Annotated in this window: 35 protein-coding genes and 1 pseudogene; 21 read left to right on the top strand and 15 right to left on the bottom strand. The window is 72.0% G+C overall.

Annotated elements, in window-relative coordinates; genetic code table 11:
* From ABT116_RS12375 to ABT116_RS12355, 4 genes are all read left to right on the top strand, one after another.
* A partial coding sequence (locus tag ABT116_RS12375; protein WP_351631467.1) for an ATP-binding protein DrrA1-3 family domain-containing protein occupies nucleotides 1-434 on the top strand: 434 nt, incomplete at its 5' end.
* Nucleotides 431-1,789, top strand: coding sequence for an ABC transporter permease (locus ABT116_RS12365; protein ID WP_502983859.1), 1,359 nt, complete (start codon nucleotides 431-433; stop codon nucleotides 1,787-1,789). The genes ABT116_RS12375 and ABT116_RS12365, both read left to right, overlap by 4 nt.
* Before the next feature lie 20 nt (nucleotides 1,790-1,809).
* Nucleotides 1,810-3,492, top strand: coding sequence for a PHP domain-containing protein (locus tag ABT116_RS12360; RefSeq protein WP_351631465.1), 1,683 nt, complete (start codon nucleotides 1,810-1,812; stop codon nucleotides 3,490-3,492).
* A 52-nt stretch (nucleotides 3,493-3,544) separates the two neighbouring features.
* The gene (locus tag ABT116_RS12355; protein ID WP_351631463.1) at nucleotides 3,545-4,372 is read left to right on the top strand and encodes a PaaX family transcriptional regulator; all 828 of its coding nucleotides are present in this window, start codon (nucleotides 3,545-3,547) and stop codon (nucleotides 4,370-4,372) included.
* Here ABT116_RS12355 and ABT116_RS12350 read toward each other — a convergent pair.
* The 4 genes from ABT116_RS12350 to ABT116_RS12335 are packed head-to-tail and all read right to left on the bottom strand — an operon-like array spanning nucleotide 4,363 to nucleotide 8,144.
* Nucleotides 4,363-4,818 carry a MaoC family dehydratase gene (locus ABT116_RS12350; protein WP_306931912.1) on the bottom strand — a complete coding sequence of 152 codons (456 nt, stop codon included), beginning with the start codon at nucleotides 4,816-4,818 and terminating at the stop codon, nucleotides 4,363-4,365. The two genes, ABT116_RS12355 and ABT116_RS12350, sit on opposite strands and share 10 nt — an antisense overlap.
* Nucleotides 4,819-4,826: 8 nt before the next feature.
* The gene (locus tag ABT116_RS12345; protein WP_351631461.1) at nucleotides 4,827-6,329 is read right to left on the bottom strand and encodes an acyl-CoA synthetase; all 1,503 of its coding nucleotides are present in this window, start codon (nucleotides 6,327-6,329) and stop codon (nucleotides 4,827-4,829) included.
* Nucleotides 6,330-6,339: 10 nt separating this feature from the next.
* On the bottom strand, nucleotides 6,340-7,215 hold the full coding sequence (locus ABT116_RS12340; RefSeq protein WP_351631473.1) for an amidohydrolase family protein: 876 nt from the start codon (nucleotides 7,213-7,215) through the stop codon (nucleotides 6,340-6,342).
* 11 nt (nucleotides 7,216-7,226) lie between these two features.
* A complete protein-coding gene (locus tag ABT116_RS12335; protein ID WP_351631458.1) occupies nucleotides 7,227-8,144 on the bottom strand; it encodes an SDR family oxidoreductase in 918 nt (305 codons plus the stop codon).
* A 199-nt stretch (nucleotides 8,145-8,343) separates the two neighbouring features.
* Between ABT116_RS12335 and ABT116_RS12330 the strand changes: the two genes are divergently transcribed.
* The 4 genes from ABT116_RS12330 to ABT116_RS12315 all read left to right on the top strand — a co-directional run bounded on the left by ABT116_RS12330 (nucleotide 8,344) and on the right by ABT116_RS12315 (nucleotide 12,303).
* A complete protein-coding gene (locus ABT116_RS12330; RefSeq protein ID WP_351631471.1) occupies nucleotides 8,344-8,769 on the top strand; it encodes a MarR family winged helix-turn-helix transcriptional regulator in 426 nt (141 codons plus the stop codon).
* 80 nt (nucleotides 8,770-8,849) lie between these two features.
* Nucleotides 8,850-10,196 (top strand): MFS transporter, encoded by a 1,347-nt coding sequence (locus ABT116_RS12325; protein WP_351631455.1) that lies wholly within the window; start codon nucleotides 8,850-8,852, stop codon nucleotides 10,194-10,196.
* Nucleotides 10,193-11,563, top strand: coding sequence for an alpha/beta hydrolase family protein (locus tag ABT116_RS12320; RefSeq protein WP_351631453.1), 1,371 nt, complete (start codon nucleotides 10,193-10,195; stop codon nucleotides 11,561-11,563). The genes ABT116_RS12325 and ABT116_RS12320 overlap by 4 nt, the downstream gene beginning before the upstream one ends.
* Nucleotides 11,560-12,303, top strand: coding sequence for an IclR family transcriptional regulator (locus ABT116_RS12315; RefSeq protein ID WP_351631451.1), 744 nt, complete (start codon nucleotides 11,560-11,562; stop codon nucleotides 12,301-12,303). The genes ABT116_RS12320 and ABT116_RS12315 overlap by 4 nt, the downstream gene beginning before the upstream one ends.
* 287 nt (nucleotides 12,304-12,590) lie before the next feature.
* Here ABT116_RS12315 and ABT116_RS12310 read toward each other — a convergent pair whose 3' ends face one another.
* The 4 genes from ABT116_RS12310 to ABT116_RS12295 form a co-directional block, all read right to left on the bottom strand.
* Nucleotides 12,591-13,442, bottom strand: a complete 852-nt coding sequence (locus ABT116_RS12310; protein ID WP_351631448.1) for an oxygenase MpaB family protein — start codon at nucleotides 13,440-13,442, stop codon at nucleotides 12,591-12,593.
* A gap of 200 nt (nucleotides 13,443-13,642) precedes the next feature.
* Nucleotides 13,643-14,524: an SDR family oxidoreductase gene (locus ABT116_RS12305; protein ID WP_351631445.1), complete on the bottom strand. Its 882-nt coding sequence runs from the start codon at nucleotides 14,522-14,524 to the stop codon at nucleotides 13,643-13,645.
* 42 nt (nucleotides 14,525-14,566) lie between these two features.
* Nucleotides 14,567-16,186, bottom strand: coding sequence for a phytoene desaturase family protein (locus ABT116_RS12300; protein WP_351631442.1), 1,620 nt, complete (start codon nucleotides 16,184-16,186; stop codon nucleotides 14,567-14,569).
* A complete protein-coding gene (locus ABT116_RS12295) occupies nucleotides 16,179-16,688 on the bottom strand; it encodes an SRPBCC family protein (protein ID WP_351631439.1) in 510 nt (169 codons plus the stop codon). Before ABT116_RS12295 ends, ABT116_RS12300 begins: the two co-directional genes overlap by 8 nt.
* A gap of 248 nt (nucleotides 16,689-16,936) precedes the next feature.
* On the opposite strand from ABT116_RS12295, the gene ABT116_RS12290 reads away from it, so the two are divergent.
* Complete coding sequence (locus ABT116_RS12290) at nucleotides 16,937-18,331, top strand: glycoside hydrolase family 16 protein (RefSeq protein ID WP_351631436.1); 1,395 nt, start codon at nucleotides 16,937-16,939, stop codon at nucleotides 18,329-18,331.
* Nucleotides 18,332-18,382: 51 nt separating this feature from the next.
* Here ABT116_RS12290 and ABT116_RS12285 read toward each other — a convergent pair whose 3' ends face one another.
* A complete protein-coding gene (locus tag ABT116_RS12285; protein ID WP_351631469.1) occupies nucleotides 18,383-19,264 on the bottom strand; it encodes a helix-turn-helix domain-containing protein in 882 nt (293 codons plus the stop codon).
* Between the two features lie 164 nt (nucleotides 19,265-19,428).
* Between ABT116_RS12285 and tkt the strand changes: the two genes are divergently transcribed.
* From tkt to ABT116_RS12245, 8 genes are read left to right on the top strand one after another with little or no spacing between them, the layout of a single operon-like run.
* Complete coding sequence (gene tkt / locus ABT116_RS12280) at nucleotides 19,429-21,504, top strand: transketolase (protein ID WP_351631434.1); 2,076 nt, start codon at nucleotides 19,429-19,431, stop codon at nucleotides 21,502-21,504.
* Between the two features lie 19 nt (nucleotides 21,505-21,523).
* Nucleotides 21,524-22,669: a transaldolase gene (tal, locus tag ABT116_RS12275; RefSeq protein WP_351631431.1), complete on the top strand. Its 1,146-nt coding sequence runs from the start codon at nucleotides 21,524-21,526 to the stop codon at nucleotides 22,667-22,669.
* A complete protein-coding gene (gene zwf, locus ABT116_RS12270) occupies nucleotides 22,666-24,339 on the top strand; it encodes a glucose-6-phosphate dehydrogenase (RefSeq protein WP_351631428.1) in 1,674 nt (557 codons plus the stop codon). Before tal ends, zwf begins: the two co-directional genes overlap by 4 nt.
* A complete protein-coding gene (gene opcA, locus ABT116_RS12265; protein ID WP_351631426.1) occupies nucleotides 24,336-25,271 on the top strand; it encodes a glucose-6-phosphate dehydrogenase assembly protein OpcA in 936 nt (311 codons plus the stop codon). Before zwf ends, opcA begins: the two co-directional genes overlap by 4 nt.
* Nucleotides 25,264-26,952, top strand: a complete 1,689-nt coding sequence (gene pgi, locus ABT116_RS12260; protein ID WP_351631424.1) for a glucose-6-phosphate isomerase — start codon at nucleotides 25,264-25,266, stop codon at nucleotides 26,950-26,952. Before opcA ends, pgi begins: the two co-directional genes overlap by 8 nt.
* A gap of 1 nt (nucleotide 26,953) precedes the next feature.
* Entirely contained in the window at nucleotides 26,954-27,838 is an 885-nt protein-coding gene (gnd, locus tag ABT116_RS12255; RefSeq protein WP_351631421.1) for a phosphogluconate dehydrogenase (NAD(+)-dependent, decarboxylating), read from the top strand.
* A gap of 3 nt (nucleotides 27,839-27,841) precedes the next feature.
* Entirely contained in the window at nucleotides 27,842-28,429 is a 588-nt protein-coding gene (locus tag ABT116_RS12250; RefSeq protein WP_351631419.1) for a histidine phosphatase family protein, read from the top strand.
* A gap of 59 nt (nucleotides 28,430-28,488) precedes the next feature.
* The gene (locus tag ABT116_RS12245; RefSeq protein ID WP_351631417.1) at nucleotides 28,489-29,955 is read left to right on the top strand and encodes a translocation/assembly module TamB domain-containing protein; all 1,467 of its coding nucleotides are present in this window, start codon (nucleotides 28,489-28,491) and stop codon (nucleotides 29,953-29,955) included.
* Here ABT116_RS12245 and ABT116_RS12240 read toward each other — a convergent pair.
* Nucleotides 29,942-31,738 carry a bifunctional sugar phosphate isomerase/epimerase/4-hydroxyphenylpyruvate dioxygenase family protein gene (locus ABT116_RS12240; protein WP_351631414.1) on the bottom strand — a complete coding sequence of 599 codons (1,797 nt, stop codon included), beginning with the start codon at nucleotides 31,736-31,738 and terminating at the stop codon, nucleotides 29,942-29,944. The genes ABT116_RS12245 and ABT116_RS12240 overlap by 14 nt on opposite strands.
* 15 nt (nucleotides 31,739-31,753) lie before the next feature.
* On the bottom strand, nucleotides 31,754-32,629 hold the full coding sequence (locus tag ABT116_RS12235; RefSeq protein WP_351631412.1) for a shikimate dehydrogenase: 876 nt from the start codon (nucleotides 32,627-32,629) through the stop codon (nucleotides 31,754-31,756).
* Between the two features lie 142 nt (nucleotides 32,630-32,771).
* Here ABT116_RS12235 and ABT116_RS12230 point away from each other — a divergent pair, with 142 nt between their 5' ends.
* The 3 genes from ABT116_RS12230 to ABT116_RS12220 all read left to right on the top strand — a co-directional run bounded on the left by ABT116_RS12230 (nucleotide 32,772) and on the right by ABT116_RS12220 (nucleotide 36,433).
* Nucleotides 32,772-33,437 carry a TetR family transcriptional regulator gene (locus ABT116_RS12230; RefSeq protein WP_351631410.1) on the top strand — a complete coding sequence of 222 codons (666 nt, stop codon included), beginning with the start codon at nucleotides 32,772-32,774 and terminating at the stop codon, nucleotides 33,435-33,437.
* 161 nt (nucleotides 33,438-33,598) lie between these two features.
* Nucleotides 33,599-34,957 (top strand): MFS transporter, encoded by a 1,359-nt coding sequence (locus ABT116_RS12225; RefSeq protein WP_351631408.1) that lies wholly within the window; start codon nucleotides 33,599-33,601, stop codon nucleotides 34,955-34,957.
* Between the two features lie 246 nt (nucleotides 34,958-35,203).
* Complete coding sequence (locus tag ABT116_RS12220; protein ID WP_351631406.1) at nucleotides 35,204-36,433, top strand: serine hydrolase domain-containing protein; 1,230 nt, start codon at nucleotides 35,204-35,206, stop codon at nucleotides 36,431-36,433.
* A gap of 6 nt (nucleotides 36,434-36,439) precedes the next feature.
* Here the strand turns inward: ABT116_RS12220 and ABT116_RS12215 are convergent, their stop codons facing one another.
* From ABT116_RS12215 to ribA, 3 genes are all read right to left on the bottom strand, one after another.
* Nucleotides 36,440-37,597, bottom strand: coding sequence for a saccharopine dehydrogenase family protein (locus tag ABT116_RS12215; RefSeq protein ID WP_351631403.1), 1,158 nt, complete (start codon nucleotides 37,595-37,597; stop codon nucleotides 36,440-36,442).
* The gene (locus ABT116_RS12210; protein WP_351631401.1) at nucleotides 37,587-38,648 is read right to left on the bottom strand and encodes a saccharopine dehydrogenase; all 1,062 of its coding nucleotides are present in this window, start codon (nucleotides 38,646-38,648) and stop codon (nucleotides 37,587-37,589) included. The genes ABT116_RS12215 and ABT116_RS12210 overlap by 11 nt, the downstream gene beginning before the upstream one ends.
* A 144-nt stretch (nucleotides 38,649-38,792) precedes the next feature.
* On the bottom strand, nucleotides 38,793-39,452 hold the full coding sequence (gene ribA / locus ABT116_RS12205; protein ID WP_351631398.1) for a GTP cyclohydrolase II: 660 nt from the start codon (nucleotides 39,450-39,452) through the stop codon (nucleotides 38,793-38,795).
* 41 nt (nucleotides 39,453-39,493) lie between these two features.
* Here ribA and ABT116_RS12200 point away from each other — a divergent pair, with 41 nt between their 5' ends.
* Entirely contained in the window at nucleotides 39,494-40,222 is a 729-nt protein-coding gene (locus ABT116_RS12200; protein ID WP_351631395.1) for a creatininase family protein, read from the top strand.
* Between the two features lie 146 nt (nucleotides 40,223-40,368).
* Here ABT116_RS12200 and ABT116_RS12195 read toward each other — a convergent pair.
* Nucleotides 40,369-41,589, bottom strand: a pseudogene (locus ABT116_RS12195) (lysylphosphatidylglycerol synthase transmembrane domain-containing protein); the annotation flags it as partial.
* Nucleotides 41,590-41,710: the final 121 nt, after the last annotated feature.

Below are 41,710 nucleotides of genomic sequence, written 5' to 3'. Positions count from 1 at the left end.
GGGATGTCATCGAAGGGTTGGTGGCGCAGGGGACAACACTGTTGCTCACGACGCAATACATGGAAGAAGCAGAGAGGCTGGCCGACCAGATCGCGGTCATCGACCGCGGCTCGGTCATCGCGCGCGGTACCGCAGATCAGTTGAAGGCGCGGGTCGGGGGTGAGCGCATCGAACTGAGCGTGCACGAGGTCGAACATCTCGACATCGTGCGAGAGGAATTGCGCTCGCTTGCCGTGGGGGACATTCAGGTTCAAGAGAATGTCCGTCGCGTCACTGTTCCTGTCGACGACGGCACCGATGCCTTGGTTGCGGCGCTCAATCTTCTGTCGGTACGAGGCATCCGCGTGTTCGACGTCGGACTTCGCAGACCCACCCTCGACGATGTCTTCCTCACACTGACCGGGCACCAGGCTGAACTGGAGGATCAGAAATGACCGTGCAGATGGCGCTCGAAGACGGTTTGACCATCGCCAGGCGAAACTTGATCAAGATCAAGCGCGTTCCGGATCTGCTGGTGTTCACCACGTTGTCGCCGATCATGTTCGTGCTCTTGTTCGCCTACGTGTTCGGCAGCGCGATCTCTGTCCCGGGCACGTCGTATCGAGAATTCCTGATTGCCGGAATCTTCACGCAGACAGTCATATTCGGTGCAACCTGGACTGGTCTGGGGATGGTCGAAGACATCCAGAAAGGAATCATCGACAGATTTCGATCGCTGCCCATGGCTCCGTCTGCCGTGCTCACCGGCCGAACGTCGAGTGACGTGTTGATCAACGTCATCAGCTTGGTGGTCATGTCGTTGACCGGTCTTCTGGTGGGGTGGCTCGGCGGCGCGGCGATGATCCGTCTCTACCGGTTCGACCTGGACCGGGGGGTCATCGACGTGGAGACGCTCTCGCCATGGATCCTGGGCCGGGCCGCGAAGGGGCTCAACGAGCTGGAACGGCAGGAGATCGAGCTGAGCGGGGACGCCGACCGGTTCTCCGTCGAGATCGACTTCGAGGAGCGCTTCTCCGGTTTCGCGCCCGTGCCCGCCCGGCCGGCCCGGCCCGCCTCACAGGTGCTCGTCCCCGGCACCGTGGCGTACTGGCGCTTCGAGAAGCCGGTGGACGGCACGGTCCGTGACCTGTCCGGGCGGGGCAACGACCTCTCCCTCGTCACGGTGGGCGGCGGCACATTGGGCTGGTCGCCCGACCACCACCCCGACCAGCCGGGCCACGGCAGCCTGGAGTTCCAGGGGTTCAAGTCCCCGCTGAAGGGCGCCTACCTGCGCACGGCCGACGGCGCCCCGCTGAACAAGGCCACCTTCGGGGACGGTTACACCATCGAGGCGTTCTACCGCCTGCCCGCCGACTGGGACCCGGACCACAACGCCTGGTCGAGTCTGGTCTCCCGCACGGGCACGGGCGGCGCCGCCGGGAAGAGTGCCGACGACCCGGACGAGCCGCTGGCCACGCTGTCGCTGTCCAACGACCGTGAGCCGCAATGGGCGATGCGCCCGCTCAACCAGCAGGGCATCGCCACCAACTGGGGCCAGGAGACGCCGCTGGAGACCTGGTGGCACCTCGCGGTCGTCAACGACGGCAGGCACACCACGCTGTACGTCGAGGGCTGCCCGGTGCTGCGCAACCCCAAGGCTTCCTCCGTCGGCATCACCTCCGTCGGTCTCCCGTGGCTGCTGGGCGGCTACGAGTACGGCGGGAAGATCGACCAGATCCTGCACGGCCGGCTCGGCGACGTGCGGATCGTCGCCCGGGCGCTGCCCGTCACCTCCTTCATGAACCACTGAGATCCCGAAGGGCCCCGATCATGACCGAGCAGCAGCTGCCCGACTGGGCCGATCCGTCCGTCTCCCCCGCCGCCCTCGACCCGCAGGGCGTGTCCCGCCGCGCGCTGCTGCGCCGCGCGGGCCTGTTCGGCGCCGCGTTCGCCCTCGGCTCGGCGGCGACCGGCCGGGCCCAGGCCTTCGCCGCCGGTGACGGCGGGCCGCTGGGCGGTGAGGACCCCCGCCTCGCCTACCTCGTCGGCGACCATCACATCCACTCCGTCTACAGCCACGACGCCAAGTACACCTTCTCCCAGCTGGCCGCGAAGGGCGCTCGGTACGGCCTGGACTGGATGGTGTTCACCGAGCACTCCAACTTCGGGCACGCCGACTTCGGGGCCGCGATGGAGCACCGGGAGATCCTGAAGGCACGGTCTGAGAACCCCCGTCAGCTGATCTTCCAGGGCCTGGAGTGGTACATCCCGGCCGCCGAGCACTGCACGGTGTTCACCGCGCCCGGCCCGCACGAGGTCGACGTACTGACCCGCTTCGAGAGTGCTTACGACGGCAAGCTCCTCGCCTACGACAAGGGCGGCCCCGCCGACGCGGACACCGCCCGCAACGAGGCGCATGCCCTCAAGGGCCTCAAGTGGCTCGCGGAACAACGCCGTTCGGGCTACGTCGACGACGTGCTGGTGCTCGCCAACCATCCCATGCGGCTCGGTATCGACTCCCCGCACGAGATGCGCAACTGGCGGGACGCGGCGCCCGGGATCGTGATCGGCATGGAGGGCGCGCCCGGCGCCCAGGGCGCGGCCATCCCCGGCTGGCGGGGTGCCACGTCGATCCGCGGCGAGTACGAGAACAAACCGTCCGCGCAGTCCTGGCCCGGCTACCCCGCGGAGGCCTACCTCACCTACGGCGGCTTCGACTGGGCGACCGCGACCGTCGGCGGTCTGTGGGACTCGCTGCTCGCCGAGGGCCGGCTGTTCTCGGTCACCACCAACTCCGACGCCCACCGGATCGTCTTCGACACCTGGAAGAACGGCGACTGGCAGCCCGGGCAGACCTTCGACAACACCGGCAGGCTGCCCGACCCGGTGAACACCGGCACCCCGCAGCCGGGCAGTGACTTCTGGCCCGGCCAGTTCAGCCGTACGCACGTGGGCGTGACCCGCTACGGCTACCGCGCGGTCATGTCGGGATTGCGCGCGGGCCGGGTCTGGCTGGACCACGGGCATCTGCTCGACGGGCTCGACGTCCGCCTGTCCCGGGACCGCGACCGGGGCCGGGGCGTGACGCTCGGCGGCCGGCTGCGGGTCTGCAAGGGCGAGAGGCTCACCCTGAACGTCACGGTGACGACCGCGTCCCGGCCCAACCCGCAGGGGATCCTGCCCGAGTTGGCGCATGTGGACGTCATCCGAGGCGCGGTGCGCGGGCCGGTCACCGACCGCGACGCCTGGAAGGCCCCGGACACGCGGGTCGTCCGGACCGAGGACGTCTCCGGCCGCAAGGGCACCTACACCCTGCGCATCCCGCTGACCGCCGGCGAGGAGTCCTTCTACGTCCGGCTGCGCGGCAGCGACGGCAACCGCAACGGCGCCGGCTACCTCGGCGCCTCGGTCGACCCGCACGGGCCCGTCCCGCACCCGCCCGGGGACGGTGATCCGTGGGCGGACACCTGGTTCTACTCGAACCCGGTGTTCGTGGACGTCGAAGGCTCCTGACCCGGCGTACCAGCAGGTCACCGACGGATGGAGCGGAGGTACGGTGGGCCGCGTGACCGGTGAAGAGTCGCTGCGGCCCCAGTCCCTGATGCTGACGTTCCTGGGCGACCAGGTGCTCGGCCGTGACGTGTGCGTGTACTCGGGAAGCGTCATCGACGTGTTCGCCCGGGCCGGGATCGGCGAGCAGGCGACGCGCTCCACGCTGAGCCGCATGGCGGGCCGTGACCTGCTGCGCCGGCAGCGCGAGGGCCGCCGGATGTACTTCGGGCTGACCGAGCGCTCGGAGGCGGTGCTGCGCGACGGTGAGCAGCGGATCTGGCGGACGGGTGCCGTCAACCGCCGGTGGGACGGCACCTGGACGCTGCTCGGCTTCTCCCTGCCGGAGTCCTGGCAGCGCCAGCGGCACGACCTGCGCTCCCGGCTGACGTGGAGCGGCTTCGGTCCACTCTTCAACGGCCTGTGGATCGCTCCCGGCGAGGTCGACGTGTCGGCCCTGGTGGCCGAGCTCGGCCTGTCCGCCCACGTGAAGGTCTTCCGGGCGCACGCGGACACCGGCACGGACATCGGCCAGATGATCGAGGAGACGTGGGAACTGTCCGACCTGGCCGGGCGCTACGCGGGGTTCGTACGGCGCTGGCAGCCGTGGGAGGACGACCTGCCGGACGCCGACGACGCCCTCGTGCTGCGGCTGCGGCTCCAGACGGAGTGGTTGCAGATCGTCCGGCGCGACCCACGGCTGCCCGTCGGGCACCTGCCGGACGACTGGCCGGCCGAACAGGCCGAGAAGACGTTCCGGACCGTGCACGAACGGCTCTCACCGCTCGTCCGCGACGCCTCGGAACGCCTTCTGGACCTGGTGCCGGCGCGGCCTCAGGCGTAGAACCGCGACAGGCTCTGCAGCACCGCCGCGGGCTTGGTGCCGCCCTCGATCTCGATGGCGCCCTCGACGGTGATCTGCACGCCGCCCGGCACCTCCTCGACCTCGGCGAGCTTCGCCGTCAGGCGGATGCGGGAACCGACCTTGACCGGCGAGGGGAAACGCACCTTGTTGAGGCCGTAGTTGACCTTCGTCGTCACTCCCTGGACGTCCAGCAGCTCGGTGAACAGGGGAATGAAGAGGGAGAGGGTGAGGTAGCCGTGCGCGATGGGAGCGCCGAAGGGGCCGTCCTTGGCACGCTCGGGGTCCACATGGATCCACTGGTGGTCGCCCGTGGCGTCGGCGAAGGTGTCGATGCGCTCCTGCGTCACCTCGATCCACTCGCTGGTGCCGAGGTCACTGCCGGCGAGCTTCTTGAGTTCGTCGAGACCGTTGACGGTGATGCTCATGCGGATCCTTAACTCTGGCCGTAGCGCGTACGGACACGGGACTTGAGGAGTTTTCCGGAGGCGGTGCGCGGGAGTTCGTCCGCGAGGACCACCGATTTCGGGATCTTGTACTTGGCGAGGCGGCCCGCGAGCGACGCGAGCACCTCGTCGGGGTCGAGGGAGGCGCCCTCGCGGGGCACGACGACCGCGCGCGGCACCTCGCCCCACTTGTCGTCCGGCACCCCGATCACCGCGCACTCGGCGATGTCCGGATGGGCGAGGAGCTGGTCCTCGATCTCGGCGGGGTAGACGTTCTCGCCGCCCGAGATGATCATGTCTTTGATGCGGTCGACGATGTGGACGTAGCCGTCCTCGTCGACGTGTGCCGCGTCGCCGCTGCGGAACCAGCCGTCCGCGAAGGAGGCGGCCGTCTCCTCGGGCAGCCCCCAGTAGCCGGGCATGACGTGCGGGCCGCGCACCACGACCTCACCCACCTCGCCGACGCCGGCCGGTGCGAGGTCCGGCCGGACGACGCGGACGTCGCTGAAGAAGTGCGGCACACCCGCCGATCCCGCCTTGCTCACGGCGTGTTCGGCGTCCAGGAACAGCGTGCCGGGGGCGGCCTCGGTCATGCCGTAGCCCTGGAGGAAGGTCAGGCCCCGCTCCTGGTAGGCGGCGATCAGCGGGGTGGGGACCGGGGAACCGCCGCAGGTGAGGATGCGGAGCGAGGACAGGTCCGCCTCGGGCCAGCGCGGGTGGCGGGCCACCTGGTCGAACATCGTGGGCACGCCGAACATGAAGGTGATCCGGTGCCGTTCGATGAGGTCGAAGGTGGCGTCGGGGTCGAAGGCGTCGACCAGGACGCAGGTGCCGCCCTTCAGCAGGACCGGCAGCGTCAGCATGTTCAGGCCCGCCGTATGGAACAGCGGGGCGGAGACCAGGGCGCGTTCGTCGGCGATCAGGTCGGTGTCGACGAGGACGTTGACCGCGTTCCAGGTCAGGTTGCCGTGGGTGAGCATGGCGCCCTTGGGGCGGCCGGTCGTCCCCGAGGTGTACATGATGATGCAGGTGTCGTCGGCGCCGACCGGTTCGTCGACCGGCTCCTCGGACGCCTCCGCGACGGCCGCCTCGTACTCGTCGCCCACCTCCAGGTAGAGGCGTACGTCCGTGCTGCCCGGCAGGCCCGCGACGAGACCGGCGTAGGACGGGCCGTAGACGAGGGCCCGGGCTCCGGAGTCGGCGAGCTGGTAGGCGATCTCCGGTCCGGCGAGGCGGATGTTGAGCGGGACGAAGACCGCGCCGAGCGTGCCGGCCGCGAACAGGGTCTCCAGGTAGGAGGGATGGTTCGGGCCGAGGTAGGCGATGCGGTCGCCGCGCCGCACGCCCCGGGCGCGCAGGGCATGGGCCAGACGGGTGGTGCGGTCGTACAGCGTGGCGTAGTCGGCGGACGTTTCGCCGTGGATCAGGGCGGTGCGGTGCGGGGTCTTGCGGGCCCGGCGTGCGGGCCACGACCCCAGTCCCTCGTTGCGCATGTCACGCCCCTTACGGTGTCGTCAGCCCGAGCAGGCGGGCGGCGTTCTCCTTGAGGATCTTCGGCCGGACCTCGTCCTTGATCGTCAGCTTGTAGAAGTCGGCGAGCCAGCGGTCGGGGGTGAGGACGGGGAAGTCGGAGCCGAAGAGCACCTTGTCCTTGAGCAGGGTGTTCGCGTACTGCACGAGCTGCGGCGGGAAGTACTTCGGCGACCAGCCGGACAGGTCGATGTGCACGCCCGGCTTGTGGGTGGCGACGGCGAGGGCCTCGTCCTGCCAGGGGAAGGACGGGTGCGCCAGGATGATCTTCAGGTGCGGGAAGTCGGCCGCCACGTCGTCCACGTGCAGGGGGTTGGAGTACTTCAGCCGGATGCCGCCCCCGCCGGGGACCCCGGCGCCGATGCCCGTCTGGCCGGTGTGGAAGAGGGCGATCGCGCCGGTCTCCTCGATCACCTCGTACAGGTCGTACGCCACCGCCCGGTCGTTGGGGAAGAAGCCCTGGATGCTGGGGTGGAACTTGAAGCCCTTCACCCCGTACTCCTCCACCAGCCGCCGGGCCTGTCTGACGCCCGCCCTGCCCCGGAAGGGGTCGATGGAGGCGAAGGGGATGAGGACGTCGGCGTTGGCGGCGGCCGCCTCGGCGACCTCCTCGTTCGGGACGGGCGGGGTGCCGGTCGCGGACTCGGCGTCCACGGTGAAGATGACGGCGGCCATGTTCCGCTCGCGGTAGTACGCGGCGGTCTCCTCCAGTGTCGGCTTCCGCTTGCCCTCGACCTTGAAGTAGGCGGAGGAGGCGTCGTGCAGGTCGTCGTCCAGGGAGGAGTGGCCCTTGGAGGACACTTCGGCGTGGGTGTGGACGTCGATCGCGACCAGGTCGTCGACGTTCATCGAGCGGTCCATCACGCCTCCGGGAACTTCGGCGCCGGGATGCCGACCGACTGGAGCTCGGCACCGACCGAGGTGGGCCAGGCGTCGGCCAGCGTGCCGGGGGTCCAGCCGCCGTCGGCGTACGCCGCCTTGATCTCCTGCGGATGGGACCAGAGTGCCACCTTGTCGCCGCCGATGCCGATGGCCTGGCCGGTGATGCCCCGGGCGGCCTCCGAAGCCAGGAAGGGGACCAGGGCGGCGCAGTCCTCGGGGGTGCCGAAGCCCTCGCCCTTGCGCAGGAAGTCCGGCAGCGGCTCGCCGCTCTTCATGGCCTCGATGTACGGGGCGAAGGCGGGGATGGTCTCGGTCATCGCGGTGGCGGCGACCGGCACGATCGCGTTGACGGTGATGTTCGCGCGGCCCAGTTCCATGGCCCAGGTGCGGGCGAAGGCGGCGATGCCGGCCTTGGCGGCGGCGTAGTTGGTCTGGCCGAAGTTGCCGCGCTGCCCGGCCGGGGAGCCGACCAGGATCAGCGAGCCGCCCTCGCCCTGCTCGCGCATCCGCACGGCGGCGGCGCGGGCGCAGGTGAAGGTGCCCTTGAGGTGGGTGGTGATCACCGCGTCGAAGTCCTCGTCGGTCATCTTCCACAGCACCTTGTCGCGCAGGATGCCCGCGTTGGTGACGAGGACGTCGAGGCGGCCGAACTCCTCGACCGCGCGGTTCACCAGCCGCTCGGCGGCCTCGGAGGTGCCGACCGGGACGACTTCGGCGACGGCCTTGCCGCCCGCTTCCGCGATGGACTTCACGGCCGCCTCGGCCACCGCCTCGTCGACGTCGTTGACGACCACGGCCGCGCCGTGGGCGGCCAGGGCGTGGGCATAGGCGAGGCCGAGGCCGCGGCCGCTGCCGGTGACGACGGCGACCTTGCCGGAGAGATCGATGCTGGGCACGGGTGGGGTCCCTTCACGAGCTGATGCGGGTGGTGCGGGCTGCGAGATCGAAGCTAAGAGCAATAATTGTTGACGTCAATAGTTGTTGATGACCCTCGGGTGCGGGATGCTGGAATTCTCACCACGCACCGAGCACAGGGAGCCCGCCATCGCACGCCAGAACGTCACCCCGAAGCCCATCGACGCCCATGAGCCATGGATGCGCGGACTGCACGCCGACACCGGCTACCTGCTGTACCGCCTGGGCCTGCGCTCGGGGCAGCTCTTCAACGCCTGCCTCCAGGAGTCCGGTCTGCGCCTGCGCCACTACGCGGTGCTGCGCTTCCTCGCCACCACCGACGGCGCCCTGCAGCGCGAACTGAGCACGCGGCTCGGCTACGACCCGAGCGCGATCGTCGGCCTGGTCGACGACCTGGAGAAACTGGGCCTGGCCGAGCGCCGCCCCTCCCCCGACGACCGCCGCAGCCGCATCGTCGTCCTGTCCGAGAGCGGCCGCGACTTCCTCCGCGACACCGACGAGGACGGCCTGCGCGTGACCGGTGAACTGCTCGGCCCGCTGGACCCGGCCGAGCGGGAGACGCTGCACGCGCTGCTGCTGCGGATCGCGGAGGACGGCCTGAACTGATGTTGTGCAAATGATTGACGGCTGCACGATGGATGCATAACTTCACGGACCAACCGCGCCCCGTCCCCAGGGAGCCCACCGTGCAGCCATCTCCGTCCGCCCCCCAACCCTCCCCCGATTCCCGGCAGTTGCGCCGGGTCGCCGTGTCCGGCCTGCTCGGCACGACCGTCGAGTTCTACGACTTCCTCGTCTACGGCACCGTCGCCGCACTCGTCTTCGGCGAACTGTTCTTCCCGCGGGCCGACCCGGCCGTCGGCACCATCGCGGCGTTCGGCACCTTCGCGGCGGGCTATCTCGCCCGGCCGCTCGGCGGCATCGTCTTCGGGCACTTCGGCGACCGGATCGGCCGCAAGTCGATGATGCTGCTGACCATGGTCCTGATGGGGTCCGGCAGCTTCCTCATCGGCCTGCTGCCGACGTACGACACCATCGGCGTCTGGGCGCCGGTGCTGCTGGTCGCCCTGCGCGTGGTGCAGGGCATCGCGATCGGCGGCGAGTGGGGCGGCGCGATGCTGATGGTCGTCGAACACGCCGAGCACGCCCGTGGTGCCCGGCGCGGCCTGTGGTCCAGCTTCACCCAGCTCGGCGCCCCGCTCGGATCCGTGCTGTCGGCCGGTGTGGTCACCCTCGTCGCCACGCTGCCGGACGACGACTTCCGCTCCTGGGGCTGGCGGGTGCCGTTCCTGCTGAGCATCGTGCTGCTGGCCGTCGGCCTGTTCGTGCGTCTGAAGGTCGCCGAGAGCCCGCTGTTCGCACAGGTCAAGAGGGAACCGGTGGACCGGCCCCCGATCGTGGAGGTGCTGCGCCGGCCGAAGCCCGTGCTGCTGGCCGCCTGCGTCGGCATCGGCGCGTTCACCGCACAGTCCCTGCTGACGAGCTTCATGATCTCCTACGCCGTCGACGAGGGGTACACCCGACCGCAGGTGCTGACCGCGGTGACCGTCGCCTCCTGCGTGGCCCTCGTCGTCCTGCCCGCCGCCTCCGCCCTGTCGGACCGGGTCGGCCGCCGACCGGTCGTCCTCGCCGGTGCCGTCGCCTCGGCGGCGCTCGCGTTCCCGGTGCTGGCCCTGGTCGACTCCGGATCGCCCGGTCTGCTGATCCTCGCGCTGACCGTGGGCCACGGCGTCGCCCAGTCGACGATGTACGGCCCTCTGGGCGCCCTGCTCACCGAGATGTTCGGCACCCGCGTCCGCTACACCGGCGCCTCCCTCGGCTACCAGGGGGCGACCCTGATCGGAGCCGGGTTCTCCCCGCTGATCGCCGGCGGTCTCCTGGCCTCCTTCGGCGGCGGCAGCACCCCCGTGTCGCTGCTGCTGTGCGCCGGCGCGGCCGTCACCGCGGTCACCGTGTGGCGGCTGCGCGAGACGCACACGGACGCCCTGGACTCCCCCACCGCCGCCCCCGCCCTGGAAGGAACCCCGCGTTGAGGATCCGCCTCGCCCTGCTGACCGCCTGCCTGTCCCTGGGGGCGACCGCCCTGCCGGCGCAGGCCGCCGCCACCGGCTCGCACCTGGAGGGGCGGCTCTCCTCCGGCGCCGCGTACGTGATGGACGTCCCCGCGTCCTGGAACGGCACGGTCCTGCTCTACAGCCACGGCTACACCCCGGCCGGAGCCCCCAACCCGGCCCAGAACGCCCCCGGTTCCGCCGCACGCGACAAGCTGCTGGCCGAGGGTTACGCCCTGATCGGCTCCTCGTACGCGACGAACGGCTGGGCGGTCACGGAGGCGGTGCCCGACCAGCTCGCCACGCTGGACCTGTTCACGCAGAGGTTCGGGGCGGCCCGGCGGACGCTCGCCTGGGGCACCTCGTACGGCGGATTCGTCACCAGCATGCTCGCCGAGCGGCACGGCGGGCGGTTCGACGGCTCGCTGTCGATGTGCGGGCTGGTGCAGGGCGGGGTCGCCAACTGGAACAGCACCCTGGACCCGGTGTTCGCACTGCGTACGCTGCTCGCCCCGGACTCCGGTGTGCGGCTCGCCGGGTTCGCCGACCAGGCCGAGGCGGTCGCCGCCGGCAAGGCGCTCACCTCGAAGGTCGACGCGGCCCAGCAGACCCCCGGGGGGCGGGCCCGGATCGCCCTGGCCGCCGCCCTGCACAACATCCCCGGCCACAACGACGCCTCGCAGACCGAGCCGGGCCCCGGCGACTGGAAGACCGCGCAGTCCAACCAGTACGCCGCCGTACGGGGTCTGCTCCAACTGCCCGCGTTCAGCTGGCGGCAGGAGGCCGAGAGCCGGGCGGGCGGCAACCCGTCCTGGAACACGGGCGTCGACTACTCCTCGATGCTCGCACGGTCCCCGCTGTACAAAGAGGTGACGGAGCTCTACAAGGAAGCGGGACTGTCCTTGCGCACGGACCTCTCGGCCCTGGGCCGGGCACCCCGGGTCTCGGCCGACCCGTCGGCGGTGCGGTGGATGCGCAACACCAGCGTGCTCTCCGGCCGCCTCACCGACCCCCAGCTGACCATCCACACCACCGGTGACGCCCTGATCCCGGTGCAGTCGGAGAGCGCCTACCGGCGTGCGGCCACCGCGTCGGGCGCCGCCGGGCTCCTCCGTCAGGCGTACGTGGACGCGCCGGGCCACTGCACCTTCACCCCGGGCGAGACACTGGCCGCCCTGCACACCCTGGAGCACCGCCTGGACACCGGCCGCTGGGACACCTCGCCGGGCGCCCTCAACTCCCGTGCGACGGCCGAGGACCCCAAGACCGAGCCCCGCTACCTGCCGTACCGCCCGAGCACCTACCCCCGCCCCTACGATCTCGCTCACCCGGGAGACGCCCGGCCATGACCGCCCCCACCGCGCCCGACCGGCTGCTGTCCGTGCTCGCGGCCTTCGACCACGAGCATCCGGCGCTGTGCCTGACGGACATCAGCCGGCGGGCCGGGCTGAGCCTGACCACCGCGCACCGGCTGGTGGGCGCGCTCACCGAGTGGGGCGCCCTGGAGCGGGACGAGTCCGGCGTCTACCACGTCGGGCTGCGGTTGTGGGAGCTCGCCGCGCTGGCCCCGCGCGGCCTCGCGCTGCGGCAGATCGCACTGCCGTACCTGGAGGACCTGTACGAGGCGACCCACGAGAACGTGCAGCTGGCCGTGCGGGACGGCCGGGACGTCGTCTACATCGAGTGGCTGTCGGGGCGGTCGGCGGTGGGCGTGCACATCCGCGTCGGCGCCCGCTGGCCGCTGCACGCCACCGGCGTCGGCCTCGCCCTGCTGGCCCACGGCGACCCCGTGTTCCGCAAGGAGTACTGCGAGGGCGAACTCGCCTCCTTCACCCCGTACACGATCACCGAACCGGAGCGGCTGCGGCGGGTCCTCGCCGAGGTGCGCAGGTCGGGGGTGGCGGTGAGCGACCGCCAGGTCACGGAGGACGCCCTGTCGGTGGCCGCCCCGGTGCGCGGCGCGGACGGCACGGTGACCGCCGCCGTGTCGATCGTGGTGCCCCACGCCGACGCCCAGGTGCCGGTGCTGGGCCCGGCGGTGCGGGTGGCGGCACGGGGAATCTCGCGGGCGATGGGGTGGCAGCCCTGAGCGGCGCCGGGGAACCCGCGGGCACTGGGGCGGCAGCCCTGAGCGGCGCCGGGGACCTCACGGGCACTGAGGTCACAGCCCTCAGCCGTGCCGGGGACCTCACAGGCACTGAGCACAGCCCTCAGCCGTGCCGGGGACCTCACAGGCACTGAGCACAGCCCTCAGCCGTGCCGGGGACCACACGGGCACTGAGGCCGCAGCCCTCAGCCGTGCCGGGGACCTCGCGGGCACTGGGGTCGCAGCCCTCGGCGGTGCCGGGGCTCGACGGGCGCCGCACGCCCGTGGGTTCAGGCTTCCCGGGCCGGGGTCATGGCCCAGCGGATGGTCCGGGTCAGGGCCCGGCCGGTGGGGCGCACGGCGAGGTCCTCGACGACCGGTACCCGGGGGAGCCACAGCATGCCGCGTGCCCAGGGCGGCAGCAGGGTGACGGCGTTCGCGGCCAGCCCGCCGTAGAAGGGCCGGACGGCCAGGGGCAGGGGAGGCTGGAGCAGCAGGAAGCGGGCGGCCGCCCGGGCCTCGGGCGTGGCCCGCAGTTCGGGCCGGTAGGCCGTCAGGCACTCGGCCAGTTCGGTGCGGCTGCGCGGCGGGTCGACCGCCCCCAGCGCCTCGGCGACGCGCGCGGTGTCGGCGACGTAGGCGTCGTAGCCGGCGTCGTCCAGCGGCCGGGCCCCGTAGCGTTCGTGGGCGCGCAGGAAGCTGTCCGTCTCGGCGGCGTGCACCCAGCCGAGCAGATTCGGATCGGCCGCGTGGTACGGCACGCCCTCCGCCGTGGTGCCGCGGATCCGTTCGTGGATGCCGCGTACGTGGTCGACCGCCTGCTGGGCGTCCGCGGCGGTGCCGTACGTCGTGACGGCCAGGAAGGTGCTGGTGCGCTGCAACCGGCCCCACGGGTCGCCGCGGAAGCCGGAGTGACCGGCGACGGCCGCCATCGCGAGGGGGTGCAGCGACTGCAGGAGCAGCGCGGTCAGCCCGCCGATGAACATCGAGGCGTCGCCGTGGACCGTGCGGATCGGCCGGTCCGGCCCGAACCAGCGCGGGCCGGGGGTGTGGTGGATACGGGCACGGGTCGCGGGCCCGCCCGGGCCGGCGACGCGGCGGAACAGGGCCTGGCCCAGCTGTTCTCGGACTCCGGTCAGCACGGTCGGCCTCCCTTCTCCTGCTGACCAGTGTCCGGCATGACCGGGCCGGGTGTGCCGGGCCGCCAAGCGGTCGTGCCTGCCCAGGCCCGCCGGGGGGTGACCGTGCCCGTCCGGGCCGGGTGTGCCGGGCCGGGCGGGGGTGGCCGTGCCCCCCGGCCTGCCGGGGCGGGCTCTGCACCCGGCCATGCCGCGCGCCGGGGTCAGGAACCCGGGCCGGACGCGACACGGTCGGCCCGGCCCCCCGCGCCGAGCGGCCCGGTGTAGCGGACCGGGCCCGCGGCCTCCAGGCGGGGCAGTGCGCGGCGCGCCACGCGCAGGACCACCGGGGGCATGGCCGGGCGTATCGGCTGGGCCAGCCGCAGCCACCCCGGGGCGTAGACGGCCGTACGCCGCCGCTCCATGCCCCTGACCAGGCGTGCGGTCACGACCTCCACGGGATACACGCGGCGGGCCGGCGGGGGCATGTGCAGACGCAGTTCCCGCAGGACCGCGTACCGGTCGGCGTCGCGGATCATGTCGGTGTCCGTCCAGTTGAGGTAGGCGATGCCGACCCCGACCCCGCGGTGCGCCACCTCGGCCCGCAGTGAGTGCGCGAAGGCCTCGACCCCCGCCTTGGAGGCGCAGTAGGCGCTCATCAGCGGGGCGGCGCCGATCGACGCCAGAGAGGCGATCTGGAGGAAGTAGCCCGCCGTGTCGAGCAGGTCCGGCAGGAACGCCCGGGCGGTCTGGGCACTGCCGGTGAGGTTGACGTCGATCACGCGGCGCCAGGCCGCCGGGTCGGAGGCCAGCAGGGAACCGCCCTCGGCGATGCCGGCGTTCGCCACCACGGCGGAGGGACGGCCGAGGTGGGCCCGCACGGTGTCCGCCGCGGCCTCCAGCGCGCCGAGGTCGGTGACGTCGGCTTCCAGGGCGAGGGCCGGGCCCGGCAGCGAGGCGGCCACCGCGTCCAGGGCGGTTTTCTCATGGCCGACGAGCGCCACCCGGGCGCCGCGCCGGGCGGTTTCGCGGGCCAGTGCCGCTCCCACGCCACGGGCGGCTCCGGTGACGACCATCGTGCGCTCGGCGAGCGGACTGCTGCGCATGGGCTGCTCTTCCTTCCGGCGTGGGGCCCGCCCCCGAGGGTGTCAGCGCCTGGCTCCGGTGCGGTCGCGGCGGGCCAGGAGCCGCTGGGCGTGGGCCAGGCCGGGGGGCCGGTTGCGGCGCAGGGCGGCCCGGGCGGCGTTGGCCCCGGGTGCGCCGTGCACCCCGCCGCCCGGGTGGGCTCCGGAGGAGGCGAGGTACAGACCCGGCACCGGCGTCTCTGGGCGGCCGGTGCCGGGCAGGGGCCGGAAGACGAGCTGCTGGTGCATGGCGGTGGTGCCCCCGTTGATGGCGCCGCCCGCGAGGTTGCCGTCGAGCGCCTCCAGGGTCGGGGGCGCCAGGATGCGGCGGCCGCGGATCAGCGAGCGGAAGCCGGGCGCGAAGCGCTCCACCTGGCGTTCGACGCGGTCGGCCATGAGCTCCTGGTCCTTGGTGCCCCAGCGGCCGGTGATGCCCTCGTCTGCGGCGTCGGCGCGGATCTCGTGGGGGATGTGGGTGTAGGCCCAGGCCGATTCGGTGCCCTGCGGGGAACGGGAGGCGTCGGAGGTGGTCATCTGGCCGAAGATCAGGAACGGCCGGTCCGGGACCTCCCGCATGGCGATCTGCGCGGCGAACCGGGTCAGCTCGTCCATGCCGTCGGCGAGGTGCACGGTACCGGCCCGGGACGCCTGCTCGGCCTGCCAGGGCACCGGGCCGTCGAGCGCCCAGTCGACCTTGAACGTGGCGAAGTCCCACTGGAAACGCCGCAGGTCGTCGAGGACCTGCGCGGGCAGGTGCGCGGGGTCGAGGAGCTCGCCGTACAGGGCGGGCACCGACACGTCCGCCAGCACCGCCCGGCGGGCCCGCACCGCGTCACCGGCCGCCGTGCGCACGCCGACGGCCCGCCCGCCGCGGACCACGACCTGCTCCACGCGCTGCCCGCAGCGCACCCGGCCGCCCCGGGCCTCCAGGCGGTGCACCAGGGCCGAGGTGAGCGCGCCGGAGCCGCCGGCCGGGACCGGGAAGCCGTAGGTCTGGCCCAGCATCGTCATCAGCCAGCCGAAGCCGCCGCTGCCCGCCGATTCGGGGGCGAGGTCGGCGTGCAGGGCGTTGCCGGCCAGCAGCAGGCGCCCGCCCTGACCGCGGAACTCCTCCTCGCCCAGGCGGCGTACCGGCAGCACCAGGGTGCGGGCCATGCGCAGTCCGCCCGCGGCCCGCAGCCGCCAGGCGAGCCGCGCCGAGGCCCGGACGGGCGGGAACGGGGTGAACAGGGCGTCCAGGATGCCGGGGCGCACGCTCTGCCAGACGTCGTACAGCCGCTGCCAGGAGGCTCCGTCGCCCGGCTCGAAGGCGTCGAGGGAGGCGGCGGTGGTGTCGGCGTTCCGGTCCAGGACCGCGCAACTGCCGTCGGTGAGGGGGTGGGCCAGCACGCTGGGCGCGTGGCTCCAGCGCAGTCCGTGCTCCTCGAGGCGCAGCCCGGCCAGCACGGGCGAGGCGGCGGCGAGGGGGTAGAAGGAACTGAACAGGTCGTTGACGAACGCGGGGTCGACGCCCCGGTCGTGGCGCACGGCGCCGCCCGGCTCGGGCTGCTCCTCCAGTACCTCGACGTGCCACCCGGCGTCCGCGAGTACGTTGGCGGCGACCAGGCCGTTGGGGCCCGCGCCGATCACCACGGCGTCAGGCATCGCGGGCCCCACCCGTGTCGGGCCCGACCGTCACCTGGCCGAGGCCGCGGCGGGTGCCTCCCGGGACCTGTGCCTCCGCCTCGCACAGCCTCGCCAGCCGGGCGAGCATGGCGCGGTGGCGCAGCTGGATCAGCGCCTCGAAGCCGACGTTGTGCAACCGGCCTCCCGCGCCGCGCAGCGGATGCTCGTCCACGATCACCAGGCAGTGTTCCCCCCAGGGCCGCAGTTCGATCGCGATGCGGGCCGAGCCGAGCGGACCGGCGTGGGCCTCCAGCTCCAGCCGGGAACCTTCCTCGCAGTAGCGGACGATCGTCTCGTTGTTGAGCCGCATCGGGCCGAGCCGGACCTCGTAGCGGATCGCCGCTCCGGTGCGTGGCCACTGTCCGCGCACCGGGTGGGACTCGGAGGTGCCCACCACCCATTCGGCGTAGCGGTCGCCGTCGGCGAGGACGTCCCATACGGCGCCCGGACCGACTCGGATCAGGTGATGGCGAACGGCCACGGATGCCTCCTGCTGCTCGACCGGTAGTCCGTCGACCCCCCGAGTGCCCCGGAACCCCTTGTTCAACAGCACGCAGCCCGGCAGGGCCGGACCGGGCGGTCCCCTTCAAGGAGTGCACTCACGCACCGCCCCGCACCAATCCCGGCTTTACCTCTTGACGCCCCAGGGCGCGTGGAGCACATTGACGGCACTTTGAGAGCGCTCTCAAGCCGTTCTCGTCCCGTCTCCCATCCGAGAGGCATCCCCACATGAGCGACACCACCGGCACCTCCCCCAGACGGCGTCCGCTGCGGCGGGCGTTCGTCGCCGTGGTCAGCACCCTCGGGCTCGCGGCGGCCGCCTCCGCGGTCGCCACCCCGTCCGCGAACGCGTCCGCGCCGCCGCCCCCGTCGGGCTGGACACAGCTGTTCGTGGACGACTTCAACGGCGCCGCCGGCTCCGGCGTCAACACCTCGAACTGGCAGTACGCGACCGGCAAGGGCTACCCGGGCGGCCCCGCCAACTGGGGGACCGGCGAGATCGAGACGATGACGAACAGCACGGACAACGTCTCGCTCGACGGCAACGGCAACCTGCGCATCACGCCCCGGCGGGACGCCGCGGGCAACTGGACCTCCGGCCGGATCGAGACCAACCGCACCGACTTCCAGCCCCCCGCCGGCGGCAAGCTCCGTGTCGAGTCGCGCATCCAGGTGCCGAACGTCACCGGCGCCGCCGCCAAGGGCTACTGGCCGGCGTTCTGGATGCTGGGCGCCCCCTACCGCGGCGACTACTGGAACTGGCCGGCGGTCGGCGAGCTGGACATCATGGAGAACACCCAGGGCATGAACACCGTGTTCGCCACGATGCACTGCGGCACCTCCCCGGGCGGCCCCTGCAACGAGACCAGCGGCATCGGCGGCTCGACCACCTGCCAGGGCACGTCCTGCCAGTCCGGCTTCCACACGTACCGGATGGAGTGGGACCGCTCGACGAGCGTCGAGGAGATCCGCTTCTACCTCGACGGCGTCAACTACCACACCGTGCGCGCCAACCAGGTCGACGCGACGACCTGGAAGAACGCAACCGACCACGGCTTCTTCGTCATCCTGAACGTCGCGATGGGCGGCGGCTTCCCGGACGCCTTCGGCGGTGGCCCGGACGCCGGGACGCAGCCGGGTCACGCGATGGCCGTCGACTACGTGCAGGTGCTGTCGTCCGGCGGCGGCACCACGCCTCCCCCGGCCGGCGGCCGCGACGCCTACGGCACCATCCAGGCCGAGTCCTACGACGGCCAGTCCGGCGTGATCACCGAGACGACGTCCGACTCCGGCGGCGGCCGGAACGTCGGCGCGCTGGCCAACGGCGACTGGCTGCACTTCAAGGGCGTCGACTTCGGCTCCTCGGCGGCCCGGCAGTTCAGCGCCCGGGTCGCGAGCGGGGCGGCGGGCGGCGTCAGCGGGCTGGTCGAGGTGCGGCTGGACAGCAGGAGCAGCGCGCCCGTCGGGAGCTTCGCGGTCGGCAACACCGGGGGCTGGCAGTCGTGGCGGACCGTCCCGGCCAACATCGGCGCCGTGACGGGCACGCACGACGTGTATCTGACCTTCACCAGCGGTCAGCCGGCCGACTTCGTGAACGTCAACTGGTTCACCTTCGGACACTGACGGCATGGGAGAAGGGGCTCCACGCGCGCGTGGAGCCCCTTTTCGCCGCCCTCAGCGCAACTCCGCCCGAAACGCCGCCGGGGTCTGCTCCGTGTGCTGGTGGAAGAACTTGGAGAAGTTCGCGGCGTCGGGGAAGCCGACCGCCACGCCGACCCGGCCGATCGGCAGTTCGGTATGGGCGAGGAGCCGCTTGGCCTCCAGGACCACCCGCTTGTCGATGAAGGCCTTGGGGGTCTCCCCGGTCGCGGCGCGCACGGCACGGACCAGCGTGCGGCGGGAGTAGCCGAGCGCGTCGGCGTAGGCGCTGACGCTGTGGTTGGTGGCGAAGTCCCGCTCCACGGCGTCCCGGAAGAGGGTGAACGTCGAGTCGGACCGCTGCCGCCGAGCCTCGGCCGAACTCGCCGCGAGGTGGGCGAGCCGGAGCAGGAACGCCGTCAGCGTGTGGCGCAGGACGGCGGTGTGCAGGCTCAGCGGGAGCGTGGCCGTGTCCTCGTACTCGCGCCGCAGCTGCGTCAGCGCGGCCTGCAGGGCGGCGAGTTGGGGCGGGTCGGGGTGCAGCAGCGGCGGCAGGTCGTAGCGGTAGAGGCCGGTGGCCTCGACGGTCGAGCGGGGCAGGAAGCCGGGCTGCATGGTCAGCACGGTTCCGCGGTACTCGCTGCTGGGCGAGAAGCGGTGGACCTGCCCCGGGCGGATCCACAGCAGGTCCCCGGCCGCGGCCTCGTGCTCGGTGAAGTCGACCATGTGCCGGACCGGGCCCGCGCCGAAGAGCAGGACGATGTGGAAGTCGATGCGGTGTACGCGCTCCAGCGGAACGCCGGACGGCCAGGTGTCGCCCATCGGGGCGACCTGCATGCCGACGCCGCCGACGCTGAGCTCGACCGGGAAGGGGAACGTATCGATCCCGTCGCCGCCTTGGATGGTTCTGTCCACAATGTCCACCAAGTACCCCTCGTCCCGCCCCGTGTCGTGCCCTGTTGCCGGTGGGTGTCCCACTTTCACCACAGGCTGGCACACGGCGACCTTCCGACTTAAAAGTCAGACTTTTAATTTTGAACAGGTCAGACCAGCACCTCCCACCGATCGAGGACTTCTTGAAGATGAGCACGCAGACAGCGGACAGCTTCGAATGGACCGAACTCGACCGGCGTGCCGTCGACACCGCCCGTCTGCTGGCGGCGGATGCCGTCCAGCGGGTCGGCAACGGCCACCCCGGTACGGCGATGAGTCTGGCGCCGGCCGCCTACACGATCTTTCAGAAGGTGATGCGGCACGACCCCGCCGATCCCGAGTGGACCGGCCGTGACCGCTTCGTCCTCTCCCCGGGCCACACCTCGCTGACCCTGTACACACAGCTCTACCTCGCGGGCTACGAGCTGGAGCTGGACGACCTCAAGGCGTTCCGCACGCACGGCTCCAAGACGCCCGGTCACCCCGAGTACGGGCACACCGCCGGCGTGGAGACCACCACCGGCCCGCTGGGCCAGGGCGTCGCGAACGCCGTCGGCATGGCGATGGCCGCCCGCTACGAGCGCGGCCTGTTCGACCCGGACGCCCCCGAGGGCGACTCCCCCTTCGACCACACGATCTGGGCGATAGTCTCCGACGGCGACCTCCAGGAGGGCGTCTCCGCCGAGGCCTCGTCGCTCGCCGGCCACCAGAAGCTCGGCAACCTGGTCTTCCTCTACGACGACAACCACATCTCCATCGAGGGCGACACCGCCACCGCGTTCTCCGAGGACGTGCTGAAGCGCTACGAGGCCTACGGCTGGCACGTGCAGCGGATCCAGCCGCAGGAGGACGGCGATGTCGACGTGCACGCGCTGTACACGGCGCTGAGTGCGGCTCGGGCCGAGACGGAGCGCCCCTCGATCATCGCGATGCGCACGATCATCGCCTGGCCCGCCCCGAACGCGCGCAACACCGAGGCCTCCCACGGCTCGGCTCTCGGCGAGGACGAGGTCGCGGCCACCAAGCGCCTCCTCGGCTTCGCCCCTGAGCGGTCGTTCGAGGTGGCCGACGAGGTGCTGGCCCACACCCGTCGGGCCCTGGACCTGGGCGCAGAGGCGCACACCGCCTGGGACAAGCGGATCGCCGCCTGGCGGAGCGAGAACCCGCAGCGGGCCGCCACGTTCGACCGGGTCAGCAAGGGCGAGCTGCCCGAGGGCTGGGAGGACGCGCTGCCGGTGTTCGAGCCGGGCAAGGCCGTCGCCACCCGTGCCGCCTCCGGCAAGGTCCTGCAGGCGCTCGGCCCGGTCGTCCCCGAGTTGTGGGGCGGCTCGGCCGACCTCGCCGGCTCCAACAACACCACCATCGACAAGGCCAGCTCGTTCCTCCCCGAGGGCAACCCGCTGCCGGAGGCCGACCCCTACGGCCGCACCGTGCACTTCGGCATCCGCGAGTTCTCCATGGCCGCGGAGATGAACGGCATCGCCCTGCACGGCAACACCCGCGTCTACGGCGGCACCTTCCTGGTCTTCTCCGACTACATGCGCAACGCGGTGCGGATGTCGGCCCTTATGCAGCTGCCGGTGACGTACGTGTGGACGCACGACTCCATCGGCCTGGGCGAGGACGGCCCGACCCACCAGCCGGTCGAGCACCTGGCCGCACTGCGGGCGATCCCGGGCCTGAACGTCGTGCGCCCGGCCGACGCCAACGAGACCGCCGTCGTCTGGGCCGAGATCCTCAAGCGGCACGGCACCGCCCCGGCCCCGCACGGCCTCGCGCTCACCCGCCAGGGCGTGCCCACCTACGAGCCGGACCCGGCCGCGGCACGCGGCGGTTACGTGCGGTTCGAGGCGGAGGGCGGCACGCCCCAGGTGATCCTGATCGCCACGGGTTCCGAGGTGCACGTCGCCGCCGGGGCGCGCGAGCTCCTCCAGGCCGCCGGCGTGCCCACCCGGGTGGTGTCGATGCCGTCCGTGGAGTGGTTCGAGGAGCAGCCGCGTTCCTACCGCGAGAGCGTCCTGCCGCCGTCCGTGAAGGCCCGGGTCGCCGTCGAGGCCGGGATCGGCCTGACCTGGCACCGGTTCGTGGGGGACGCCGGACGCATCGTCTCCCTGGAACACTTCGGTGCCTCCGCCGACGCGAAGACCCTGTTCGCCGAGTACGGCTTCACCCCCGAGAACGCCGTCGCCGCCGCGCGGGAATCCCTCACCGCCGCCCGCGGCTGAACCGACCGCCCGAAAGAAGATGATCACTGTGTCCGAAGCGACCGCGAACGCGGGAGCACTCGAGCGCCTGTCCGACGAGGGCGTGTCGATCTGGCTCGACGACCTGTCGCGCCGGCGGATCGAGTCCGGCAACCTGGCCGAGCTCGTCGCCACGAGGAACGTCGTCGGCGTCACCACCAACCCGTCCATCTTCCAGGCCGCCATCGGCTCCGGCGCGGGCTACGAGGAGCAGCTCGCCGACCTGGCGGTGCGCGGTGTGACGGTCGACGAGGCCGTCCGGATGATGACGACCGCCGATGTCCGGGCCGCCGCCGACGTCCTGCGCCCCGTGTACGACGCGACCGGGGGCCGGGACGGCCGGGTCTCCATCGAGGTCGACCCGCGGCTGGCCCACGACACGCGGGCGACCGTCGCCGAGGCCCGGCAGCTGGCCTGGCTGGTGGACCGCCCCAACGTGATGATCAAGATCCCGGCGACGCGGGCGGGCCTGCCCGCGATCATGGAAGTCATCGGGGCGGGTATCAGTGTCAATGTGACGCTGATCTTCTCGCTGGAGCGGTACCGCGAGGTGATGGACGCCTATCTCGCGGGGCTGGAGAAGGCGCAGGCCGCCGGCCTCGACCTGTCCGCGATTCACTCGGTCGCCTCGTTCTTCGTCTCCCGTGTGGACGCCGAGATCGACAAGCGGCTGACGCTGCTGGGCACACAGGAGGCCCTCGCCCTGAAGGGCCGGGCCGCCCTGGCCAACGCGCGGCTCGCCTACGAGGCGTACGAGCAGGTCTTCGCCGGGGCACGCTGGCAGGCGCTGGGCGGGGCCCGTGCGAACCGGCAGCGCCCCCTTTGGGCCTCCACCGGTGTGAAGGACCCGGCCTACAAGGACACCCTGTACGTGGACGAGCTGGTCGCCCCGGGCACGGTCAACACCATGCCGGAGGCCACGCTGAACGCCGTCGCCGACCGCGGCGAGATCCAGGGCGACACCGTCTCCGGCGGTTACGCCCAGGCTCGCGCGGACCTGGCGGCCGTCGAACGGCTGGGCATTGCATACGACGAGGTGGTGCGGCAACTGGAGGACGAGGGCGTGGCCAAGTTCGAGGTGGCCTGGCAGGAGCTGCTGGACGCGGTCACCAAGTCCTTGAACAGCAAGGGAGTTGACGCGGAATGAGCGAGGGCATCGAGGGCATCCCCCAGACGGCCGAACAGGAGACCAAGGGGACCAAGGAGGAGAAGGAGGCCCTGGCCGCCCAGGAGGCGGCGGGGGTCGAGCAGAGCGGAGTGAGCGGTCACGCCCCCCGCACGGAGCACGCCGACACCCACTTCGAGAACCCCCTGCGCGACGCACGCGACCGCCGTCTGCCGAGGATCGCGGGGCCCTCCGGGCTCGTCATCTTCGGCGTCACCGGAGACCTGTCCCGCAAGAAGCTGATGCCGGCGGTGTACGACCTGGCCAACCGCGGCCTGCTGCCGCCGGGCTTCTCCCTGGTGGGCTTCGCCCGCCGGGACTGGGAGGACCAAGACTTCGCGCAGGTGGTGCACGACGCGGTGCGCGAGCACGCCCGGACCCCGTTCCGCGAGGAGGTCTGGCAGCAGCTCGCCGAGGGCATGCGGTTCATCCCGGGCGACTTCGACGACGACACGGCGTTCAAGCAGCTGCGCTCCGCCGTCGAGGAGCTGGACGCCTCCCGGGGCACCAGCGGCAACTACGCCTTCTACCTCTCGGTGCCGCCGAAGTTCTTCCCGAAGGTCGTCCAGCAGCTGAAGAAGCACAAGCTGGCGAGCGCCCCCGAGGGCTCCTGGCGCCGCGCGGTCATCGAGAAGCCGTTCGGGCACGACCTGACATCGGCCGAGGAGCTCAACCGCATCGTGCACGACGTGTTCGATCCGGAGCAGGTCTTCCGCATCGACCACTACCTCGGCAAGGAGACCGTCCAGAACCTCCTGGCGCTGCGCTTCGCCAACCAGATGTTCGAGCCGATCTGGAACCGGTCGTACGTCGACCACGTGCAGATCACCATGGCCGAGGACATCGGCATCGGCGGCCGGGCCGGGTACTACGACGGCATCGGCGCCGCCCGTGACGTCATCCAGAACCACCTGCTCCAGCTGATGGCGCTCACCGCGATGGAGGAACCGGCCGCCTTCGACGCCCCCTCGCTGCTCACCGAGAAGCTGAAGGTCCTCAAGGCCGTGCGGCTCCCGCAGGACTTGGGGGCGAACACCGTGCGCGGGCAGTACGCGGCGGCCTGGCAGGGAGGCGCGAAGGTACGCGGCTATCTGGAGGAGGACGGCATCGACGCCACCTCCACGACCGACACCTACGCCGCGATCAGGCTCCAGGTGGACAACCGCCGCTGGGCCGGCGTCCCGTTCTACCTGCGCACCGGCAAGCGCCTCGGCCGCCGGGTGACGGAGATCGCGGTGGTCTTCCAGCGGGCGCCGCACTCCCCCTTCGACTCCACCGCCACCGAGGAGCTGGGCTCCAACGCGATCGTCATCCGCGTCCAGCCGGACGAGGGCATGACGGTCCGCTTCGGCTCGAAGGTGCCCGGGACGTCGATGGAGATCCGGGACGTCACGATGGACTTCGCCTACGGCGAGTCGTTCACCGAATCGAGCCCCGAGGCGTACGAACGGCTGATCCTTGACGTGCTCCTGGGCGACGCCAACCTGTTCCCCCGTCACCAGGAAGTGGAAGAGTCCTGGAAGATCCTCGACCCGATCGAGCAGTACTGGGCCACGCACGGCAGGCCCGCGCAGTACGCCTCGGGCAGCTGGGGACCCGAGGAAGCCGACGAGATGCTCGCACGAGACGGACGGAGCTGGCGCAGGCCATGAAGATCGACCTGACCGACACCACGGCAAGCAAGATCAACAAGGCGCTGGTGCAGGGCCGCCGCGCCATCGGCACACCCGCCGTGGGCATGGTCCTGACGATGGTGATCGTCACGGACGAGGAGAACGCCTACGACGCCATCAAGGCGGCCGAGGAGGCCTCGCACGAGCACCCCTCACGCACCCTGGTCGTCATCAAGCGGCACGCCCGCACCCCGCGCGACCGCCAGTCCTCCCGGCTGGACGCCGAGGTCCGGGTGGGCGCCGACGCCGGCACCGGCGAGACGGTGATCCTCAGGACCTACGGCGAGGTGTCCGACCACGCCGACTCGGTGGTGCTGCCGCTGCTGCTGCCGGACGCGCCGGTGGTGGTGTGGTGGCCGGTGGACGCCCCCGAGGTGCCCTCGAAGGACCCGCTCGGCGCGCTGGCCCAGCGGCGGATCACCGACCTGTACGCCGTCGAGAACCCGCTGGAGACGCTGCAGGCCCGGGTCCGCTCGTACGCCCCCGGTGACACCGACCTCGCCTGGACCCGGCTGACGCCCTGGCGTTCGATGCTCGCGGCGGCGCTGGACCAGGCCCGGGCGCGGATCGTCTCCGCGGCGGTGGAGGCCGAGGCCGAGAACCCGGCCGCCGAGCTGCTGGCCCGCTGGCTGGAGGCGCGGCTGCACGTCCGGGTCGACCGCGTGGTCACCGCCGGGCCGGTCGTGACGGCCGTGCGCCTGGGCACCGAGCACGGCGAGATCGTCATCGACCGCCCCGAGGGGCCGCTGGCCACGCTGACCCTGCCGGGCCAGCCGTCACGGACCCTCGCGTTGAAGGTCCGTGCGACCTCCGAACTGATCGCCGAGGAGCTGCGGCGCCTCGACGCGGACGAGATGTACGCCATCGCCCTGAACGGCGAGGCAACCGAGGAGACCCCTGCTCATGTCTGACTCCCCCTCCGACTCCCCCCGGCTCACCCGGCGCCCCGAGTGGACCGCCCTGGAGGACCACCGCACGGACGCCCTGCCGCAGCCGGACCTGCGTCAATTGTTCGCGGCGGACCCGGGGCGCGCCGAGCGCTACGTCGTGCACGTGGGCGACCTGCGCATCGACTACTCCAAGCACCTGGTCACCGACGAGACGCTGGCCCTGCTGCAGGAGCTGGCCGCCGCCACGGATGTCTTCGGGCTCCGGGACGCCATGTTCCGCGGCGAGCGGATCAACGTCACCGAGGACCGGGCCGTACTGCACACCGCGCTGCGCGCCCCGCGGGACGCGGTGATCGAGGTCGACGGCGAGAACGTCGTCCCGGGCGTGCACGCGGTGCTCGACAGGATGGCCGCGTTCGCCGATCGCGTCCGCTCCGGTGAGTGGACCGGTCACACCGGCAAGCGGATCCGCAACGTCGTCAACATCGGCATCGGCGGCTCCGACCTCGGCCCGGCGATGGCCTACGAGGCGCTGCGGCCGTTCACCGCGCGGGAGCTGACGTTCCGCTTCGTGTCGAACGTGGACGGCTCGGACCTGCACGAGGCGGTGCGCGACCTGGACCCGGCGGAGACGCTGTTCATCGTCGCGTCCAAGACCTTCACCACGATCGAGACGATCACCAACGCGACCTCGGCGCGCTCCTGGCTTCTGAACGGGCTGGGTGGCGACGAGAAGGCGGTGGCGAAGCACTTCGTGGCGCTGTCGACCAACGCGGAGAAGGTCGCCGGCTTCGGCATCGACGTCGACAACATGTTCGAGTTCTGGGACTGGGTCGGCGGTCGCTACTCGTACGACTCCGCGATCGGCCTGTCCCTGATGATCGCGATCGGCCCGGACCGCTTCCGGGAGATGCTCGACGGCTTCCGCATCGTCGACGAGCACTTCCGCAACGCCCCCGCCGGGGCCAACGCCCCGCTGCTGCTGGGCCTGCTGGGCATCTGGTACGGCAACTTCCACGACGCCCAGTCACACGCGGTGCTGCCCTACAGCCACTACCTGTCCAAGTTCACCGCCTACCTCCAGCAGCTCGACATGGAGTCCAACGGCAAGTCGGTGGACCGCGACGGGAACGCGGTGGAGTGGCAGACCGGTCCGGTGGTGTGGGGCACACCCGGCACCAACGGGCAGCACGCCTACTACCAGTTGATCCACCAGGGCACCAAGCTCATCCCGGCCGACCTGATCGGCTTCGCGCGGCCCGTCGCCGAGCTGAGCGACGAACTGAAGGCGCAGCACGACCTGCTGATGGCCAACCTGTTCGCGCAGGGCCAGGCCCTCGCCTTCGGCAAGACCGCCGAAGAGGTGCGCGCGGAGGGCGTGCCCGAGGAGCAGGTACCGCACCGCACCTTCCGGGGCAACCACCCCACCACGACGATCCTGGCCACCGAACTGACCCCGTCGGTCCTCGGCCAGCTGATCGCCCTCTACGAGCACAAGGTGTTCGTGCAGGGCGCCGTCTGGAACATCGACTCCTTCGACCAGTGGGGCGTCGAACTCGGCAAGGTGCTCGCCAAGCGCGTCGAGCCCGCCCTGACCGAGACGTTTGCATCAGCCGCTGACGCGGCGGGCTCCGTCCCCGGTCTCGACCCGTCCACGGCCGCCCTGGTGGCCGCCTACCGCAAACTTCGGGAAGTGAACTGACATGCAGATCGGTCTTGTGGGTCTCGGCAAGATGGGCGGCAACATGCGCGAGCGCCTGCGCAACGCCGGCCACACCGTCATCGGCTACGACACCAACCCGGACAAGTCCGACGTCGCCAGCCTGGCGGACCTCGTCAACCAACTGGAGGCGCCGCGCACGGTCTGGGTCATGGTCCCGGCCGGCGACCCCACCCAGCACGTCATCGACCGTCTGGCGGACCTCCTCAAGCCCTACGACACCGTGGTCGACGGCGGCAACTCCCGCTGGACGGACGACGAGAAGCACGCCGAGGAGCTGAGCAAGCGCGGCATCGGCTTCGTCGACGCCGGTGTCTCGGGTGGCGTGTGGGGCCTGAAGAACGGCTACGCCCTGATGGTCGGCGGCGAGAAGGAGTACGTCGACCGGCTCCGGCCGATCTTCGAGGCGCTGAAGCCGGAAGGCCCGTACGGCTTCGTCCACGCGGGCAAGGTGGGCGCCGGGCACTTCGCGAAGATGGTCCACAACGGCATCGAGTACGCCATGATGCAGGCCTACGCCGAGGGCTGGGAGCTGCTGGAGGCCGTGGACTCGGTCGACAACGTCCGCGAGGTGTTCCGCTCCTGGCAGGAGGGCACCGTCATCCGCTCCTGGCTGCTGGACCTCGCGGTCAACGCCCTCGACGAGGACGAGCACCTGGAGGGCCTGAGGGGTTACGCCCAGGACTCCGGCGAGGGGCGCTGGACCGTGGAGGCGGCGATCGACAACTCCGTGCCGCTGCCCGCGATCACGGCTTCCCTGTTCTCCCGGTTCGCCTCCCGGCAGGACGACTCGCCGCAGATGAAGATGATCGCGGCGCTGCGCAACCAGTTCGGCGGCCACGCCGTCGAGTCCGCGAAGAAGGCGTAGGGCGTGGGTGATCTGCTGCTGGTCCGCCACGGCGAGACGGAGTGGAGCCGGAGCGGACAGCACACCAGCTTCACCGACCTGCCCCTCACCCCGCACGGTGAGGAGCAGGCCACGTCGCTCGCCCCGCTCCTCGCGGACCGCTCCTTCGCGCTGGTCCTCACCAGCCCGCTCGGCCGCGCCGTGCGCACCGCCGAACTCGCGGGCCTGACCGGGACCGTGCAGGACACCGACCTGCACGAGTGGCACTACGGCGCCTACGAAGGCGTCACCACCGAGGAGATACACCGCACCCGCCCCGACTGGGACCTGTGGACCGACGGGGGCCCGCCCGGCCCCGACGGCGAGCCGGGCGAGTCCCCCGAGGAGGTCGGCGAGCGGGCCGACCGGGTGCTGGCCAGGGCGGAGAAGTCGCTGCCCGACGGTGACGTGATGCTGGTGGCGCACGGCCATTTCCTCCGCGTGCTGACCGCCCGCCGGCTGGGCCTGTCCCCGGCGGAGGGACGGCTGTTCCGGCTGGAGACCGGAACGGTCTGCCGGCTGTCGACCGAGCACGGCCGGCCCGTGATCGCGGAGTGGAACACCAGGGCGTAACCGGCCCCGGCCGGAGGTGAGTTGACAGCCTCCGGCCGGGCACGTCAGAGTCCCCGCTGATGGAGATCGACAACATGACACCCGCCGAGGAGCGGGTGTGGCGGGCCTTTCCGCGGGGGCAGGACGTGGACTTCCGGGGGCCGGCCGACGAGGACCCGGCGCGGGGCGCCGACTGGGGCCCCGAACGGACCGTACGGGCGGCCGTGGTACGGGCCCTGCTGCTGAGCGCGCCGCAGGAGGACGGGGAGACCGCCGCCCTCAGGCTGGCCGGCGCGCGGATCACCGGGGTGCTGAACCTCCAGTACGGCGACATCGACCACGCCGTGCGTCTCAGCGACTGCTGGTTCGAGGACGTACCCGTGCTGTACGCGGCGCGGCTGCGCCAGCTGAACCTGCGCGGCTCGGTCCTGCCCGGCCTGGACGCCGCCACCCTGCGCATGGACGGCGTGCTGCGCATGTCGGACTGCCAGTTCGACGGGCCCGTCCGGCTCGGCGGGGCGCAGATCTCCGGCGCGCTGTTCATGGACGGAGCCGCCATCGGCGAACCGCCGCACGGTCAGCCGGCGCTCCAGCTCAACCACGTGAGCGTCGGGGACGGCCTCTCGGCGCCGGGCCTGCGCACGGGCGGCGAGGTGCGGCTCACGGGCGCGTCCGTCGCCGGCACCGTCGACCTCAACGCGGCGCGGCTCACGGCCGGAGTCGGCGCGATCGCCCTCGACGCGGAGACGCTCACGGTCGAGGGCGACGCCCTGCTGCGCGAAGCGGACGTGCTGGGCTGGATCGGCCTGCGCGGCGCCCGGATCGCGGGGCGCCTGGACCTGTCGCACGCACGGCTCGCGAACCCGGGGGACGCGGCGCTGCGGGCCAGCAGCTGCACCATCGGGGAGCTCTGGCTGCGCAAGGGCCCCCGCCCGGAAGGCACCCTCAATCTGCGCCGCGCCCAGATCGACGTGCTGTTCCTGGAGCCTGAGGTGGTTCCCGACGAGGTCCTGCTCAACAGTCTCGTCTACACCTCCCTCACCCCGCACGAACCCGCCGAGCGGCGCCTGGAGATGCTGGAGCGGGACGGGGAGGGCTATGTCCCGCACGCCTACGAGCAGTTGACCGCCGCCTACCGCAGGACCGGCGACGACCCGGCCGCCCGCCTCGTCCAGCTCGCCAAGCAGCGCCGCAGGCGCGCCACCCTGCCCTGGTACGGCCGGCTGTGGGGCCACGTGCAGGACGCCACCGTCGGCTACGGCTTCCGCCCCCTGCGGGCCGCGGGCTGGCTGGTGTCGCTGCTGATGGCCGGCTCCCTCGTCTACGCGCTGCACCACCCGGCGCCGCTGAAGCCGGAGGAGGCACCGCAGTTCAACCCGGTCTTCTACACCCTCGACCTGCTGCTGCCGGTGATCTCCTTCGGACAGGAGGCCGCGTTCGCCCCCACCGACGGCTACCAGTGGCTCTCCTACGCCCTCGTGCTCACCGGCTGGATCCTCGCCACCACCGTCGTCACCGGCATCACCCGGACCGTCAGCCGCCAGTGAGCGCCCGCGCCGTGTGCTGCGCGGCCAGCCGCACCGGGGCATTGGCGGCTCCGTAGCCCCGGTAGCCGCCGTCACGCTGGACCAGTTCGAAGAAGACCCGTCCGACGGTGCGGGTGTAGCAGTGGCGGAAGACGCCGTGAGCGTCCCGGTCGTAGAGGATGCCCAGGTCCCGGTAGGTATCCAGCTCGCCGTCGGCGAACTCGAAGCGGGCGGCGAGGTCGTCGTGGTAGCTCGCGGGGACCGGCAGCAGACTGCCTCCCGCTTCCCGGAAGCGGCGGGCCGCGGCGACCACGTCGTCGGTGACCAGGGCGATGTGCTGGGCGTGGACGGTGTCGTCGGTGGGCGCGGCGCCGACGGTGAGGGCGATCCGGACACTGCCGTCGGCGTTGGTGACGGCGCGACTGCGCATCAGGCCGTACGGGTCGGCGACGTCCACGCTCTCCTGGGCGTCCAGACCGAGCACCCCGCGGTGGAAGAGGGCCGCTTCGTCGAAGTGGTGCCAGGGCTGGGTGAGGGCGAGGTGGTCGATGCCCCGGATGCCCGCCCGGTCCGAGGGCAGGCCCGTGTCGGCGAAGTCGGCCCGCCAGTCGGGCAGGTCCGGGCGGCCGGTGGCACAGAAGAACAGCTCCGTGCCGTCGGGGGCGGCGACCGCGTCCAAGGGGGCGTCCCCGGGTGCCCGGCGGCGGGGCAGGACGGGAGCCAGCAGCGCCTCGGCACGCCGGGCCGCTCCGGCCGGGTCCGGTGACTCCAGCCCGATCGCGGCGAGCCGGGTGCCGTCGCGGCGGGCGGGCGGCCCGGTGTTGACGAGGATCCGGGCGTCCCCCTGCTCCCACAGGACGACGGGCTTGCCGCGGTGCCGTGCGGTGCGGGTGAAGCCCAGGGCCCCGAGCAGGCCGGCCAGGGGTTCGGCGTCGGGCGTGACCAGCTCGGCGAAGGCGACGCCGGTGGGGACGACGGGGCCGGGCAGGGGCGCCTCGCCCACCGCCTCCTGGAGGAGCAGCAGGGAGCGCCGGGCGTCGACGGCGGTCGGTCCGGCCTCGGCCTGCCGGAACACGTCGTTGAACACCTCCAGGGACAGCGGGCCGTCGTAGCCGGTGGCCAGCACGTGCCGTACCAGTCCCGCGACGTCGAAGCCTCCCTGGCCGGGGAAGCAGCGGTAGTGGCGGCTCCACTGCAGGACGTCCATCGCGAGCAGCGGGGCGTCGGCGAGCTGGAGGAAGAAGATCTTCTCGCCGGGGATGGCCGCGATGCCTTTGGTGTCGGTGCCGCGCGACAGGATGTGGAAGCTGTCCAGGCAGGTGCCGAGCGCCGGGTGCCCGGCCGTCTCGACGATGCGCCACGCGTGGTCGTAGGTGCTGACGTGCCGCCCCCAGGCGAGGGCCTCGTAGGCCACCCGGACACCGGACTCCCGTGCCAGGTCGGCGAGCCGGCTCAGCTGCTCGGCGGCCAGGGCGTCGTCGTCCACCGCCTGCGGGGAGACGCTGGAGCAGACGAGGACCGTGCCGGCGCCGAGCCGGCGCATCAGCTCGAACTTGTGCCGGGCCCGCCGCAGGTTGCGGGCGAACTCGGCCCCGGGGACGGCCTCGATGTCCCGCATCGGCTGGTAGAGGTCGATGCGCAGCCCGAGGTCGGCGCAGCGGGCGCGGACGTCCTCGGGGGTGAGGGGGCTGGCCAGCAGGTCGTTCTCGAAGATCTCCACCCCGTCGAAGCCGGCCCGGGCGGCGGCGTCGAGTTTCTCGGTGAGGGAGCCGCTGAGGGAGACGGTGGCGATGGACGTACGCAACGGCGGTACCTCTCTCTAGTTCGAAGCCCCGACGGCCCCGGCCAGTTCGGTCAGGTCCGCCAACATCCGCGCGGCGTCGGGTTCCCGGCCGGTGAACAGGCGGAACGCGTCGGCGGCCTGGAAGGCGGCCATGCCACCGCCGTCGAGGGTGGCGCAGCCCAGGGCGCGGGCGGTGCGCAGCAGCTCGGTCTCCAGGGGCCGGTAGACCACCTCGGCGACCCACAGACCGGAGTGGAGCAGCTCGGCGGGCAGGGGCAGACCGGGATGGGCCGCCATGCCGGTGGGCGTGGCGTGGACGATGCCGTCGGCGTGCGCGAGCAGCTCGGTCTGCCGGTCCGGGGCCGCGGCGGCCGCGCGTCCCTCCCCGAAAACTCGGTTCAGCGAACCGGCCAGGGCGGCGGCCCGCTCGGGCAGGGGGTCGACGAGCGTGACGCGCTCGGCGCCGAGGGTGAGCGTGGCGTGGGCGACGGCCGCGCCCGCGCCGCCGGCGCCCAGCTGCACGACCCGTTCCAGCGGCGCGTCGGGCAGCCCGCGCGCGAAGGAGGCGGCGAAGCCGGTGACGTCCGTGTTGTGGCCTGTCGCGCGGCCTTCCTCGAAGACGACGGTGTTGACCGCGCCCAGCGCCTCGGCCTGCGGGGCGAGCGCGTCCAGGTGCTCGACGACGAGCTGCTTGCAGGGGTGCGTGATGTTGAGCCCGTCGAAGCCCAGGTCGCGGGCGGCCCGCACCAGGTCCCCGACCGCCTCGGGCGGCGTGCCGAGGGTGTCGATGTCGATCAGCCGGTAGACCAGGCGCAGGCCCTGCCGGTCGGCCTCCCGCTCGTGCAGCGCCGGACTGAGCGACGGGCCGATGCCGGAACCGATCAGCCCGACGAGATACGACCTGTTGGGCACGCGCGCCTCCTGAAGGGCTCACTAATGTACGAACCAGTACGTTAGCTATAGCAGCCGGAGACGAGCTCGGGAAGACCCCGCGGCAGGGCGGGCCCCTGCTTCTAGAATCACCGGCACCGGCCCCTCCGCCCTAAGGAACCTGATGACCAGCGTCGAAGAACCGGCACGGCCTGGCGAGCGCATCCGTGACGCGGCCCGCACCCGGGCCGAGATCCTCGACGTCGCCACGCAGGAGTTCGCGCGCGCCGGCTACGACGGGGCCCGGGTGGACGAGATCGCCGCCCGCACCCGCACCACCAAGCGGATGATCTACTACTACTTCGGCGGCAAGGAACAGCTGTTCACGGCCGTGCTGGAGCGCGCGTACGGCGTGATCCGGGAGGCCGAGCAGCAGCTCGACGTCGACCATCTGGACCCGGTGGCGGCCATCCGGCGTCTGGCGGAGCTGACGTTCGACCACCACGAGCAGCACCCCGACTTCATCCGCCTGGTCAGCATCGAGAACATCCACGAGGCGCACCACATCGCGGCCTCCGAGAAGCTCGGGAAGATCGGCTCCCCCGCCCTGGACGTGATCCGCCGGATCCTCGCGTCGGGCCAGGAGTCGGGCCTGTTCACGGCGGACGTCGACGCCGTCGACCTACACGCGATGATCTCCTCGTTCTGCTTCTTCCGGGTCTCCAACCGGCACACCTTCGGCGCCCTGTTCGGCCGCGACCTGCTCGACCGCGGGCAGCGCGCGCACTACCGCGCCATGCTCGGCGACATGGTGATCGCCTACCTGACGGCGGAGCGGACGGCGGACTGAACGCCCGGAGCGCGACCTCTTGACACCGGCGGCGCTCGGGCGCAGCATCCTGGCCATCCCCAGTAACTATCCAGTGGGTTAATTAGCCGCGATCCGGCACGTCCCCCTCTGCTCGCCGTTCTTCTCACTCCGCCTGTGGTGGAGCACCCCAAGGAGCCGCCGTGTCCGTCCCCGCCATGCCCGAAGGATCCGCCGCCCCGCCCGGTCAGCCCAGGAAAGCCGCGACCGCCGCCTGGATCGGCAGTGCCCTGGAGTACTACGACTTCTTCATCTACGGCAGCGCCGCGGCGCTCATCTTCCCCGAGGTGTTCTTCGACGAGTCCGACCCGGCCACGGCGACCCTGCTGTCGCTGGCCACGTTCGGTGTCGCGTACGCGGCCCGTCCGGTCGGCGCGCTGGTGCTCGGGCACTTCGGTGACCGGGTCGGCCGTAAGAAGATCATGGTCTTCACTCTGATGCTGATGGGCCTGTCGACGTTCCTCATCGGCTGCCTGCCGACCCGGGACCAGGTCGGCGGACTCGCCCCGGCCCTGCTGGTGCTGTGCCGGGTGCTGCAGGGCATCTCGGCGGCCGGTGAGCAGGCCAGCGCCAACTCCATGACGCTGGAGCACGCGCCACCGGGCCGGCGCGGCTTCTTCACCAGCTTCACCCTCAGCGGCACCCAGGGCGGCCAGCTGCTGGCCACGCTGGTCTTCATTCCGGTCGCCGCGATGCCCGAGGACCAGTTGCTGTCGTGGGGCTGGCGGCTGCCGTTCTGGCTGAGCGTCGCGGTCGCCGTCGTCGGCTGGGTCATCCGCCGCAAGCTGGACGAGACACCGGCCTTCGCCCGGCAGGCCGCGCGGGAGGGAGTCGTGAAGCTGCCCCTGGCCGTGCTGGCGCGTGAGCACTGGGCGGATGTACTGCGGGTGATCGCGGGCGCGCTGGTCGCCTCGGTCAGCACGATCTTCACGGTGTGGGCGCTGGCGTACGCCACGAGCGACGCGGTCGGCATGTCGCGTACGGCGATGCTGTGGGTGGGCGCCCTGGCCAATGTCGTCGCGCTCGCCGCGATCCCGCTGTGGGCGACGCTGTCCGACCGGATCGGGCGCCGGCCGGTGTTCCTGATCGGCGCGGCCGGCAGCGGCGTGACGATGTTCCTGTACCTGTGGGCGGTCTCCACGGGCTCCTATCCGCTGACCTTGGTGACGGGCGTCATCTGCTTCGGCGTGGTCTACAGCGCCGCGAACGGCGTGTGGCCCGCCTTCTACGGCGAGATGTTCGCGACACGTGTCCGGCTGTCCGGCGTGGCCATCGGCACTCAGATCGGGTTCGCGGCGGCCGGGTTCGCGGTGACGTTCGCGGCGCGGATCGCGGGACCGGGCGGCGACGACTGGTCGGCGGTGGCGCTGTTCACGGCGGCACTGTGCGTGCCGCCCGTGATCGCGGCGGTGTCGGCGCGGGAGACCCACCGGGTTCCCACGGAGTCGCTGGGGGAACGCGCCGAACCCGGGGCTGTGCGGGCGGAGAAGGTGACGGCCTGAGGACGGGTGCGGGTGCCTGTGCGGGTGCGTGGGGGCTGGTCGCGCAGTTCCCCGCGCCCCTGAGGAGCCCTGCCCCGGGCCTCGATGCGTGTGGCCACAGGACGCCGAGCGAGCCCTCCGTCCCAGAGCCCCCGCTCACGTGTTCCCGCGCGATCATGAACCGTTCCTGCACCACGATCGGGGTCTGAGGCGGCCCGGGCGGGGTATGCCGGATCTCATCTCGACCAGCGCGACGGGAGACGAGCCATGGCACAGCTGCGACAAGAGGTCGATCCGGGTGAGGCAGGGCTGGATCCGCAGGTGCTGGGCCGCCTGGACCGGACCTTCGCCCGGCTGGTCGACGAGGGGCGTCTGCCGGGCTTCCTCGTGTCCGTCGCCCGGGCCGGACGCATCGCCCACCTCACGACACACGGCCTGCGCGACATCGCGGCCGGGCTGCCGGTCGAGCCCGACACGCTGTGGCGGGTCTACTCCATGACGAAGCCGGTCACCGCGGTCGCCGCGCTGCTGCTGGTGGAGGAGGGCCGGCTCTCGCTGGACGACCCGGTCGCCGACCACCTGCCTGCCTTCGCCGAGCCGCGGGTCTACGTCGGCGGCAAAGGGGCGGACGTCGAGACCCGCCCGGCCGACGGCCCGATACTCGTCCGGCATCTGATGACCCACACCTCGGGTCTGACCTTCGGCTTCTACCACACCCACCCCGTGGACGCCCTGTACCGCGAGGCCGGCCTGGAGTCGTCGGTGCCGCCGGGCGCGGATCTGGCCGAGACCATCGAGGTGTACGCGCGTCTGCCGCTGCAGTTCGAGCCGGGCACCGAGTGGAACTACTCGGTGGCCAGCAACGTCCTGGGCCGGATCATCGAGGTCGTGTCCGGGCAGCCGCTCGACGTGTTCTGCGCGGAGCGGATCTTCGGGCCGCTCGGCATGACGGACGCGGGCTTCCACGTCACGGACGCACAGGCGCCCCGGCTGTCGGAGATGTACGGGGAGAAGGAGGGCGGCGGCATCGAGCCCATCGCGGGGCTGCCGCTGCGCGGCCGGCCGCGGTTCCTGTCGGGCAGCGGCGGCATGGTGTGCTCGGCCCACGACTACCACCGCTTCATGGAACTGCTGCGCCGCCGGGGCGAACTCGACGGCGTGCGGCTGCTGGACCCGCGGACCGTGGACCTGATGACCCGCAACCACCTGCCCGGCGGCGCCGACCTGCGGGCCTTCGGCAGCCGCCCCGCCCATGACGAACCCGGCAACGAGGGGCTCGGCTTCGGCCTCAACTGCTCCGTGGTGATCGACCCGTCCCGCACCCTTGTCCCGTCCGGGCTCGGCGCCTTCGGCTGGAGCGGCGTGGCCACGACGACGTTCTGGGTCGATCCGGGCCGCGACCTGACGGTGCAGTTCATGACGCAGGTGCGGCCCAGGACCTCCCACACGGTCTTCAAGGACCTCAAGCGGCTCATCCACGAGGCCCTGTCGGATTGATGATCGCTACCGGTCGACGCGCAGGGTGTACTCCACTCCGTCCCGGGCGAGTTCACGCAGCCACTGCTCGGACCGGGCGGCCGTCTCCGCGGCGCGGTTCAGGCCGGGCGGCAGGGAGCCGTCCAGGACGTGGCGGACTCCGAGGGCGAGGGTCCGCGAGACGCAGCGGGCCATCGCGCTCTCCGCGGCGTCGCCCACCAGGTCGAGGAGGTAACCGCCCTTCCACGTGCGCCCCGACTCGGCGCGCACGTCCAGCGACACGGCCAGGACCACCCGGTCGCGGTCGTCGTCCGTGGTGGGGTACGTGGCGGCCAGCTCCCGGGCCAGCGCGGCGATCCGGGCGTCGTCGCCGGTGCGCAGCTCCTCGAAGACACCGTCCCAAGCGCGCAGCCAGCCCTCCAGACGCAGGGTGCCGCGGACGAACGTGCGCGGTGTCCAGGCGTCCGGCAGCCCGTACTGCGCGACGAACGGGACGCTGTCGCGGTTGGGGTAGACCTCGAAGGTCTCCCCGTCGACGACATGCCGACGGGTCGCCTCCCAGGGCCGCTCGGCGACCGTCTCCGCGCCGCCCTCGAGGTAACGGGCCGGGGAGCGCAGGGCGCCCAGGACACCCGCGGGGGCCCAGCTGAAGCGGTACGTGAAGTCGTTCGGGACGGCGGGGACACCGCCGCAGTAGGACGTGAAGGTGTACGAGGCGGGCGTCTCGCCTCCGATGGCCTCCCGGGCCCGGGCGACCAGGGCGTGGGCGAACAGGTGGTCGATGCCCGGGTCGAGCCCTGCCTCGGTGAGGACGACCAGCCCGGCCTTCCCGGCGGCGGGCACCTGCTCCAGCACCGCCTCCGACACATAGCTGGAGCACGCGAAGTGCGCCCCCTGCCGTACGCACTCCGCGAGGAGCGGGGCGTGTTCCGGCGCGGGCAGCATCGACACGACGACATCGCCCGGGGCGAGTTCGGCGGCGAGCGCGGACAGCGTGTAGGCGCGGGGCTCGGCCCGCCCGGTGAGACCCAGCCCGCCGAGGGCGTCGGCGGCGCGGCTCTCGGTGCGGTGCCAGAGCCGTACCCGCTCGGCGGTGTCGCACAGCGCGGCGAGGCCGCTGCCCGTGGACAGGCCGGCGCCGATCCAGTGGACGGTGCCGCTCGCCGGTGCCGGTTCAGTGGTCAAGGGAGTCCCCCTTGTCGAGGCCGTGGGCGCGGGAGGCGTCACGGAACCGGTCCAGGCAGCGCCCCCAGGGCCCGGAGACGCCGAAGTCGAGCAGGTGGGGCAGCAGGGCGGCCGAGAAGTCGGTGCTGGACTCCAGCGGCAGCAGGGAAGGCAGGTTGTCGATGGCGATGAGGTCGAGCGGGGGTTCGTCGCGCAGTCGGCGCACGGGCTCGTCCCAGGAGGTGGTGTCGTCGTACACCGGCAGGACGTTGAGCGGGGAACCGACGTCGCAGGTCACGTCGCACAGGGTGCGCAGGCGGCGGTCGGGGGTGTCGAGGTCCTGGTCGCGCAGGAAGGGCGGGACAGGCGTGGTGGCGAGCACCGCGTTGACCATCACGTCGTGCCGCAGCAGGGCGGCGCGGTCGAGGTCGCGGGTCTCGGCGAGGTCCCAGCAGGTCGGGTCGGCGCCGGCGGTGGCGAAGGCCGCGCGGGCTCCGCGGCCGCTGCGGCCCAGGGCTCCGATGACGAGGCCGGCGAACCCGGCGTCGGCGACGTCCGGTCTCAGTGTCTCGTCCAGGTCTTCCTTGGTCGTCGGGGTCAGCGGTGCCCGCAGCCGGCCGCGGTGCCGGAGCACGGCGAGGGCTGCGCCCAGGTAGCCGGCCCAGAAACCGAAGGCGGCCAGGCGCCGTCCGGTGTCGTCCACCAGGTACTCCAGGTCGAACAGCGACCCGCCCCCGGCGGCGAACCGGCCCAGCAGGTCCGCCGCGCCCGGCTGGCCCTTGTAGGCGTGGCCGAAGAAGATGTGCCGGTGCGTCAGTCCGGCCGGATCGTCGGGCAGTTCCTTCAGGCCCAGCACGACGGCGTCCCGCGGCGCCGTCACCCAGGAGCCCGCGGGCGCGACCCGGCAGCCGGCCGCCTCGTACTCCTCGATCGGGAAGACCCGCTGCGGGGACTCCTCGACGGTCAGTTCCACTCCGTGCCCGACGAGCCGACGGGCGTCGTCGGGCACGATCGGAGTGCGTCGCTCGGTCGTGCGGGCCTCGTGGCGCAGCCACAAATGGAGCTCGGTCATACCAGGTGGGCCTCCGGCGTGAGGCGTCGGCCGCTGAGGGCCGACGCTTCTGGGGCGGACGTCCACGAAGCGTACGCGGCCCGCCCATGGGTCGCGCACGGATTCGCCCAGGTCACGTCGGGGAACCCGAACCGGCCGAGGCGGTCAGGAGGAGCTGACCACCGCGTCCAGGTGGGGCAGGTGATGGTCGAGGCGCTCCCGCTTGGTGCGCAGATAGGTGATGTTGTTCTCGCACGGCGGTATGAGCAGCGGCACCTGCTCGGCGACGGTGATGCCGTGGTCCACCAGCGCCTCGCGCTTGCGCGGGTTGTTCGACATCAGGCGCACGGACCGCACACCCAGGTCGTCCAGGATCCGGGCGGCGACACCGTAGTCGCGGGCGTCCACGGGCAGGCCGAGGGCGAGGTTGGCCTCGACGGTGTCCAGGCCCTCCGCCTGCAGGGCCATGGCGCGCAGCTTGGCGAGCAGGCCGATGCCCCGGCCTTCATGCCCTCTGAGGTAGACCACGACACCGGCGCCCTCCGCGACGACCGCGCGCAGGGCGGCGTCGAGCTGGTCACCGCACTCGCAGTGCTGGGAGCCGAAGGCGTCGCCGGTCAGGCACTCCGAGTGCAGTCGGATGAGGACGTCGTCCGTGCCGATCTCGCCGTAGACCAGCGCGACCTGTTCGTCGCCGCGGTCGTGGTCCATGTAGCCGATCGCCTGGAATTTCCCGTACACGGTGGGCAAGGGGGCATTCACGACGCGTTCCACGCCGGTCCGCTGCGGTGCCTTCTTGCCGAGTACGCCAATGTTGTCTGTCATGATTCTCGAGTTCCTAAGCAGAGACGAAAGGCCGTGACGATATGAGTGATCTGGTGCCGGCGGACACCACGGAAGACGTACGGACGCGAGCTGCCGGCGTCTCACGGCAGGTCGCGGTGCTTCCCGTGGGGAGCTTCGAACAGCACGGCGGGTATCTTCCGTTGGCGACCGACACGCTCGTCGCCTGTGCCGTCGCGCGGGAGATAGCCGGCGCGTATCCGGTGCACCTCCTTCCTCCGGTGACGATCTCGTGCTCGCACGAGCACGCGGCCTGGCCGGGGACCGTCAGCATCTCCTCGGTGACCCTTCATGCGGTGGTACGGGACATTGCGGCTTCGCTGCGCCGGTCCGGGGTCGACGCCCTGGTGGTGGTCAACGGGCACGGCGGCAACTACGTGCTGGGCAACGTGGTTCAGGAATCCTCCGCCCGCGGCGAGCGGATGGCGCTCTTCCCGGCCGCGGAGGACTGGGAGGTGGCGCGCGAGCGGGCGGGTGTGGTCACCTCGCTGCTCACCGACATGCACGCGGGGGAAATCGAGACCTCCATCCTTCTGCACGCTCATCCCGAAATGCTCCGACCCGGTTATGAGACCTCCGATTTCGTCGCTGACGACCGGCGTCATCTGCTCACCCTCGGCATGTCCGGCTATACCGATTCCGGTGTCATCGGCCGTCCTTCGCTGGGTTCGGCTGAAAAGGGGAAGGAACTCCTGGCGAGCCTTGCGGATTCCTTCGGGGCGTATTTCTCGATTCTGACCTCCGACGCGTAGTCACCCTGGGGCGCCGGGGCCTCGGGAGTCGCCCGGTCCCCGGCCCGCAGGCCCGCGTACCAGCGGGCGACGAGCACGATGAGTCCGGGCAGGCTCGCCACGAGGCTGAGCACGCCGTAGACGACCGCGACGGCGAGCCCCCGGCCCGCGCCCAGGCCCGCGGCGCCGAACGCCCAGGCGGTGACGCCCTCCCTGGGCCCCCAGCCGCCGACGTTCAGCGGCAGGCCCATCGCCAGCAGGGCGAGGACGGCGAGGGGCAGCAGGACGGCCACGGAGGCGGCGGTCCCGGCGACCCGGGCGGCGAGTACGAACATCGCGACGTAACCTGCCAGCACGACCACGGAGGAGACAACCACTCCGGGCCCGTTCTGTCGCGACAGCAGCCCTTCGCGGGCCTCGGTGAGGAACGCGCGCAGCTTACGGCCCCGGGGCGAGGGTGCCGCGCGGTTCATGCGCAGGGCGAGGACGACGGCGAGTGCGCCCAGGGCGGTCAGGGCCGCGAGCGGGGCGATGTTCCGGGCCTGGGCCAGCACCGGGGACGGCATGGTCAGCAGGACGACGGCCCCGGCGGCGAACAACGCGAGCTGCCCGGCGGTCCGTTCGAGGACGACGGCCTTCACGCCGCGCCGCAGGTCCCCCTCGCTCTGCCCGTGCCGCACGGCCCGGTGCACGTCACCGAGGATGCCGCCGGGCAGGGCAGCGTTCAGGAACAGCGCGCGGTAGTAGTCGGCGACGGCCGGCCCGAACGGCAGCCGGATCCTGAGCCCCCGGGCCACGATCGCCCACCGCCACGCGCTGCACACGGTGGTGACGAGCCCGATGCCGAGGGCGAGCAGCAGCGACACCCCGTCGATGCGCCGCAGTCCGTCCAGGAAGACACCGGTACCGAGGCGCCAGAACAGCACGCCCAGGATGGCGATTCCGGCGAGGGTACCGAGGTGCGTACGGACCCTTGGGGAGCCGAGGCGGGCCAGGGCCGTGCGGACCGGGCCGGGGGCCGACGTCCCGGTGCCGTCCGGATGGACGCCGTCCAGCGGACCGGCGTCGTCCGGGCCACGGGTGCCCTCGGTGCCTTCCAGTCCGGTGCCGTCCGGGCCGGTGCCGTCCGAGCCGGTGCCGTCCGGGCCGGTGCCGTCCGGGCTGTGACGAATCGTCGGGGCTTCCGCCGTCCTGATGGGGCCGGACGGGGCCGAGGCGGCGGGCTCGCTGCTGTCGCCCACGACCGGGCGCGACACGGCCGCGTCCGCCCGGGCCGTGTCCACCGGGCCGGAGGGCGCGGGCACACGGGTGCCGCCGGTGGCCGCGGACAACCGGGGGTGCTCGGTGAGCGTGGTGCGCGGGCGCGTTCCCGTCGCCTGCGGGCTCATGACGCTCCGCCCACCGGGCGGGACAGGGCCTCGGCGATCTTGGAGAGCGCGCGCCGGCTTTCGACCGATGCGCCGAGCTCCGCACGTTGCTTCTCATCCAGCCCGGTGAGCGACAAATGAT

The organism is Streptomyces sp. NPDC002130, from assembly GCF_040296465.1.
In the GTDB taxonomy this organism is placed as follows: Bacteria; Actinomycetota; Actinomycetes; order Streptomycetales; family Streptomycetaceae; genus Streptomyces.
Note: the sequence above shows the minus strand (reverse complement) of the source record. Positions and strands in the feature narration are given on the sequence as shown.

Bases quoted from the DNA above. Each gene is read 5' to 3' on its own strand.
- ABT116_RS12365 (WP_502983859.1), top strand. From the start codon at position 431: ATGACCGTGCAGATGGCGCTCGAAGACGGTTTGACCATCGCCAGGCGA.
- ABT116_RS12360 (WP_351631465.1), top strand. From the start codon at position 1,810: ATGACCGAGCAGCAGCTGCCCGACTGGGCCGATCCGTCCGTCTCCCCC.
- ABT116_RS12350 (WP_306931912.1), bottom strand. From the start codon at position 4,818: ATGAGCATCACCGTCAACGGTCTCGACGAACTCAAGAAGCTCGCCGGC.
- ABT116_RS12345 (WP_351631461.1), bottom strand. From the start codon at position 6,329: ATGCGCAACGAGGGACTGGGGTCGTGGCCCGCACGCCGGGCCCGCAAG.
- ABT116_RS12340 (WP_351631473.1), bottom strand. From the start codon at position 7,215: ATGAACGTCGACGACCTGGTCGCGATCGACGTCCACACCCACGCCGAA.
- ABT116_RS12330 (WP_351631471.1), top strand. From the start codon at position 8,344: ATGCGCGGACTGCACGCCGACACCGGCTACCTGCTGTACCGCCTGGGC.
- ABT116_RS12315 (WP_351631451.1), top strand. From the start codon at position 11,560: ATGACCGCCCCCACCGCGCCCGACCGGCTGCTGTCCGTGCTCGCGGCC.
- ABT116_RS12305 (WP_351631445.1), bottom strand. From the start codon at position 14,524: ATGCGCAGCAGTCCGCTCGCCGAGCGCACGATGGTCGTCACCGGAGCC.
- ABT116_RS12300 (WP_351631442.1), bottom strand. From the start codon at position 16,186: ATGCCTGACGCCGTGGTGATCGGCGCGGGCCCCAACGGCCTGGTCGCC.
- ABT116_RS12290 (WP_351631436.1), top strand. From the start codon at position 16,937: ATGAGCGACACCACCGGCACCTCCCCCAGACGGCGTCCGCTGCGGCGG.
- tkt (WP_351631434.1), top strand. From the start codon at position 19,429: ATGAGCACGCAGACAGCGGACAGCTTCGAATGGACCGAACTCGACCGG.
- tal (WP_351631431.1), top strand. From the start codon at position 21,524: ATGATCACTGTGTCCGAAGCGACCGCGAACGCGGGAGCACTCGAGCGC.
- zwf (WP_351631428.1), top strand. From the start codon at position 22,666: ATGAGCGAGGGCATCGAGGGCATCCCCCAGACGGCCGAACAGGAGACC.
- opcA (WP_351631426.1), top strand. From the start codon at position 24,336: ATGAAGATCGACCTGACCGACACCACGGCAAGCAAGATCAACAAGGCG.
- pgi (WP_351631424.1), top strand. From the start codon at position 25,264: ATGTCTGACTCCCCCTCCGACTCCCCCCGGCTCACCCGGCGCCCCGAG.
- gnd (WP_351631421.1), top strand. From the start codon at position 26,954: ATGCAGATCGGTCTTGTGGGTCTCGGCAAGATGGGCGGCAACATGCGC.
- ABT116_RS12245 (WP_351631417.1), top strand. From the start codon at position 28,489: ATGGAGATCGACAACATGACACCCGCCGAGGAGCGGGTGTGGCGGGCC.
- ABT116_RS12230 (WP_351631410.1), top strand. From the start codon at position 32,772: ATGACCAGCGTCGAAGAACCGGCACGGCCTGGCGAGCGCATCCGTGAC.
- ABT116_RS12220 (WP_351631406.1), top strand. From the start codon at position 35,204: ATGGCACAGCTGCGACAAGAGGTCGATCCGGGTGAGGCAGGGCTGGAT.
- ABT116_RS12210 (WP_351631401.1), bottom strand. From the start codon at position 38,648: ATGACCGAGCTCCATTTGTGGCTGCGCCACGAGGCCCGCACGACCGAG.
- ribA (WP_351631398.1), bottom strand. From the start codon at position 39,452: ATGACAGACAACATTGGCGTACTCGGCAAGAAGGCACCGCAGCGGACC.
- ABT116_RS12200 (WP_351631395.1), top strand. From the start codon at position 39,494: ATGAGTGATCTGGTGCCGGCGGACACCACGGAAGACGTACGGACGCGA.